Consider the following 56,806-nt stretch of genomic DNA (forward strand, 5'->3'; position numbering starts at 1 on the left):
GAGTCACTGGTTACATGGTGCGCCTATCGGATATCAAGAGGTTTCAGCAATGTGGCGGCTCGCGTATCAATACCACCGTTCTAGGGGCCGAAGCGGCCGAGACCGGCGATATTCTTCATCGTGCTCCTCGGGTGGTGGCTCATGAATTTACCTCTCGCTAAAGTCAGCAGGGTGCTGACATTTTCCTGCGTGGATGGACCGGGTAATCGTCTGGTGCTGTTTCTGCAGGGCTGCAATTTCGCCTGTCTTAGTTGCCACAACCCTCACACCATGACCGTTTGCAATCATTGCGGGGTGTGTGTGCCTGCTTGTCCTCAAGGGGCATTGCGGCTTGTGGACGGTAAGGTTTCGCATGACGGGCAGCTGTGTGATGACTGCGACAAGTGCCTAGATGCCTGTCCGATCAATTCAAATCCCAAGGTCGTCGAAATGAGCGTCGGCGACGTTCTGGCATTGTTAAAGAAAAACAAGCCGTTTTTGACCGGAATCACGGTTTCCGGCGGTGAAGCCACAACGCAGTTGAAGTTCATCAAGGCGCTGTTTTTTGTCATCAAGCAAAGTGAAAGCTTGAAAGATCTGACATGTCTGATCGATAGCAATGGTTACCTTCCGGAGCACGCTTGGCTCGACCTGTTGCCGGTAACGGATGGCGTCATGTTGGACATCAAAGCGTTTGATACGAGCCTTCACGAGGCGCTTACTGGACGGCCCAACGCGCGCACTCTTGCCTCTGCGCGGTTGCTCCATGCTCATGGCAAGCTGGAGGAGCTTCGGTTTTTGTTGGTTCCCGGTAAGACTGATCGCCCAGAGGAGATCCGTTCGCTATTGCAGTTCACGAAAGAGCTGTCAGCCGATTTGCCGCTTAGATTGAATGCTTTTCAGCACCATGGCGTTCGGGGAGAAGCGCTTGAATGGCCTGTCATGACGGAGGTCAGCGTTGAAGCGATTGCGGCCCTTCTGCGTATGGGCGGTCTCAACCATGTGACTACACCTGCCGTTTATTTGTAACGCCGGTCTACAAACCACAAGCGTATGCGCTTTTCTGCCTCTACACAGGCAAACAGCGTCATGCCAATCAACAGGATCAGTACCAGATCACTGATGGGCAAGGCGCGTGTCTCAAAGATGGTCTGCAGCGGGGCGGCATAGGTAATCAGCGCCTGCGCGGTCAGCGTTACCAAGATGGTCGCCCAGACAATGGGGGTTGCTTTCAGCGCAGCCCAACTGAGCGCACTCGTGTATTGGTTGCGGATGAACAGAAGGTGGAACACCTCCATGATGACAAGCGTGTTCATGGCCAGAGTACGTGCCTGTTCAATGGGATAGCCGCTTGATAGGGCGTAGCTGTAAACCCCGAACACCCCGGTAATAAAAAGAGAACTCACAAATACAATATGCCAGCCCAAACTTCGCGTCAGCAGCGGCTCATCGCGTGGGCGCGGTGACTTCTTCATGGTTCCGGGCTCTGTGGGCTCAAAGGCCAAGGCAAGGCCGAGCGTTGCTGCGGTAATCAGATTGATCCAAAGGATTTGCACTGGGGTGACCGGCAGCGCCAGTCCCAGAAGAAGGGCGACGATGATTGTAAGGGCTTCACCACCATTTGTTGGCAGCGTCCAGCTGATGACCTTCTTGATGTTGTCGTAAACCGTTCGTCCCTGTATTACAGCAGCGACAATGGTTGCGAAATTGTCATCCGCCAGAACCACTTCTGCCGCTTCTTTCGCCGCCTCGCTGCCTTTCTGTCCCATGGCTATTCCCGCATCCGCCCGCTTGAGGGCCGGGGCATCGTTGACACCATCACCGGTCATGGCAACACTCATGCCCTGATCCTGCAAAGCCATGACCAAACGCAGTTTGTGTTCCGGGCTGGTTCGCGCGAAGACGTGGCAGTCCTGAATTCGTTGTCTCAGGTCCTCGTCACCCAGACGGTCCAGATCGGCGCCGGTCAGAACCTTATCATTGTTCGTCAGACCAATATTGCGGGCGATGGCAACTGCGGTTTTTGCATGATCGCCCGTGATCATCTTGATTTGGATGCCGGCTGAATGGCAATCGCTGATGGCCTTGATGACTTCAGAACGTGGTGGATCCATCAGGCCAACCAGCCCGATAAAAATCAGCTGTCCATCCAGATGAGCTTCACTCAAGCCCTCATCGGCCTGATGATTTCGTTTAAGAGCGAGCGCCAGAACGCGTTCTCCGTGGCTGGCGATCTGTTCAATTTCGGTGAGCCAGTAAGCTGTATTGAGAGGTTCTTCTTCGCCGGTATCGGAGAGTTGGGCTGCGCACAAATCCAACACACGCTCCGGCGCGCCCTTGACGAATACCTGACTTGTGGCGGGGATATAGGCGTTTTGTACAGCCATGTAGCGGTGTGCGGAATCGAACGGAATGATGGCTTCTCGGGGCCATTGGGACTGTAGGGCATCAGTGTCCAAACCAAGCTTTTGGGCAAACGCCAGCAGCGCGCCTTCCATCGGGTCCCCCAAAACAGTCCAGTCGTTTCCATCAAGATGGAGGGAGGCGTCATTACATAAAGCAGCGGCGTGGGCCAACTCCTTCAGGCACGGGGAGGGCTGGGTCAGCGGAGCCCCTGCTTCATCGGTGATCTCCCCTTCAGGGGCATAGCCGCGGCCTGCAATTCGGATTACCTTGTGGGCCGTGACAACTCTGGCGACCATCATTTCGTTGCGCGTAAGCGTACCGGTCTTGTCGGTGCAAATGGTCGAGACCGATCCGATTGTTTCGATGGCGGGAAGACGGCGAATGATGGCGTTTCGATTTGCCATCGCCTTGACGCCAACTGCAAGGGTAATGGTCAGAACAGCCGGCAAGCCTTCCGGAATGGCGGCAACGGACAGCCCCACGACTGCCATGAAGAGCTCCGACAGGTCTTGATTGGTGAATATGGCACCATAAAGAAGGATCAGGCCACTTATGGACAGGATCACCGCTGTGAGCCACCTGGCAAATTGAGCTGTATGGCGAATGAGCGGAGTTGTGAGCTGCTCCACATCGGCCAGCATGCCGCTGATGCGACCGATTTCCGTTTTGGCCCCCGTTGCTACCACCAGCCCGATGGCATGACCTTTCGTTGCCAGTGTGCCGGAGTAGGCCATGCCCGCCCGGTCTCCAAGGGTGGCGCCCGGCGCGGAGGCGTGTCCTGTCTTGTCAACGGGTAGGGATTCTCCAGTCAGAATGGCTTCTTGAACCTGAAAATTGCTGGCTTGCAAGAGACGAATGTCGGCGGGTATGCGATCGCCAGCCTCAATAATGATGATATCACCGGGCACCAGGTCTTCCGCGGAGACTTTCGCGCGCTTTCCGTCCCTTATCACCAAGGCGCTGGGTGCCAACATCAGCCGGATGGCATCCATGGCGCGCTCTGCCTTGCCCTCCTGCAGAAACCCGATCACACCGTTGATGAGCACCACCGCAAGAATGACGCTGGTGTCTACCCAATGCTGCATGAATGCCGTGATTGTTGCCGCGCCAAGCAGTACGTAGATCAGGACGTTGTTGAACTGCTGTAGAAACCGCATCGCCAGACTGCGGCGCTGTGTCTGGGGCAGCTTGTTGGGGCCGATTTCGTCTCGTCTCCGGGTGGCCTGAAGCTGTGCCAAACCATGTTCGGAGGTGCTGAGTTTAACAAGCGCATCCTGAGGTGAGAGGCTGTGCCACGGGATTGTATCTGTCATTGCTGATACCGCCGAAAGTTGTGGAGACAGAGTGCAGCAACTTCAGAATATCGCTCCGAATGGGAAGCGCAAGGTGACAAAGGTACATCTTGCATTGTGGATGATAAAAAAAGAAAAGGCCCCGCGGGAGCGAGGCCTTTTGCAAATTTTGGAAATGGTATGCGTTTTACAGCATGGCCGGAATGCCGGGAAGCATGCCAACGGCAGCCATAGCCAGCGTGCAGATGATTACTGCGCCGCCGGGGATGACGATACGGTCGATCATGTTCAGGCGCTGTGCACGTTCCTTGTCGCCGATCAGGCCGTTGTTATCGAGGAACATGGTCACTGCCCATGCCAGAACAGGGTTGGTGACGATTGCCGCGAAGATACAGATACCCGCTGCGTTCGTGTGGTTGTTGTCACGCACCATCTGCAGGCCAGCTTCCAGGAGCGGCAGAAATACACCCACCAGCAGGGCACAGGACATTACTGGCTGCCAAACGGCCACATCCATCGGATAACCGATCACGACGATGAGCATGCAGAGCGTACCAAGCAGGATGGCGCCTGCCGGGATCGGACGCTTCGCGATCGCAGCCGGGATCATGTAGGTACCCCAGGACGAAGTAATGTTACCACCGCCGAACAGGGTGCCCGTGAACTGACGCAAGGAGCAGCAGGTCATGGTGTCATCCACGTCCATAAGAACCTTTTCCGTGTTCTTCGGATAGTTCAGTTCCTGGAAGATCCGGTGACCGAGGAAGTCCGGAGACCACATGGCTACTGCAAGAATTGCGAAGGGCAGTGATGCAACGAAGTGACTGAAGTTCGGAAGACCCAACTGCCAGCCGGTCTCGGTGGACCCCCACCAGTACCATGGGTTCATGTTCGGCAGGCCTGGCGTGGTGGTGAAAGTGAGGTCAACGCCTGCACCCAATGCCAGTGCGATGGCAACCGCAACGATGGAACAAGCCGGAATTGCCAGCCAACGCTTGCCGATCTTCGCCAAGAACGCATACAGAGCGATATTCACGACGAAAATTGCGAGGGCAACATAAGCGAGTGAGTGGTCAAGGCTGTGCTTTGCCTGAAGACCGTCTGCCCAACTGAACAGTGAGGAAATCTGGCTGTTGGCACCCATGAAGCCAAGGAACACAAGCAAGCCGCCTGCAACACCCTGACTGGTCAGGTTTACAAGACGAGAGCCGCCCTTGAAATAACTGAGCAGCAAGCCAAAGCCACACAGCAGGATAGCGAGAGCCAGCGGGTGAGCGCCTGCCAACGCGATCGCGCCAATCAGCGGGATCATTGGGCCGTGGTTGCCTGCGAGGTTGGCGCGTGGGTTCAGGAAACCCGAGCCAATGACGCAGAACAGCAGCGCCGGGATGAGCATCTCGATGCGGACCACTTCAATGATCCACTCGGCGCCGAGGTTAACGTGGTCCCACTTTTCGGTCAGGCCGCTTGCCCAGGCAGCCATAACGGCAGAGTACATGACCGAGATGCCGATCGTACCCGCAATTGCCGGAACAAGGTCTTCCGGCTCAAAGCGGAAGTCGCGAAAAGGAAGGTTCAAAGCCCAGCGACGGGGCTTCATGATCTGGAGTTCGTGATCCAGGTATTCAGTCCGAGTGGCAAATTCGCTGGAAGGGCGATGTAGCTCACTATAAGACTTCTCTTGGTCTTCTTTGATCTGCTGAAGCATATCAGCTCAGTCTCCATTGTAGCCGAAATGTTTCAGGGCGCTAAAGCGTGTCCTGAAAGTCAATCCGAGAAGAGCTGGAAGTAGATGGAAGGTACTCCACTCGGATTAGCGATTTCGCGAGTTTTTTAGCTACAGCAGTAACGAGGAGCAATAAGTAGAAAATTTACGAATACAAACGTAGAAAAACGTATTTTTCGAAATGTAAGATTTGAGAGTCATGTTTTGACGCATGGTCATCCGCGTCTTAGGGCGGGTTTTAACTTAGATCCTAAACCTGTTAAGTGGCTCAAATCGGCCAATTAAATTGAAGTTTATCCATTTCCAAGGCATCGACGCAGGTCAAGTTGTCGGTAAAATCTATTGAAAATCTTTGGATTCATGGAGCCTGAATCCCTGCGGCTAATCACGTATTTTGGTGATAGGTAACGTTACGCATGTGACGTTTTGGCGTCATACTTTTGAATGAAATTATCCGGTATAGGGCAGATGAAAACTGTGTATGACCTGACAAGGTTGTCACTTGCAGCGAGTCGATTTCGGTTGCGGCCATCCGATATGAACCATCAGGGCTTGTGGTTTGGTTGGCTTGTGCCAGATCGCCCTTGGGTTTGTAAGGGGTTTGTATCTTAACCAACAGAGCTGCATAACTGCCTCTCAATAAAACCACTGGCATTCTTGCGGTGGATCTGGCAGTGCTGAAAGGTCTGCTTGGAGCCCATGGTGATCGGGCTGGGCTCAAGGCTATTCCAAGCTGCCAATATCCGCTTTTTAAGGACGACTGTGCTGTGGCTGATTACAGATACTGTTCACCATTTGGGGCCAACCCGTGATTCAACTTAGACCTGTTCTGAATATCCTCGGCTATCTGTATGTTGGACTTGCCTTGGTCATGCTGGTGCCTGCTATTGTGGATGTAGCGGCTCGGAATCCTGATTGGCAGGCGTTTGTCATGTCGAGCCTGATCGTGGGCATGTTTGGTATCTTGTTGGTTGCGGCTCTGGGCGGCTCCTTGAGCGACCCGCTGGATATTCGACAGGTGTTTTTGCTGACAACACTGGCCTGGATCACCATTCCTGCTTTTGGGGCACTGCCATTTTTAGGGCTCGGGATTGGTTATGTTGACGCTGCGTTTGAAACCATTTCTGGTTTTACGACAACCGGATCCACAGTTCTGACGGGACTCGACAGCCTACCTCCCGGATTGTTGTTGTGGCGTTCGCTGTCGCATTGGTTTGGCGGGGTTGGCATCATCGTGATGGCCATCGTGTTGATGCCGCTGCTGCGTATTGGCGGCATGCAGCTTTTCCGCGCTGAAAGCTCGGATCGTAGCGAAAAGGTCGTCAGCCGGGCCAGCGATCTGGTGCGATGGATTGGGGCAGTGTATGTGGCACTTACCATCATCTGCGCCGTTCTTTACACTATTTCAGGCATGTCGGCATTCGATGCGGTCAATCACGCGATGTCAACGCTTTCGTCCGGCGGCTTTTCTACCCACGATGACTCGTTTGCACACTTCGATAGCAATTTTACACTGGCGGTTTGCATCGTTTTCATGCTCGCTTCAGGTCTACCCTTTGTGCTTATGATCAAGAGTATTCGACAGCGGTCCATGGCGTTGTTCCATGACCCTCAGGTGCGCGTTTTTCTCGGTGTTATTGCTTTCTTCAGCGTGTGTATATGCTTGTACCTTGGCATCAAAAATGATGTGCCCTTCATTGACGCTCTGGTTAGTGCGTTCTTTGTTGTGACCTCCATCATCACTACCACCGGGTTCGGCTTGGGTGACTACACCGCTTGGGGGCCCCCTATGGTTGGGTTGATATTGACCTTTACCTTTTTTGGGGCTTGCACCGGATCGACCTCAGGCGGCATCAAGATGCTGCGTTTCATCGTGTTTTTCGGTACAGTACGAGCCTACATGAAAAAGCTGATCCGGCCAGACCGGGTCGTTGTGGTTCGGTACGGGGATACGAAAATCACGCCAGATCTTTCTTTTTCGGTTCTGGCCTTTCTGGTTGTTTATCTTGCCACCGTTGGGGTGATCACGGTGATCCTTTCAGCCATGGGGTTGGACTTGGTGACGTCGTTCAGTGCCGCTGCGACTGCGGTCAGCAACGTTGGTCCCGGTCTTGGTGATGTTGTCGGACCCGTGGGGAATTTCGCGCCGCTGCCGGACAATGCGAAAATTGTCCTATCTGTCGCCATGCTGTTGGGGCGGTTGGAGCTTTTCACGGTATTGGTACTGTTCGATCCGGAGTTCTGGCGATAATACTTCGAAATCTAGGCAGTCACAGACCCCACGGTTAGGGGGCAGAAGCTGTGGAGATCACCTAGATTGGTGGCTGCGTGCGCGAAGCTGAGGCTTGCGATAGCGTAATGTCTCGGCCTACCTTGGGCGCTTCGAAGGTTTTATCATCAGCCAGCGCCGTTCGCTGATCAGAGTTTGGGCCGTGATTTCAATTCGACCTGTCTTAAGTGTGTTGGGCCACCTTTATGTTGGCCTTGCCTCTGCCATGCTGATCCCGGCGATCGTGGATGTGGCTGCCCGCAATGCCGACTGGCAGGCGTTTGTTCTGTCTGCCTTGATCGTTGGGTTGATGGGGCTGTTGCTGGTTGTTGCCATGGGCAATGCACTTGCTGATGGGCTCGATACGCGGCAGACCTTCATCCTGACCACGTTGGCATGGGTAACCATTCCAGCTCTTGGCGCCATTCCGTTCCTTTGGCTTGGCATTGCTTATGTAGATGCGGCCTTTGAAGCGGTGTCTGGCTTTACTACAACCGGCTCTACTGTCTTGTCCGGATTGGACGGCCTGCCACCGGGCCTGCTGGTCTGGCGCTCCCTTATGCAATGGATGGGAGGTGTCGGGATCGTCGTTATGGCGATCGTCTTGCTTCCTTTTCTCCGCATTGGTGGGATGCAACTTTTTCAAACGGAGAGCTCGGATCAGAGCGAGAAGATCGTTGGCCGATCCATCGAGTTAATTCGGTACATCGGGTTGACCTATCTGTTCCTGACATGTTTGTGCATCATCCTTTACTGGGCATCCGGTATGTCCATGTTTGATGCGTTCAACCATGCGCTGACCACGGTTTCCACGGGCGGCTTTTCCACTCATGACAAGTCGTTCGGTTTTTTCGAAAATCCGGTGACTGGTTGGATTGCCGTTGCATTCATGATCATAGGCTCGCTGCCGTTTGTGCTGGTCATTCAGGCGTTCCGCGGTAAACCATTTCTGTTGTGGCGGGACCCGCAGGTGCGCGCTTTCCTGTATTTCCTGCTGTTTGTGGCGTTGGCATTGACTATCTATCTAGGCGTGAGTGGGGCAGCATCTTTCAGTGATGCTGTTTTGCAGGCGACGTTCAACGTGGTGTCAGTGGTTACTGGTACTGGCTACGCCATGGGAGACTACACAGCGTGGGGCGCTCCGGTGATTGGCCTTGCACTGCTGTTGAAATTTGTCGGTGGGTGTACCGGGTCCACTACAGGCGGCATCAAGGTTTTCCGATTTCTGGTGTTTTTCGGCACGGTAAAGGCCCATATGCGGCGAATGGTACGGCCCAACCGCGTTATCTCGGAAAGCTATGGCAATACGCGCTTGACGCCGGAACTGACGTTTTCCGTTCTTGCGTTCCTCGTTGTTTATCTGGGTACTGTCGGGCTATTGACGTTGATCCTGTCCACGTTCCATCTCGATCTGGTTACAGCCGTTTCTGCTGCAGCGACGAGTGTTGGCAACGTGGGGCCGGGACTGGGACCCGTGATTGGCCCTTCGGGTACCTTCGGGCCGCTTCCTGACACGGTGAAGTGGATCCTTAGTGCTGCCATGTTGTTGGGCCGCCTCGAACTGTTTACGGTACTTATTCTGCTGGACCCGGATTTCTGGTCCAAATAATCGGAAAACCGGAGTTTTGGAATGAAGTTCGATGTACCGCTCGTTTCCGGGCGCCTCATCAAGCGATACAAACGCTTTATGGCCGATGTCACACTGGACGCCTTTGAGGAAGTGGTGACAGCGCATTGCGCGAATTCGGGTTCCATGATGGGGCTGACCCGTGAAGGTATCCGAGTATGGCTCACACCGTCAGACAATCCGAAACGCAAGTTGAAGTACTCTTGGGAGCTGCTGGAAATTGACGGTGCCATGGTTGGCATCAACACGTCACGCCCTAATGGTCTTGTGGAAGAGGCACTGCGGGATGGTCGTATTCCCGAACTGGCCGGTTTTGATAACCTGCGCCGTGAGGTGAAGTACGGCAAAAACTCCCGCATCGACATTCTGCTGGAAGACCGTGATCTGCAGAAGACCTATGTTGAAGTCAAGAATGTAACGTTGGCGCGAGGTGATATGGGGCTTGCTGAGTTTCCGGATGCCGTGACTACCCGCGGGGCCAAACACTTGAGTGAACTTGCGGATATGGTGCGAGAGGGGCATCAGGCTGCCATGGTGTTTCTGGTTCAGCGCAATGATTGTGATGCGGTCGCAATTGCTAGGGATATCGACAAAGCCTACGGGGCCGCCTTCGATGCAGCGCTTGAAGCAGGCGTTCAGGTTTATGCTCTTGGCTGTGAGATAAGTTCAGAAGAGATCATTCCGAACAGGCCCATCAAGCTGGCATTTTGACGGCAACAAAAAGGGCGCCTTATACGGCGCCTTTTCCGGTGAAATTCTAATCTTAACCTACTGAATCCTTGGATATTGGCGGCTGAAACTGCCATCCCATATCCCATGGAAAATAAACCCAAGTGTCTTGTGAGAGCTCGGTAACAATCGTGTCTGCCATGTCACGACCTGCCGGCTTTGCGTAAACGGTAGCCAGATGGGCTTTTGGCAACATCTCGCGTACAACGGAGGCCGTTTTTCCGGTGTCGACGAGGTCGTCGATGATCAGGACGCCTTCACCGTCATTTCCAATTACTTTCGGATCAATTGCCTTGATGACCTGCAGGTCTCCCTGATCCTTGTATTCGTGGTAAGACGCGATACAGACGGTCTCAATGGTCCGTACGCCCAACTCGCGGGCAATGATGCCAGCCGGTACCAAACCGCCACGGGTGATGCAGACAATCGCCTGAAAATCCCCTTTATCGGCCAAACGCCATGCCAGTGCACGGCAGTCCCTGTGAAACTGATCCCACGATACGGGAAAGGCTTTCGGTTGAGTGCTGTCCATTTCTCATCTCTCAGATCGATTTGCCTGTTGCTGAAGCGACCAACGTCTCAACAGCAGATGTGGCATCACGCAGTACATCAAGATGACGGGATCTGACAACAACTTGTGTGCTGAATACGCCATCTTTTGATCTGGGATAGGACCCGATGGAGGTCTCTGGGAAGTTTTTCTGCACTTCTGCCAGTTTTTCTGCAATTCTGCTTTCCGGCAGCGGAACGTCAATGGCGTGAGAATGCATGTGCTGGCCGCCCTTCAAGGTGGGGGCCAGGGCATCCAGCATTGCCTGCATGATGTAGGGAACGCCTGCCATGACATGCACGTTCTCGATTCTGAAACCCGGAGCCGCAGAGGCAACGTTTTCAATCAGGTCAGCGCCTTCGGGAATACGCGCCATGCGTTGTCTTGCAGGGGTGAACTCGCCGGGGGGGTAGTGAGCCTCCAAAATCGCCATCGCGCGTGGATCTTTGTCAATCGAGACACCGAACGCTGCAGCAATGGCATCTGCGGTTATATCATCATGGGTTGGACCGATACCGCCTGATGTGAAGACGTAAGTATAACGACTTCTCAACGTGTTCACGGCTTCCACGATCATTCCCTGACTGTCGGGAACAATGCGAACCTCGGATAGGTCGATGCCGCGCTCTGTCAGGAAAGAAGCCAAGTAACCGATATTCTTGTCTTTGGTGCGGCCGGAAAGGATCTCGTCACCAATAACGACAAAGCCGGCTGTCACCGGCTTGTGTTCTGTGTCGCTCATTCAAATCTGCCCATTGGTTGTCGGGCCGATGTGACCCGAATGATCTTCTAGTTTAGATCAACATCCTCTGGTTTCCAGTTATAGATCCAGTCGAATTTGGAAAGCAGGCTGTCTGGAGAACTGGTTCTCAGGACCAGATCGCGTGCATAACAGCCCGGAATTGGCAGGTGATAGATTCGTTCATTGTTGACGGCTTGCTTGGACACCTTGGAAACGCGTGGCTTGCGTGATGCTTCATAGCGAGCGAACGCGGTTGGAATGTCCGAATGCTTCTCCAGTGCGGCGGCCAGAATGCACGCATCCTCGATGCCCATGGCCGCACCCTGTGCCATGAAAGGCAGCATGGCGTGGGCAGCGTCACCGATGAGAGCGATTCTGCCTTGGTGCCATGCGGTATCAGGCTGGATGCCACACAAGGCCCATCGGGTCCAGTTCTCACCCAGCTCCAATATCTGACGGGGTTCATCCGCCCAGTCGTCAAATGCCCGGCGGAGTTCGATCGTCGAGGTGGTGTAAGCCCAGTGTTCTGCCTTCCACTCTTCTCGGCGAATGGCAACTATGTTGAGTAACTCACCGCTATGGACTGGATAGTGGACAAGATGGCTCTTGTTACCCATCCAGAGGCCAGTGGTCGTGCGCAGGCGATCACTAAGGCCCTTGATGGGAACGGTTGTGCGATAGGCCACGCGACCGCTGAATTCTGCAGGCGGTAGACGCAATGTGTTGGTTCTGATTTTTGACCACACACCATCTGCGGCAACAAGGCAGGCGAAGGGGTGGTTCTCCAAATGAGCGGGCAGGGCGCCTATCAGCCGAACCCCGTCAACCTGCTCCATCGCATCGTCAACAGGACACCCTAAATGCAGATGGATGGCCTGATGGCGCTCGACAGCCTGTTTAAGAACGCGCTGCAGGTCGGCACGGTGGATCACAAGATAGGGGGTGCCATATTTGGTTTCTGCGTGGTCGCCAAGTGGAATGCTGGCCAGGTGAGCCCCTGTGCGTCCATTGCCGATTTCGACCGAATTCGGTCGTGTCGCCAGTATCTTTAGCTCTTCCAGCAGACCTAGCGGCTCGAGGCAGCGCAAGGCATTGGCCGATAATTGCAGTCCTGCTCCAACTTCCGACAGGTCTTTTGCGGCCTCAAACAGGTGAACGGTGTGTCCATTTCTTGCCAGATGCAGGGCGCATACCATCCCTGCAATGCCAGCGCCGCTGATGGCGATGGGCATGCGTTTCATGTTGTCCAGTCCTGACTCTCTTGTCCGTGAATAGGCTTTAACTGTTCACGCGGCATCCGGTGTCCACATACAGTCGGCGGGGATTGCGCCATGAGTGTCAAGTTCAGGATTGTGCTTATAAAGCGTTGAACAGTAAGGACAGACGATTTCGTGATCGCTTCCCATATCAAGGAAAACATGCGGGTGGTCGAATGGGGGCTTGGCCCCAATGCACATGAACTCGCGTGCGCCGATCTCGATGGAGTCATGACCTTCGGTGTTCTGAAAGTGCGGAACGAAATTATCAGCCATCTGTGGAGTTTCTCCCCTGATCTCGAAGAATTGGCGGGAGGATAGTCGGCCAACCTTCAAATGAACAGGCCAAAACGCTCCCATCCTACGTGTTTTTTGGTGGTTTGTTCCCAGGCAGATTGAAGAAACAGACGCTGGTGGATCGTCAAGTCAGGGGTGTGAGAAGTCGCTGTTTTGAAGCATTTAAAAGTCTCATTGGCCTTTTCAATGGAGGGGCCTCTCTATATTGTCCCTCTGAATTTCTATGTTATCGCTCAAGGACGTCAGGTTAAAATGCCGCAGTTTTCGAGAAACGGTGCCTCCTTCTCCTATCTGGATGAGGGGGAGGGCGACCCGATTTTGCTGATTCACGGATTCGCTTCAAACAAGAACGTGAATTGGGAGTATCCCGGCTGGGTCGATGTGCTCGTCAAAGACGGACGCCGTGTCATTGCAATAGACAATCGAGGGCATGGGGACAGCCACAAGTACCACGACCCGGCTGACTATGGTGCTCCGGTCATGGCAGATGATGCATTGGCTTTGCTCGATCACCTTCAAATCGATCAGGCCGATTTCATGGGCTACTCCATGGGCACTCGTATCTCCGCATTCTGTGCCCTAAAACAGCCTGAGCGTGTTCGCTCGCTGGTTTTTGGTGGAATGGGATATGGCGTTGTGACCGGTGTCGGCAATCCGGAGCCTATCATTGAGGCGCTGCTTGCTGACAGACTTTCGGATGTGTCTGATCGCACGGGACGGGCTTTCCGGGCTTTTGCGGAGCAGACAGGCTCGGACCGCCGGGCATTGGCCGCCTGCATGAAGTCCACCCGCAAACCGATCCTCGAGGAGGATGTGGCTCGCATTGCAGCTCCAACCCTGATCGCCGTTGGGACTAAAGATGAAGTTGCAGGAGACCCACACGCCTTGGCAGCATTGATGCCTCACGCAACCGTTTTGGAGATTCCCAATCGGGATCACATGGTGGCAGTGGGTGACAAGGTTTTCAAACAGGGTGTTCTGGAGTTTCTGGAGCAATTTTCATAATGACGCAGCAGCGCGTGTTCCTCGGTGCCGACAAAAATCGGCTCATGGCAGATGCATATGGCGAAGAGGGCGTGCCGGTCCTGCTCCTTCATGGTGGGGGGCAAACCCGTCATTCCTGGGGTGGTACGGCTCAACATATTGCTGACGCGGGAATGCGCGCCTACTGCTTGGATCAGCGCGGTCATAGCGACAGCGAATGGGTTGAGACAGGCTATAGTTTTCACGACTTCGGTCGTGATGTTGTCGCCGTTGCGCGGCAGATCCAAGAGGAAACCGGTCAGGCCCCCATAGCCATAGGCGCCTCACTGGGAGGTCTTGCATCCATCATGGCTGAGGGGGCGCTTTCTCCCGGCTCTCTCTCCGGGATTATTCTTGTCGATATCACGCCTCGGCTGGATAAGGGCGGGGTGAACAAGGTCATTTCCTTCATGGCGCGCAACGCAAGTGAGGGCTTTGAGAGTGTCGAGGATGCGGCGGCAGTGATCGCCGAATACTTGCCGCATCGACCGCCGCCAAAATCACTGAAGGGGCTCGCCAAGAATTTGCGCATGAAGTCTGATGGCAGGTTTTATTGGCATTGGGATCCTAAGTTCATCGATCAACGCCATTTGGATGACCGGCATGCGGCCGCCATGCAGAATGCGCTGGAGGATGCAGCCCGCAAACTAGCTCTTCCTGTCTTGTTGGTGCGCGGCGGGTCCTCGGAATTGGTGAACGAAGCTCACGTTGATGAGTTCATGCAGATGGTGCCTCACGCGGAGTTTACTGAGGTCAAGGCTGCCGGCCACATGGTGGCTGGTGACAAGAATGATATGTTCACCTCGTCGATCATGCCATTTTTGTCCAGTATTCGGATGAGTTTAGATGCTTGAAGCGCGTGGTTGTTGACCACTGACATTTTCCCGCGACTTGAAATGGACAGGGTGCGACCCAACCCTTAGGAGATGAGTTGGTTTAGCGAACGGGTATTTTCTGCTAGACCTACTTCAATTGACTTGGCGTGAAAGGACACCCTGATGTCGCAGGTATCCGAAAATCCTGAGCGAGCATTGGCAATCCACGATCCGGTGTGGGCAGCCATTCGGCAGGAAGCCGAGGACATGGCCGCTTCCGAGCCGGCATTGGCCTCTTTTGTATATGAGACGATCCTGCATCACGGCTGTTTGGAAGAAGCTGTGGTTCATCGGTTGGCAGACCGCCTGGGTCATGTGGTGGTCTCGTCGTCGCTCATTCGGCAGACCTATCATGAGGCATTGGCCGATGATCTGACACTTGCAGAGATCTTTCGTGTCGATATCTCGGCGGTGTATGATCGCGATCCGGCGTGCTGCCGGTTTTTGGAGCCCCTTCTTTACTTCAAGGGATTTCATGCCTTGCAGACGCACCGTCTTGCACACTGGCTATGGCAACAAGGGCGCAAGGATTTTGCATTGTATCTGCAGAGCCGCAGTTCCGAAGTGTTCCAAGTAGATATTCACCCGGCGGTACCCATGGGGCGCGGCATTTTCCTTGACCATGGGACTGGCATCGTCATTGGCGGTACGGCCGTAGTGGAGGATGATGTATCCATTCTCCAGGGCGTGACCTTGGGTGGTACGGGCAAGGAAACCGATGATCGGCATCCAAAGATACGCCATGGTGTGCTGCTGGGCGCGGGTGCGAAAGTGCTTGGGAATATTGAAATCGGCCACTGTTCGCGGGTGGCATCCGGTTCAGTTGTGTTGAAACCGGTTGCTCCAAATACAACGGTTGCCGGCGTTCCTGCAAAAGCTGTGGGTGAAGCGGGATGTCCACAGCCGGCGCGTTTGATGGATCAAATGCTTGGTGAAGGTCAAGGCGATTCAGAGAAAAACAAACAAGGATAATCGCCGTCTCGGGGGTTGGCAGCGCAGCTTATTTGTATAGGTTCGGGCCGAGACGCGAACAAATAAAATTGAAGGAGATGGCCCTTGAAGCCTGATGAAATCCGCAAAGTGGAAGCTTATTTGCGCAAGGCTTTCAAATCGCCAGACCTGGTGGTCAAAGCACGTCCTCGCAAAGACGATTCCGCCGAGGTCTACATGGACGATGAGTTTCTTGGCATCATTTTCCGTGATGAGGAAGATGGTGAACTGAGCTGGAACTTCCAAATGGCGATTCTGGAAATCGACGTGGAAGACATGTAATCCGGTTTCGGACCAGCTTGTTTAGGGGCCCTTTGGCCCCTTTTTTATATCTGACAGCCAATTGCATGGGGCTGAAAGTTTGTTTCGGCGTTATTTGCCCAGCGGGCCTTTATGTGTCCCAAAATGGGACATTTGTGCTTTTCTGTTCGTGTAACATCTCACTCCGCCGCCTTTAAAAATCACCTATACCTGCGGTTTTGTGTAGTAGCGGCACAATTTTCTCTGGCATAGGCTTTGCTTAACTTTTCGTTAGGAGTTGGTCCTGGCTGGGAGTTGAGTTGGTGGTTCATGAATTATTTGTTGCGGCATTTCTTTGTGTTTCGGGTTTTGTAAGCGCTGGTATTCTCTCAAGTTTTTATCAGCTTGTTACCGGTGAGCCGCCGAAGTTCAGAGTGCCGTTTGATAATGCGCTGAAAGCGACACTCTCCATGATTTTTGTTTTGATGATTGGGCCGTTTTTGCTGATGCGAAGCGGTCTTCAACTGTATCGTGTTGAAGGACGACCTTTCGGCTGGTTGATGGCGTCTGCGGTGCTCTCTTGTTTATGGAGTGTGCAAACTGGCCTTTTCATCGTGTATGTGGCCCTTGTACTTTGAGCGCCATTAGGAAACCATGGTGCCGCTGTTATCCATGGAGGGGCTATGACCGTTTATGCACTTGATGGCGTGAAGCCAACACTACCGTCTTCGAATGAGTTTTGGATTGCCCCGAGCGCAGAGGTAATCGGCCATGTTCGGTTGGACGAGGAAGCCAGCGTTTGGTTTGGCGCTGTTCTGCGGGGGGACAACGAACTTATTTATGTTGGTGCGCGCTCGAATATTCAGGATGGGGCTGTACTGCATACCGATCCCGGTTGCCCACTCACGATCGGCACAGGGTGTACGATTGGCCATAAGGCAATTCTGCATGGCTGCACGATTGGTGACAATGCTCTGATCGGGATGGGGGCTACTGTGCTCAATGGCGCGCAGATTGGTAAAAACTGCATTATTGGCGCCAATGCCTTGGTACCTGAAGGCAAAGTTATTCCTGATGGTTCTCTCGTGGTTGGCATGCCTGGAAAGGTCGTGCGTGAGTTGAGCGCCGCCCAACAGGAAAGACTTCAGTTGTCAGCGGATGTTTATGTCGCGAACTGGCGTCGCTTCAAGGCAGGCTTGTCCATTATTGAGGAATGAAGACTTGAAGAAATGACAAGGGGCCCCAGGGCAAGGGGCCCCTTGTCGTTTTGGTAGAGGCTTGGGACTTAGTTCTTGATAGAGGCGACCGTGGTTACCCGGCGGTCAGAGATCGCGGCCCATTTGGCTGGATCGCGACTGGATTGGCGCTTAATGAAGCGATACGGTGTAGAATACCAAGGCAGAATGGCATTCATCTGATTGTCCAAAATCAAATCGCCCTGATTGGTTCTAACGCTGAGAACCGCATGTCCTTGGTTGTTGGTGTCTTTCACGACCGTGATCAAAAGCGCGCTTTTGGGCCAGCCAGCTTCGATCAGCAGGCGGCGTTTTTCCAAAACGTATTCTTCACAATCACCATATCCGGCTGTCGGGTAGGTCCAAAACTCCGATACACCAAACTGATCTTCGTCCGGCAAGGGCTTGATCGTGGTATTGATGGTCTTGTTGATGTCGAGCAGTTCTTGCCAGCGCGGTCCGTCCAATTTGACAACGACAGGTAGCGTATGGGTACCAACGCACTCCTGAGGCCATAATGTGCAAAACTCAAGGTGCCCCGCGGGCGCCGTTGCTTCACCCAGAACAGGCATGAAACGGCCAAGCGGAGTCTCAGCAAGGGTGGTTGATGCTCCTGAAAAGAGCAGAGCCAAACCAATTCCAAATGCTGAGAGTGTTTTTGAAAGCACCATCTTGCTGCACGAGCTCCGTTGAACATGAAGCTACAGTGCCGCCCCCGGTTTTATAGGGGTTAAACCGGTCGAAGCGAGATTGAGTCAAATACGACTAAAAACAGATTTTAATTTAAGTCAAATTAGATTTGAATTTTATTCAAATAAAGTTCAAATTGTAATTATTATAAGATGTTGTTTTGATTTATTATTTTTGATCCGGTTGTCTCTCTAAAGTAATCATTAGCGTTAATATCCAATCAATGGGCCATAGGGAAAGAGTTAACCTTGCTGACAACTTTCGTAGCTCTTGAAATTCCTGAGGCGGAAAGAGGGGAACGGAAAGCTTGTTCTATAGCTTTAAAGGGTGGTGAGCGGGCTGAGGGTCAGAAGGAATCCGGGGCGATGTGTCGTTCGAGAAGCTGCTGGTTCTGGATTGAGGCAAATTCGACCGCAATGCCGTCTTCCATATGGCGCACCACGCGGGCGCGCATCTTACCCAGTGAAATCTCCATGCCGATGGCAGGGCGCACTTCGGTTTTCAAGGCTGCCCCGGACAAGGAAACATCGATGATCCGACAGTCGTAACTGCGGTTGTCTGGCAGAACGATTCTGGTGATAGGGTTTTTCGGAATGAAGCGCTCGTGTCGGCGGTCTTCCGGCAGGTTGAGGGCGTCTCGATTTGCCAACCACGTCAGCACATTTGCAAGCTTGTCTCGCTTGCGCGGGGTTGCATTGAGTTCAACAGCAAAACCGCCGTCGATATGGCGGGAGATCCGCCCTTCGATGCGGCCGATATGATCGAGGTAGGCGATAACTCGTTCGCCAACCTTGCCAGCCACCGGGGCGATGATCGCCGCACCGCCGGGTGACATGTTGGTCACCTGACACGGATACTCGCGCCGATCTTCCAGCATGAAGCGCCCGAGGATATCGACATCGACGCGTGAGAACCGTCGTTGCTCCGAATTCTGCGCGATGATCTTACTCAGTATCTGAGATGTCGACTTACCCGACCTCATTTGAGCCCCTGATTTCCAACGTTAGCCATCGGCCACCCGACCTTAACTTAATGGAAACCTAATCCGCTACGGTTAACAGTTTATAATTACCCACTGTATTTCCGAGGGCTTTATGCACTTATCCGTGGTGTTTGCCTCCATCAATCACACGAAGGTGCTTCACGCGACGGGCGCTGGCAATTGCGCCAGCCATGGCGGCGTCGGCAGCCGGACGGTCGCGTTGTGGTGTGGTGTCGATTGTGACGCCCGGTTTCTTCTGGGAGCGGCGGATCGATTTGAAGTGGTGGACTTCCACCGGTGTTTCCTGAATGTCCAAATCGTCATCGGGCCACATCAATCGCAGCGACGTCACGCGCTGGCTGCAAATCGGAGTGGAGCCAAGCCACATGGGGCGTTGCATGGGAACCGCGCAGCCGAGGAGGCGGGTACACCCTTCGCCGCGAACATGAACCGGCAGTAACAGCATTTCCATGTCCAGCGTATGGCCCTTTGAACTTTCGCACCGAATGCCTATGACTGCGGCCGCGTTTTCCGTTGTAATGGTGGAAAGCAGTGCTGAGATTGCTTCGCGGTCCTTGTCAGACCATCCAATCAGGAAGTCTCGCCCCTTCAGTTCTTTACAATAGGCTGAACAAAGTCGTGTTCCTGCCAGGCGGAACTTGTAGGAGAGTGGATGTTTGACTTCCAGAATAAACGTATCGCCAAGAACGGATTTGATTGATGCTGGATGAATGTCACCTCGATCCGGTGCCGCTCGAGGGCCGCGGATATCGTCCCAGTATTGGTAGAGCGTTCGTGTGGCACCATGTTTCATTGAACTCGTTCCCCTCAAATTGATTCTTTAAAAATCTCGCTGCCGGTTCGAAGTGTCCTGTTTATGGACAAAATTAACTATCCATCTGACTTCACCACTTACTAAGCAGGGGGTGTGCCAACTCGCAGGATTTTACTGCTTTTTCAGCGAGTTGCTGGGAGGTGAAATGCGCATGTTGTCTGTTCTCGATGGTTCAGCCCACGGTGTTTTGGGGTGCCGGTTGTTAACTTTTGGCAAGGTGTCATAAGCTGAGGTTCGTATTCAGGCGCACAAATCCACGATTTGACTGCGTCTGTTTCATGGATGCCTCAAAGAAGGGGTGGAACAGATCCGAAGTCCTCAGCAAACGCGGACACTGGCGCTGCTGGAAAAATTTGTGCTTGTACTCGTAGGCCGTATCGCCTACCTCCCAAAGACACACAGGAGAAATGGATCATGGACAACCCCGATTTGTCTCAGGATGGCACAGAGCCGCCCAAGGCTGAGCCGGTTTTCAACCTGCCCAATCTGATTGTGATCCTCGGGGCGGTGCTGATCGGCATTCATAGTGTGCGTTCATGGGTGCTCCCGCCTGAGACTGATCTAATGACGCTGTTCATGTTTGCGTTCTGGCCGGTGCGCTATCTGCCGGAGGTTGCGGCCAGCGGCCAGTGGCCCGGCGGTTTCTTCAGTGGCATCTGGAGCTTCGCCAGCTATGCCTTCCTTCACGGCAGTTTTACTCATGTCTTGTTTAATGTGCTCTGGATGTCGATTTTCGGCACCGCGCTTGCGCGCCGGTTTGGCACCTCACGATTTTTGCTGTTTTCCTTGCTGACTGCCATTGCGGGCGCTGGTGCCCATCTTGTGTCGCATTGGGGGGATCAAGTGCCTGTGGTCGGTGCTTCTGCTGCGATTTCGGCACATATGGCGGGTGCGATCCGTTTTGTTTTTGATTTCGGCGGCCCTCTGGGAGTGGTAAGAGCGCCCGACAGCATTGCGTATCGACTGCCTGCCCGTCCCTTCAAGGAAGCACTGTCAAACCCGCAGGTGTTTGGCTTTATCGTCGCCTGGTTTGGCATCAATCTGTTGTTTGGGCTGTGGTCGACGCCGCTTGCGGGTGAGGGGGCGTCCATTGCATGGGAAGCGCATGTCGGCGGCTTTATTGCCGGTTTGTTGCTGTTCCCCGTGTTCGACCCTGTCCCTCGGCGGCCGAATATCCTCACCTGATTTCCCTTGGTTTTCGCAGGTTCGCTTGTTGGGGGCTATGCAAGGGGAGCGCTTTTTGCCTAAGATGCCGCTAGGTAAATATCGCGGCATGCCGGTGTTACCGCGCAGATTATGGCAAAGAGGAGGGATACCATGACAGTCGCTGCTATCCTCAACAGCAAGGGGCGCGAAGTCTTCACGGAGACGACCGACAAAACCCTCGGCGAAATTGCCGCCGTTCTTGGCGGTCGGCGGATCGGGGCGATTGTGCTTTGCGATGAACCCGGTGTGATCTGCGGTATCATTTCAGAGCGCGATATTGTGGGAGCCATAGCGCTGAATGGCCCGGATGTGCTGAGCCAGCCAGTGAAAGACTACATGACTGCTGATGTTATTACATGCAGTGAGCATGATACCATCAACGCCGTCATGGAGCAGATGACAACGCGTCGCTTCCGGCATATGCCCGTTCAAAGCGATGGGAAAATGGTTGGTCTGGTTTCCATTGGTGACGTGGTCAAGTACCGCATTGCCGAGGTTGAGCGCGAAGCGGAGCAACTGCGTAGCTACATCCACACCGCGTGACCCTGTTTGGATGCGAAATCCTCAACTGCAAGTCTCTTGTATCGGGGGCGGGCGGCACGCCTGGTTGCGTGCCGTCAGATAAGGCGTTTTGGATTGTGGGCCAAACACGCTTGAGTGTCTTCAATTGCCTTCAATCCGGCGTCGTAGCCGATTTTGATCGCGTCATCAGCCCGGTGGAAATCAAAGAGGCCCAAGTGTCCAAGACGCAGGCTCATGATGACATCCGGTGGGTCGCCAGCAAGACGTGACCGTCCGATGCGATCCTGGATAATGTTGTAGCTATCCATCATTACCCCTGAAATGCCGGGTAACCCATTGGAGCGCCCCCCCATGAACTGCCGACGCAAAATGCGGCTTGCCGTAGAGCCCATTGCCTGTTTCATGTCGTGTTCTACCTCCGGCAACATGTCTGGTGGGGCAGGTGGCAGATCATGAACGACCGTTGAGCCGCGGCCAAAGGTGTCGGAATTGAGATTGACCGCAACGACGACTCGTGCACCCAAGGCACGGCATACAGAGACAGGGATAGGGTTCACCAAAGCCCCGTCGACCAACCACCGGCCTCCCAGAGGAACTGGTTCGAAAACGCCAGGAAGAGCATAAGAGCAGCGCAGTGCATGGGACAGGCTGCCTGATTTGATCCAGATTTCGTGTCCTGTGCCAAGTTCCGTCGCCACTGCTGCGAACGGACCTGACAAGTCCTCGATCCTGAGATCACCAACATGGGATTCGAGGCGGTTACGGAGGCGCTGGCCGCCGATCAGGCCGGATCCTCTTATGGAAATATCCATGAGCCCGAATACCCGTCGACGGGTCAATGACCTGGCGAAGTCCTCAAGCTCATCCAGTTTGCCCGCCAGATAGCATCCGCCGACGACTGCGCCAATGGAGGTGCCGCAGATGAGATCGGGGCGGATGCCGTTTTCGAGAAACGCCCTGAGAACTCCGATATGAGCCCAACCACGAGCTGCGCCGCCGCCAAGGGCCAAGCCCAAAGTGGGGCGCTCAGGACGCTCAAGGCCGCTGGCCTCTCGTTCGTCCTCGTCTTCCACCGGTTGCTCTGCTACCGGATCTGGTTGTCCGTGGTGGTCTGAGTGTTCAGGTTTTTTGGATGACCATCGTGGGAAGCTAGCCAACACCTAAGTTCTCCAAGTTTGATGATGAGAGTGGTGAGATGCTTCTTGTTTTGGTTTGTCTCGTGAATGGATGGCGCTCTCAAGCGCCTTCCATACTATTTGGAAGAGTAGACTTCAGCAGGATCATAGACCCTTTCGGTCTCAGCGAAAACCAGATGCGGTTGCCCATTTTGATCGGTTTCGACACGCCTGTAAAAGCAGGAGCGGTATCCAACGTGGCAGGTCGCGCCGTTGCCAGCGACGCGAACGCGGAGCCAAATGGCATCCTGATCGCAGTCAGTGCGGATTTCAACCACTTCCTGAACCTGGCCTGAGGTGGCCCCTTTTTTCCAGTATTCCTGACGTGATCGGCTCCAATACCATGCGTGACCGGTTTCAATAGTGCGTTGCAGGGCTGTTTCATTCATGAACCCCACCATCAACAACTCGCCACTGTCAAAATGGGTGACGACCGCCGGAATGAGGCCATGCTCATCAAACTTGGGGGCAAGCACGGTGCCGTGCTCCATGGTTTTCTTGTCGAGGGCGGACGCAAAAGGCGTCATACCTTGGCCGGTCGTCATCTATTCAGGCTTTCACGTGTAATGCTGGGAGTTTTCAAGATGTGGTGCGGATGAGTGTCATGAACCGGGCCTGTTCAGCCGGATCTTCCTTGAAGATGCCGGTAAACTGGTTCGTTATCGTGCTCACGCCCGCTTTTTGAATGCCGCGCATCGCCATGCACTGGTGTTCCGCTTCGAGCATGACAGCGATGCCGCGCGGCGCCAGATAAGTGTCTATGGCACCAATGATTTCCGCAGTGAGATTTTCTTGAGTCTGCAGTCGGCGCGCATAAATCTCGACCACGCGGGCCAGTTTGGACAGGCCAATCACCTTGTTCGAAGGGTAGTACGCAATGTGCGCTTTCCCTTTGAAAGGCAAAACGTGGTGTTCGCAGAACGAATAGAAGTCGATATCACGCAGCAGCACGATGTCGTTGTAGCCGCCGACTTCTTCAAATGTGCGTTCAAGATGCTCGCGCGGGTCTTCGCGATAACCGGCAAACAAGTCCTCAAATGCCTTGACCATGCGTTTTGGTGTTTCCACCAGGCCTTCGCGCTCCGGATTGTCGCCTGCCCATTCCAGCAGCACGCGTGCGGCGGCTTCTGCTTCTTCACGGGAAGGGCGGGACGCAGCGCGCCGCTCATCCGAGGTTTCTTGTGCAACCGTTCTTAGCACAGCATCCATATGTGTTCTCCAACTCTAAAGGCGAACCTACCCTGTTTCCGAGGGTCACTGTCCTCAAATCATCGGGTTACACTGCGTCATCATGCAACCCTCAATTCTTACGTTCCACGCTGCTGCTAGGATTAGTGCGTTGTGATTTTAATGTGCCAGTTCATGATCTGCTCAGGCAGACACGGACGCGGAGTTGACACTAAAATTACTCGGCATTGGCCCTTATATAGGTTAGTTATCTGATAGATGAAAGTGGCAGCGCCAACAAGGGGCCGTTATGCTAAACGACATTTACAACCAGAAGATCCTCGAATTTGCGGGCAATGTTCCTCTCCTTGGGCATCTCGAAGCGCCGCATGGCATGGCCAAGGCACATTCGCGCCTGTGCGGGTCTACGGTTTCTGTCGAGGTGTGTCTTGAGGGGGATCATGTGTGCAATTTCGCGCAGGATGTGAAGGCCTGTGCGTTGGGTCAGGCCTCTGCTGCGATTCTGGGGCGCCACGTTATTGGCGCATCGCGGGATGAACTGGTCAAGGCCAGAGATGCTCTCAAGGCCATGTTGAAGGAGGGCGGCTCGCCGCCTGAGGGGCGCTTTCATGAGCTCGCCTTTCTTGAGCCTGTCAAAGACTACAAGGCACGGCATGCATCCACCATGCTGGCATTTGAAGCGGTCGTTGAGGCTGTCGAAAAAGCGCAAACCAGTGCTCAAGCCGGAGTGTAAACCGTGTGCCATCACTCGCACAGGCATCAGCATGAGATCGTGCCGCATCAGTGTTCTGGACAGCAGGTGGACTCTCGGTCTCCTGAGGGGGCTGGCAGGCGCAGTCCGGGTTTGATGATCGCCGTCGGTTTGATCCGAGCTTATCAATACAGCTTTTCCCTGTTCATGGGGCGAGGGTGCCGATACGCGCCAACTTGTTCCAGTTATACGGAAACCGCCATGCGGCGCTTTGGTGTGTGGCGTGGCGGATGGATGGGCGCCGCACGTATCCTGCGATGTCATCCTTGGGGTGGTAGTGGCTATGATCCTGTGCCGGACGAGGTGCCTGTCAATGCCAGATGGTATATGCCCTGGCGCTATGGCTTGTGGCGTAGTGATCATATTGATCCCTCAACACGGTTGGATGGTTAGGCGTCTGCACTCAAGAGCATCCCTTTCGACCATCTGATGGCGTGACGCCGCTCAAGACTTCAAAGGTGCCTTCAACCTGCAAGTTGCTGTCCTGCTCGGCATTGATAATGACGCCGAATATCTTGCCTGTGGTGAAATCCAGCGTCCAGACGTAGCCGAGATTGGATGTCTCGGGAGAATCCTTCCAGCTCACTTGTGTAATGTCGGGCGTTATCTCCGTCATGGTGTAGGCGGCCTGATGGTGTTCGGGGTCCGCCAGCTGCGATATGTCGTTCCAAACCAAGAAATCAGTTTCGCAGAAAAATGTTTCGAACCGCTTTTCGATAGTGTCGCCGTTTGCGCTTGCCTCCTGCCAAACGTGCGTCAGCGTCTTTCCCAACAAATCACGCGCGTGAACAGGTGTTGCAAAGGCCCAAAAAGCTGCAAGGAGCAGGGATGCGGAGATGATGGCTTTCATATTGTTCTCGTTATTGCGGCCGGATGGGGTGGATTACATACTTACGTAACGGTAGAATAGCTATTTGGCGGAACCATGGCTTGTGCGTCCAGCAACTTTTGATTGTTGTTTGCGCTAAAGTTAGAGAACACCTACCAGTTCGAGCGTCATTGATTGCCTCGCCGAGTTTTGGTGGCTTGTGAATAACTCTATGTTTTCTAGGCAGAAAAACGGTGGGAGAGGAGTTTTCCAAGGCAATGTCGGCTAAATGGTGGACAGTTTTCAGCTGCGGCGTTGACAATCAGGCCATGAATTCGCATAAGGCCTCCCACACGACGCGGTCGACACCGACAACGCGACGGAGGAGTGCCCGAGTGGCTAAAGGGGGCGGACTGTAAATCCGCTGGCTATGCCTACGTTGGTTCGAATCCAACCTCCTCCACCACCTTTTCCGATGCTTTCAATATACGCTAACTCGCTTTAAAAAAAGCTGTGCCTGCACTGTCTTCAGGATAGACGTTTGCTGAGGATTACTGGCTGCTCTATACCCGGAGTATCCAAATCTTCGATCTGGTGAGGGCAATTACCACACCAGTGCTGTGTTCGAGCCAGAAAGAGGCCCAATGTCCTTCGACGTTTCCGAACTTCCCAGTTTTACGTTTGGCGATACGCCAGAACTGGCAGATGAGCTGCTGAACCTTGTTCTTATTGGTCAGAAAACCGCCACCTGCGGAGATCTATACTACTACGAGACGGAGGGGGTTCCGGTGCCGCAGGCAGGCGATCGCTACGTCATTCTTGATGGTGCTGGTAAACCGGGCTGTGTCGTTGAGATGGTTGACGTGTCTATCCGCAAGTTCAACGAAATTGATGAAGTGTGGGCCGTTCTGGAGGGTGAAGGGGACTTGAGCCTAGAGCACTGGCAACGAGAGCATAAGGCCTATTTCGAGCGCCTTGGCGTTTTCTCATCGGAGATGGAGCTGGTTTGCGAGTACTTCAAACTCATCAAGGTTTTCAAGCAGTCCGGGCAGGATACGACACATTAAGCTATCCGACGTGGAGGTGTGGCGCCTTGCTCGTGCGCTTCTCCGAATGTGGTGGTTGTCCTGACGCCTCACCTGAATGAGCACAGGCATGGCTGTGCAGATCTTGCGCGACCTCCCGCCAACTGCGCAGCGAGCTGCGGTTCGGAACCTTGCGGCGAAAACGTGTTGGAGCCTCCAGAAAATTGCGTAGACACGTGACGATGGTCTCAACTCTGTTGGGATCAAAGTAGGAGACATGCGGGCCGCCTACTTCCGGGATGGACGTAGTATGGGACGCCAAGACAGGTGTGCCCATCCAGAGCGCTTCCCCAACAGGCATGCCAAACCCCTCATAAAGACTGGGATAGATCAGCGCTTGGGCGCGGACATACAGCCTGAGCAGATCCGATTGTTGCGGCCCCGGGACAAGGTGAATGTAGGGGGCGACGCGATCCAGCTCGTGATCGAGGATCAACTGCTCCAAAGCGGAGGGCTCGATATTGCCTGCGCAAACCAGCTTGGGAAGCGTGAAAGGAAGTCCGCTTTTGAGAAGGGATTGGTAGGCCTTGAAAACAGCAAGGGCATTCTTGCGGTGCTGAATATCTCCCACCATCAGAAAATAGCGCTCGGGCGGAGGGCTCGCCATGCGAGTTCCCTCAGTTTCACCACGGGTTTCAGGGGCTCCTCGGATTTCATGGGCTAGCGGAACGCATTGTAACCGTCGTGGAGAGGGCAAATGCTGTTCGCGAATGTAGGCTATAACGTCATCGCGCGTGAATTGGGAGTTGGTCAGAAGATTTGGGGCGAGGGAGAGCAGGGCTTTCAAATCATGTTCCCAGCGGCCGCTCCCGCGTGATTTGGGGCCCATCTCAGTCCGGACAGGGATCAGATCGTGGATGAAGCCAACATAGTTCTCGAGGTCGCCTGCTTGTGTCATGTGAGTCGCGAGTTGTCGCTGTGTGTGTATACCGCCAAGGCAAAGTGTTGGCTGTATGAACTTCCGAACCGGAGTGCCAAGGGCTGTGCCCTCCAAGGCACCTGTCAGCTTTGCATAAAAGCGGCGGCATTTGTACTTTCCGGCATGGAACAGATGTCGGATCGGCCGCCCCGTGTATTTGGGCGCCCAAGGAGCCATAAGGGCATTGCCTAAACTCTCTGCGGTCCATTTGGGGAAAGGATCTGCGTGATCGAAGAGCTTGCGCGGATCGACTTCGTGATATCGGGAGGTTCCGTTGTGAAAGCAAATGAAGGTCACGGGCAGGGGCTCGGTAAACAACGCATAAGCCACTTCCAGTATGGTGCGATGGATTCCCGTTGCCTGCTTCGTGTTTTTGCCGTCGCCCTTCAGTTCCGTCAGATCAAACTGAATGGCGGTGGTCTCGTTTTTCATGAAAGTGGCTCCCTCAACCCACTTGCGCCCATCAGTTGCAGTGTGGAGAGGAAAATGGTGTCCGGCAATCTCCTGAAATTGTTGAGCTTGACCCGTTGATTACTGGACCCGACCCGCAAAATTCGCTAAGCAAGCGCTCTGAAACCAACAGGAGACCGCTTACCTGCCTTTGTCTGCAGGAGTGAGCTGGAGAGAATGATATGATTCAACTGACTTTCCCCGACAATTCTGTTCGCGAATTCGAGGCTGGTGTATCCGGTCTGGACGTGGCTGGCAGCATTTCCAAATCCTTGCAGAAGAAATCCCTTGCCATGGCATTGGATGGTGAGCTGCGGGACTTGAGTGATGTTATTGAGCACAATGCAAAAATCGAGCTTATCACACGAGATGATCCTCGGGCGCTTGAGCTGATCCGACACGATTGTGCGCACGTCATGGCCGAGGCCGTGCAGGAACTGTGGCCGGGTACTCAGGTGACCATTGGTCCGGTTATCGAGAATGGGTTCTACTACGACTTCAAGCGCGAGGAACCGTTCACGCCGGAAGACCTGCCGGTGATTGAAAAGAAGATGCGGCAGATCATCGAGCGCAACGCCAAGTTCACCAAAGAAATCTGGAGCCGCGACGAAGCCAAGGACTACTTCCGCCAACAGGGCGAGGATTACAAGGTCGAACTGGTGGATGCGATTCCCGAAGGTGAAAGCGTCAAGATCTACCGTCAGGGCGATTGGCTGGACTTGTGCCGCGGACCGCATATGGTGTCGACCAATCAGATTGGCTCTGCTTTCAAGTTGATGAAGGTGGCTGGCGCTTATTGGCGTGGGGACAGCGACAACGAGATGCTGACTCGCATCTACGGTACGGCGTGGGCCAATGACAACGATCTGAAGGCCTATCTTCACATGCTGGAAGAGGCCGAGAAGCGTGATCACCGCAAGCTGGGCCGTGAAATGGACCTCTATCACTTCCAAGAGGAAGGCCCGGGTGTCGTGTTTTGGCACCACAAAGGTTGGCAGTTGTTCCAGAATCTGACCAATTACATGCGGCGCCGTCTGGCTGATGACTATCAGGAAGTGAATGCGCCGCAGATTCTGGACAAAAGCCTGTGGGAGACCTCGGGGCACTGGGAATGGTACCACGAGAACATGTTCGTCACCGAGACAGAGGACGAGCGTGTATTTGCCATCAAGCCGATGAATTGTCCCGGTCACGTTCAGATCTTCAAACACGGATTGAAGTCGTATCGCGATCTACCCCTCCGCATGGCTGAGTTCGGTGCCGTATCCCGCTACGAGCCGTCGGGAGCGCTTCATGGATTGATGCGTGTGCGCGCCTTTACTCAGGATGATGCCCATGTGTTCTGTACGGAAGATCAACTGGCCGACGAATGCCACAAGATCAACGATCTGATTTTGGCGGTCTACAAGGACTTTGGCTTTGAAGAAATCGTCGTCAAGCTATCAACGCGTCCGGAAAAGCGGGTTGGCTCCGACGAGGTGTGGGATCATGCCGAAGAAGTCATGAGCGAAGTGCTGAAGCAGATCGAAGAACGCTCAGGCGGGAAGATCAAGACCGATATTCTCGAGGGTGAAGGTGCGTTTTACGGGCCCAAGTTCGAGTATACCTTGCGAGACGCCATCGGTCGCGAATGGCAGTGTGGCACCACGCAGGTGGACTTCAACCTTCCAGAGCGCTTTGGTGCCTTTTACGTGGACAGGGACGGTGAGAAGAAGCAGCCGGTCATGGTTCACCGGGCGATTTGTGGATCTCTGGAGCGTTTCCTCGGCATCCTTATCGAGAACTTCGCCGGTCACTTCCCGTTGTGGCTAGCTCCGCAACAGTATGTTGTGGCTGCGATCACCTCTGATGCTGATGACTACGCGGCCGAAGTCCACAAGGCGATGAAAGCTGCCGGTTTGCGCGGCGAACTGGATCTTCGCAATGAGAAGATCAACTACAAGGTTCGCGAGCACTCTCATGCCAAAGTTCCGGTCATCATTGCCGTGGGCAAGCGTGAAGCTGAGGAGAAGACTGTCAGTATCCGTCGTTTGGGCTCACGTGCTCAAACCAATATGACTTTGGATGAAGCTATTCAAAGCCTGAGTGACGAAGCGGTTGCACCGGATCTCAAGCAGTCCTGATCCATCAGTACATGTTCAGTAAACGGGGTTGGCATCAATAATTGTTGCCAACCCCATATTTTTATGTCTCTGTCGCCAGACTTTCACGAAGAGTTGCTTAGGTGGCGGTCTATTTATGGTTTGTCATCTTAGGCTACGCCCGTTTGGGGAGGTCACATTTGGAATACGCAGAGTTCAGCTACGCGAATGCAGACCATCCGCGTCTCAAGCGCTGGATTATTCGGGGGGTCGAAGGTCTCTCCGGGCGAAAGAAGCTGTTACGTCTTTATGAGATGTGGCGCGAACAAATCGTTGGAAGTACACCCTATCAGTGGGGCGGGTTGCTGGAACTGATCAATGTGTCGCTATCGGTCAGCGGTGCCTCATGGCCACCGAAGAAATTGCCCGATGGTCCGCTTGTGGTCATTGCAAATCATCCATTCGGAATTGGAGATGGGCTGGCCATTCTGGCGCTGACGGAGCAACTTGATCGGCCTTATCGGATCCTCATCAACAATGAACTTCTCAAGGTGCCGGAGATCCGTCCTTATTCTCTGCCCGTTGATTTTGAGGAGACACAGGAAGCGCTGCGCAACAACATGCGCACCCGTCAGGAAGCGTTGCGCCTTCTGAACGAAGGGGTGACAATTGTTGTCTTTCCAGGTGGCGGTGTTGCGACCGCGCGCAAACCCTTTGGCCGCGCCGAGGAATTGCCATGGAAAACCTTCACGGCCAAGTTGATCCGCTCAGCGAAGGCAACAGTGGTTCCCATGTATTTTGAAGGTCAGAACTCGCCGCTCTTTCACATGGCAAGCCGCTTTTCGCTGACATTGCGGTTATCCCTGTTGATCCGCGAGTTTCGGCGCATTGTGGGATCGCATATCTCAATTCGTGTTGGGGATGAAATCCCCTATGAAGAGTTGAAGGCGTTTTCCAACCAGAAGGAAGTCATTGACCATTTGCAGGAGCGCGTTCTTGCATTGGGCCCGCCGGAGTTGAAGCGCTCCGCCTGAGGGGCGCTGGGGAAGCGCCAATATTTCTGATGGAGATTGAAAAGCTCAGCCTATCGCTGAGCTTTTTCTGTATCGATCTCGATTTCCACGTCGCGGAAGCCGGTTTTAACTTCAAAGGTGTCGCGATAGGTTGTTGCACCGTTCTGTGCCATCACTTCATAGGTGCCTGCGGCCAGCGTAAGATCCAGAAACGCACCATTTCCGGAGGCCACGGTATCCCCGCCAGGGGTCAGAACAGTCCATGATGTGTTGGCAAGAGAAATCTTGTTTTTGCCGCTAACCAGCTTCAACGTCACTTCGCCTGCACGATGGTGAAGCGTTGCTTCTGTCAGTTTGCCGGCCTGTACGTGCAAATCAGCGCGGACAATGGCGTTCAAGTTGCCGTATCGGCTCACCACATGGTACGTGCCTGCTCCGATTGGAATCAACTGGCCGGGCTTTACGTTACCCGCGATGAGATTGCGGTTGCCCGTGGCGTCGTAGGTCATGTCGTAGATGTCGAAGGTGACATCTTCGCGTTCCAGTGGCTGATCCCCGGATAGTGCGGCATCCAGGCGAATGCCCCCTGCGTTCAGCACAATTGTTCCGGTTGTGACACCTTGGGTCAGTTCATGCCGTGTTGTGGCCGTTACCTTGCCGAACGAGGTGTGAACCAGGTAGGCGCCTGGGTCCAGCCGGACTTCAGCATCGCTATCCTTGATAACGGCCAGTTGCTCGTAGCTGCCGTCTTCTTTGGGCGTTGCATCGAACACACGCCAAACAAGACCCTTGGTCAGGTTGGGAGTGTCTTCCGAGAGCTTTGCCACAAGATAGAGTGTCGCCTTGTCCATCGCCGTTTCTGCCGTTGAATCAAACGGAAAGCTTGGCGAGTAGGTCTGATTGGTCGAGCCGAATGTGGGGGCCAACGATTGCCCTTGGTAACCGCTCAGCGGATCATAGCTGATGGGCGGGGTAACAGATTGATTGCCGTCTGGATTCATATCCAGAACGTCAGGGGCAAACGGCAAATCCGGTTTGACCGGGGGTATCGCAGATTGTGCCAGCGCGGAGGACACGGGTGCCCATTGCAATGCCACTGCTGTTGCACAGACCACCGCGACACGTGAAACGGCTCTGGAAACAGGATTTAATGTTCTAAGCACCACGTTTGCGCTCTCTGATACACTGTGTTTTTAAGTGTTGTTCCGATGCGACAGCGCACGAAAAACTGGTTGTTCGCATCCAATTGAAACTAGCCTGTCACATTTTGATTTGGAAGCGATTTATAAAGGTTTACTTGAAGTTTTGACAGAAATGCCCAAATGAGGCGAAATTGTGCCCGCTCTATACCCAGTCCCCTCGGGATTGATGGTGGTATCTTTTCAGATTATGCGCGCTGTCAAATTATAGAAATGTTTCAAGAAGCCGAGAATCATGTCCAATAAAAGCACCGATTATTCTGCCGTAACCGAGTTTATGCTCAAGCGCCGTTCACAATTGGCAGCAACACTGGTTGAGCCGGGGCCCAGTCAAGAAGATCTTGCCGTTTTACTGAGAATCGCGACTCGCGTGCCAGATCATCGCAAGCAATGCCCATGGCGATTTGTTGTTTACCAAGGCGATGCGCGCCGTGACGTTGGGGTGAATCTGGCCCGCATTGCCGAGGAAAAGGAAGGTCCGCTTGGCGTAAACCGTCAGCAGATGGAGGAGGGGCGGTTCTTGCGGGCTCCATTGGTGATTGGTGTGCTGGCGTCATATCGACCGGAGAGCAAAGTGCCCAAGCTGGAGCAAACGCTGTCCACAGGCGCGGCTTGCATGAACCTGTTGATCGGAGCTAACAGCCTCGGTTTTGGCGCGCAGTGGATTACAGAGTGGTACACTTATGACGCTGATGCTGCCCGGATGCTGGGTGCTGATGGGCATGAGCAGTTCGCTGGCTTTATTTATATTGGCAGTTCCAGTGTTACGCCCAAAGAGCGGGACCGACCGGACATTGAGGCCATTACCACTCACTGGTCTGCCTAATCACGAGTATTGTTCCATGTTTTACAAGACAAATGAGCCCCATGGGCTGCCTCATAATCCTTTCAAGGCGCTGGTTGCTCCGCGGCCCATAGGTTGGATTTCCAGTAAATCGGCCTCTGGGGCGTTGAATTTGGCACCTTACAGTTTCTTCAATGCTGTTTGCGATACACCGCCGATCGTCATGTTCTCCTCCAGTGGCTACAAAGACTCGGTTGCTAACATCGAGGCGACTGGCGAGTTCGTCTGCAATCTGGCCACTCAGCACCTTCAGGACGCAATGAATACCTCCTCGAAGATGGTGGATTCGGATGTCTCTGAATTTGATCTGGCTGGGTTGGATACCGCGACTTGTGAGATTGTCCGCGTGCCCCGTGTGGAGGCAGCCAAGGCGGCTTTGGAATGCAAGGCGTTGTCTATCCAGCGTCTTGTTGATTTGGCTGGAGAAGAGACCAACTCATGGGTGGTGTTCGGGCAGGTTGTTGGCGTCCACATCGATGATGATGTGCTGGTTGATGGCCTGATTGACATGAGCCGTCTTAAGCTATTGTCGCGGCTTGGGTACATGGACTACGCGGTGATTGACGAAGTGTTTGCTATGCCCAGGCCGCAATGATTGGCGCTGGCTACGAAAAAGGCGGAGATGGAAGGTTCATCTCCGCCGTAATTCGCCCGACAGCAATGGTTGCCCATCACTGGGGAATGTCGGGTGTTGAGCCGTAGACTACGTAGCTCATGTCACCACGAACTAGCACTTTTCAGCGCTTGTTTAAACGGGTTTGGGGATGAACGGGGTGGCACTCAGATGTGGCGAAGCGGCCACACTGCTTTCTTGGGAGTGATTTTTCACCTCAGTGATCGCGACTAAAATATGGCAAACCCTTGGATTTTGGTGTGTTCCAGATCACAGTTTTGATGGTAAATCTGCAACAGCTGTTTTCTTGCCTGTGTGCACCAAAGTCCCGATTGCTTGTGAATAAGCTGTTGAAGTGTCTCCGTGCGCTTTCGCGAACCAGCAGTTGTTGTGCCTGATGATTCTTTGACCATCGTGCAGGAGGTGGGGTCCAGTTTTCTTGGCACGGCTAAGAGGGTCTGTTGAAGTATTGCCGAACAGTTCGCAGTTCGCTCTCATTTGTGACGGCTTTTCCTGCAAAACCCATTGCGCGCGCCTCTTGGGTCCACTTTTGGAACTCATGGGGATTGGCGGCATTGTGGGAGGTGTCAAACGCGGGCACCTCCAGTGCGGCGGCCGCCATGACTATTTGCGCTTGAGCAGTCAGGAAGGGCGAGAAGTAGGAGCCGGTGGAGGAGCGCGTTGAAGTCGCACCAATGGCTTGTTTAAGAGTGTTTTCGCACCACGTCAGTGCTGTGATGCGCGTGGCAACGGTTACTGGCCAGTTTCCAACTGCGCTGAAGGCGGCGGGGCGACTGCCAAGTTCAAACAGTATGGATAGACTTTGGTCGGGACGACCCGTTTCGGCTTCAACCGCAGACAGGATTGTGTTCAAGCGTTGAACGTCCGTAGCAGTGACCAGACCTCCAGTGTAGATCCCGCAGAGAGAGTCTAGAGTGCATTCTTGAACTAAATTCAGTAGTTCTTGATCATCTGCGGTATCTGCAGCGAGAAACAGGTTTTGACACGCCCCTTGGTATGACGCGGTGTTCCCATTCTGCAACGCGTCTCGATCAACTACAATAATGTCGTTGGAAGCTATTTTTCCTTGATGGATCAGAGGACTATCCGGGGTATACACCCTGAGCAGGCAGGTCATTCGGTTCTCCGCAGGTTTTGGATGCAGACAATAAAAATTTAAGCTATCAGGGGATGCATTGCCCAGAATAATTTAACGTTAACGATTTATTAACCATTATTAAGCAATTTTTACTATAAGTAAGGAAGGGGTGAAGACCATGAAGGTCGTCGGGGATGCTTCCATATCCAATCGCATAGAGCGGGCCTTCGAGAGCGCTTCGCAGACCACAGGTACGCCGTTTGGTTACCTTGTGCAAGCTGCTGCCCGCGAATCCGCGATGGATCCTCAGGCCAAGGCGCCAACTTCCTCCGCGACGGGTCTTTTCCAATTCATTGAGAGCACGTGGCTTGAGACGCTGAAGAAGAACGGCAGCGACTTGGGTCTTGAAGACTATTCCCGGCATATTGATGTTACTCCCGGTGGTGACTACGTGGTCAAGAACCCGCAGTTGCGCGAGCAGTTGCTTGATTTGCGGCACGATCCGGAGGTTTCTGCGTTGGTCGCGGGGGCGTTTACGCAGGCCAATCATCAGGAACTTACCAACAAGCTGAACCGTCCTCCGTCGACTGGTGAGCTGTATGTCGCTCATTTTCTTGGTGCTTCAGGTGGGGCGCGGCTTATTACAGCTTCGGAGCAGACGCCTGAAGTTGAAGCTGCCACGCTGTTTCCAAAACAAGCACGAGCGAACAAGAACATTTTTTACGAGCGTGACGGGTCTGCCCGAACCGTGGCCTCTGTGTACGACCGTCTTGTCAACGAGTTCGCCGAAACGGAAATGACTATCGCGGCCAAGCAGGTTCTACAGCCGGATGAGCGCGATGTCGGAGGCAAGGATGCCGACCAGCAACGGTCTTCCATGGCAGAAGCCGATGTGATTCACAGCCGGATCTTGACTGCATGGGCAACCAGTGGCCGCCATCCCGGCGCGCCTTTTGAGGCGTTGTTCACAAATCAGGCTGAGGCAGATCGTGCCAGCGCTTTATCTGCCTCTGTTTCTTCCGCATTCCAGGCACAGGAACAAACAGCTGCTGACGCCTTTGCTGCCGTGCCAAAACCGCGCCCGGCCGGGGCTCCGCTTGATTTGACGGGCTTCCTGAACCATGGAGCCATCAAGTCGACACGAGGTTGACCTTACGCCGGCTATCTCCCTGATCTACAAGTTCTTTATGGTGAACCAAACATTAATAAATATGCTTAATGATAAGTCATTAAGTAATCATATTAGTGGTTTGGCGTAGCATGATTGTATCTAGTTTTCTGACGTGGGTTCAGACGGCTCCTGCTGGAAGCCGTGCTCAGGCCGTTGCAGCGCTTGCGAAAGCCTATTTGTTTTCGGAGATGGATGCGGAGGAGCGAGAAACCGCAGAGGCGGCCTTGACCTTCATGCTGGATGATCCTGAGCCGGACGTGCGGTGCGCTATTGCCGAAGTGCTTGGCCCTGCCGAGGGGGTGCCGCCCCACATCATCTCCGCCTTGTTGTGTGATGAGGATTCGGTTGCGCTGCCCGTATTGGCGCATTCACCGTCCATCAGTGTTGGCGAACTGGTGGATATCGTGGCGACGTCCGGCGTTGCCCGGGTCTGTGCGATTGCTCGGCGGACCTGTGTACCTGTGGGGCTGGCTGCTGCGATTTGTGAGGTTGCACCGCTCGAAGCTATTGAAACTTTGTTGGAAAATCCCGGCGCAGTTTTGCGCGAACGTATGTTTCAACGCATCATCGATCGGTTCGGCGGTGAGAGGTCCATTCAGGATGCGTTGTTGAAGCGGGAGGATCTGTCGTTGCCCATGCGCCACATGCTGATCCGGCGCTATACGGAGGATTTGCGGGAACACCCATTGCTGACGGGTGGAATTCATACACAGTCTCCGCAACGCCTTGTGGCTGATGCGCAAGATAGGGCCACCATTTCATTGGCTTATGATGCGGGCGCTGAGGAACAGTTGGGCCTGATCGAGCATCTTGTCGCCAGTGGTCAAATGACCAGCCTTCTGTTGTTGCGAGCGGTGTGTACAGGGGCCTTGCAGTTTTTCGAAAGGGCGGTGGTCCGGCTGTCGGGCGTAAACCCGGTCTATGTCCATAGTGTCCTGAAAACGCCAGACAGTTCAACGCTTTATGCGCTCTTGTCAAAGTGTGGTTTGCCGAAGCGAACCCACCGCGTGTTCAGTGCGGCGTTGGAGGCATGGGCACTTGCGGACACGTTGACCATGGAACGTTGGGGCAAAGCGCGTCTGGTGGTGACTGAATTGCTGGATGAGCAGGATCGCCTGGGTCTTGAAGAGCTTGGCGACCTGCAGGACCTTTTGGTGCGCCTTAGTTACGAGGCGTCTCGAGAGAGCGCGAAGGCTCGGGTAAGCTCCATCCTCTCCGCCGCATAAGTATATGAATTTATTTGGTAATTCAAGAAAAAGGCCGGTCGTTCTCCGGCCTTTATTCGTTTGAGTTGTCCTCGGACTTCTCCGACCTGATCTCCAGCAATTTTTCATTTGCAGCGGCAAGGCTTTCGACCAGAATGCGTCCGGTAATGTGGGAATGATCACGCGCATCCTCGCGCAACATGGCGCAGATTGCATCTACATGTTGGGTAACAAGTGCCTGCGGTACCTTGGTGGTGCCGGTCCGCATTGCTGAAATCAATTCGGTCAACGATCCAGCTACCTCGCCGATCAGCGGAAACCCGAGAGTATCTGCCTGGCCTTTGATGTCATGGGCTGCACGGAAAAAGGTCTGCAAAGCATCATCAGAGTTTGGCGAGGCCTGCACGCTCGCCCAAGCGACTTTGAGAGCGTCAACTTCCTTGGTGAGCCACTCCGTGAATTCTTCGGAGAGTTCTGCCACGGCGCTTTCTGCGGCCTTTACCGGATCGAACCGGGCGGCTTCAGCGGGGCTGAGCTTGCGGACCTTTTTGGACAAGTCGAGGGGAGCGCGAAATACTTCCGGCGTAGAACCAGCTGCCGTGTCTTTATCGTTCATGTATTACTGCCCTCTGACACCGGATTGATCGGTTTTGGGGGTATTATGTCGCCGGTCTGTGACGCTCGCAATGGCTACCGGCGCCAAACATGTGCATGAGGCACCGGAATGCCTGGGTTCACCGCCTAGTATTTGAACATCTCCGCCAGAATTCGCTCATCCCAGCCATGGTCGTGGTCAAATAGAATGAGGCTCTCCGAGGACGTGTCTTCGTACACCAGCACCTTGACCACGTTTCGAAATTCCACGTGGTCCGCAGAGGTACTCACGGGCCTCTTGTCGGCTTCCAGAACCTCGATTTGGACCTTCACGTGATTGGGCAACAAGGCCCCGCGCCAGCGGCGCGGCCGAAACGGGCTGATCGGGGTCAAGGCCAGCAGCGAGGAGCCAATCGGCAAAATGGGACCGTGAGCCGAGAGGTTGTAGGCCGTGCTGCCAGCCGGGGTCGCCACCATGACACCGTCGCAGATCAACTCGTCCATGCGCACCTTGCCGTCAACGGTGATGCGCAGCTTGGCTGCCTGATGACGTTGGCGCAGGAAGGAGGCTTCGTTCAAGGCCCGGGCTGTAAAGGTTTCGCCATCCTTGTCAGTTGCTTCCACGTTGAGAGGATGAATGCGGGTCTCTTGTGCCTGATTGAGGCGATCCAAAAGGCCTTGTGGGCGGTAGTCGTTCATCAGGAAGCCGACGGAGCCGCAGTTCATGCCATAAAGCGGCTTGTCGGTATTCATGTATTGATGGAGGCATTGAAGCATCATGCCATCACCGCCCAAGGCGACGATGACGTCGGCTTCATCTGCAGTCGTTGCGCCATACATTGCCTCCAGTTCCGCCTTTGCCGAATCTGCTTCGGGGGTACCGCTGGAGACGAAATGCAAGCGCTGTATGGATCGTTGATTCACTTTCCCGTACCTCCGCCGAACTTGCCTAGCATGATGGAAGTAAAAATAAAATCCGGCGAAGAGTGTTATTTGGGACCCGGTCAGAGTCACCAACGCATGGCATCAAGTGCTGGCCCACACCATCAGGATCAGGGCGGACCAAAGAACGGCACTCATGGCAAGGCCGCCAATGTATTGGCGGAGGGGGAGCTTGGCTGCTTGGGTATGTGCGGGCATGCGAGCCTCCTTTATCTTCCTTGATTGCAGTCTAAGCGAGACATTTGCCATCGGTCTGTGATGTTGGGCACAATCTGAATGACAGGATTGGCTATTTTGGGGCGGCACAAAGTCGGGACTACTTGAGGTAGCAGGGCGAAATTTTTCGGAGTGACGCAAAGGCAACAGGGTTGTTCTTTTTACTTCGGGGGGCTTTTCTGGTCCAAGAAGTTGGTTAATATGAAATTCGCAAGAGCGATAGTATTCGCTTGGACGGCGTAAATACTTATCAATGATTTGAAGTAAGTCTAAAAATCAAACAATATTTCTATTGCAGCTTGGGGGCAGGCTGTGAAGGGTGATCTGTGCGGCGGCAGGTCACCCTTTAATTTTTGATATATATGATCGGGCTGAACCTCGTGGAACTTTCGTTTGTACTTGATCACTTATGGTGAAGCTTAATGCTTTTCGTCAGATCCACAGACACTGTATCCGTGTTTGATTTGCTGAGGTGCTTTCGGCTCTGGTGAGCCCATTTGACAAAAAGGCAGTGGATGGTTTCCGTCGCTTCGGTTGTGTCGCCTATCAAAACGTCAATTCGTCAATTGGCTGGCGTCGTAAGAGAGTGCGTAAAACATTGTTTGATTTGGTGTGAGGCGGGGATAACTTTCCTCGCAAAAGAGGTGCTGAGCCTGCCATTGGTGGCAGCGGCCTTTCAAGGGGCCGTGAGCGTTGGAAAGGGCAACAGTTTGTTCTTCGCAGAGGGTAGGATGTTCGACCCTCAGTGAGGGACTTGAAATGGTCCCGTTCGTAGAGGGAATAACGATGCGGCGGGGCGCGGGACCCCGCGTGCGGAAACCTGTTAAAGCACTGTCGGTTTATAGAGTTTGCCGCCAGCGCAGGGAGCGGGTACGCCGGTGGTGAGGGGATAGCTCAAAGGTAATTCCCGTGCAGCCCGAACAGCCAGAAACGCGAAACATTCAGCTTCAATGGCATCGCCGCGCCAGCCGTAGGTTTCAACAGGCGTTGCGTTCGTTTGCGTTCGTTTGCACAATTCGCGCATAAACGTCGCGTTTTTGCGTCCGCCGCCGCACACCGCCAAATGCGTCGGTCGATGGGGCAGGTGATCCAGCGCACGAGCAACCGCAGCGGCGGAGAAGGCTGTCAGTGTCGCCGCACCATCCTCCAACGACAAGCCGTCTGCCAGCGACCGTGTAAAGCTGAATCTATCTAATGATTTCGGGGGTGCCTGATCAAACCACGGGTCGGCCAGCGCTGCGGCAAGGCGTGCCTCGTCAACCGTGCCTGCTGCTGCAAGTTTGCCGTCCTCGTCAAAACTGGACGTGCCGTGCGTGGTGACCCAATCGTTGATGGGAGCGTTTGCGGGCCCGCTGTCAAATGCCATGAGTGTGTCTGCACCATCCCACCAGGTGAGATTTCCCACGCCGCCCAAGTTGAGCACTGCCATATCGGCAGGTGCAACGTCATGGCGAGCGCGCGCAAGCAGGGCACGATGATACACAGGCGCGAGCGGAGCGCCTTGTCCACCGGCTGCAACATCTGCACTACGGAAGTCATAGATTACGGGCATGCCCAAAAGATTGGCCATGAGCTCGCCATCACCCAGCTGGCGGGTGGCTCCTTTGACGTCCGGCGTTGCCGGCCGATGCAGAACTGTCTGGCCGTGAAAGCCGATGACGCCAACCTGTTGCGGCGGGATCTTGTTGTGCCGCAGAAACCGAGCAACTGCGAGAGCCTGAGCCCGGGTCAATTCGCGTTCGGCATGACGAAAGATTGCAGGTTCCGAACCCTGGAAGTCCCACTGACGCGCGGCGTCAACAGCTGTTTTGAGCAGGTCAACCACATCGGATGGGTAGGGCGATAGGGTGTAGCTGCCAAAGGCCGAGACGGATTCGCCATCGGTCTTGATCATGGCGATGTCGATGTTGCCATCCAGTACGGTGCCGGTCATCAGGCCAATTGCCCACACGGGTTCCATGAAAACGCTGCGCCCTCTTGGTTCTTTATGGTTTGCTACTTGTGTCTAATAGGGGTGAACCGGGGGCGCTCGCAAGGGTAAACCCCCTAAGGAAACCGAAAGACCAAAGGAAATTGATTTCGTGGCAATGATTGATTCCGGTCGAGCGGCTCCGTTAAGGTCATGTGACGCATCTTGCGCCATATCCGTACTGTGGTTCACACGGGAAAACACCAGTGGTCAGTCTTGCACGTTTTACCTTGTTTTTGATCGTTTTTGTTGAGGCCATGGGGCATGGGCTGGTTTTGCCCGTGCTTTCAGACTTCTTTGCGGGCGAGCCGGTCGCGAGCGCTTTGGCCGATGTCGGCGTTTCGTCAGCAGGTGTTTGGGCTCTCGTTATAGGCGGCTATTACCTGCTGTGGTTCTTCAGTAGCGCCTACCTTGCCCAGCTTTCCGATTCCCTTGGTCGGCGCAAAGTGCTGTCTGCCTGCCTCTCAGGGGCCCTGCTGGGCTACGTGGTGACCGCTCTTGGTGTTTATTTTGCCTCTTTGACACTGGTGATTTTGGGGCGCCTGATTGCTGGGGCAACTGGTGGTGCCTTGCCGGTGGTGCAAGCCAGTTTTGCAGATCAAAGCACCAGTACAGCAGATCTGACGGGAAAGTTGGGTGCGTTTACTGCTGCGCTCGCCTTGGGCCTGATGGCCGGGCCAATCCTGTCCAGTGTTCTGGTGTCTCCCGTGGTGATGGGTGCATGGGCACAGCCGGTGGCGCCGCTATTGATTGCTGGCCTGGTCACAACAGCCGCGTTGGTGTTGGTGAGCCTTGCTATGGAGGAAACCAACAGGGCGCGCCACACTACGCCTTTTCAAGTGTCCGCCGTGTTTTTGAGCTTGTGGCGGGTACAACGCCGACCAACCGTGATCAAACTCGGCATGGCCTTCTTCCTGTTCGCACTGGGTATGAATGCGTTTTACATTTATCTGGAAAGTTTTCAGCGCTTGCGTTTCGGTTTTTCCGTGGCGCAGATCAGCTTGACGTTTGTCATCCTTGGGCTGGCCACTGCCGTGGCCGCGACCGGTCTGGTTCGACTGATGACACCGTTCTATCAACGGATTCCCATGGTGCAGATTGCCTGCGGCGTGATGGCGTTGTTCGTGTTGGCCTATGCCGCCAACACCCTGCCACCACTTTCCTTCATGTTCATGGTGCCTGTATCGGTCGCGTTTGGCGTAATCTATCCGGTTATCCTGACACTGTTGTCCAAGAGTGTACGGGAACAGGAACAGGGCTGGGTCATGGGCGTTGCCATGAGCCTGTTCGTGCTTGGCGGCGGCGTTGTTGCGCTTTGTGGTCCGGTTTTGATGTCTTTGGACATCAAGAGCCTGTTGTTCGTTGGTGTGGTCAGTCTGATCGGATCTCTTGTTGTGCAATTGACGTGGTGGCGGGAGCCTGATGTGCGTGCGCTTGATCCCGATGTCCGACCGGACCTGTGAAGGAATCCGAGATCCGGCTTTGCAATTTGAATTTGCGCATCCCGCCGTGTGGGCAGTGCTTGAAGGGATCGGTGTAACCTAACCAAAGGTTGTGGTTGCCTTGGTAGGTCCCGTGGCTTTTACTTCGTTAAGCGAAGTGAAAGGGGGTTGCATGGTGGGCACGCGCACCAGTTTTGCCGGAATGGATTGCGCCATCGCGCAGGCGATCGAGCAGGTGGGTGATGCCTGGACGCTGTTGCTGTTGCGTGCGCTTTTTCAGGGTCTCAAGCGATTTGACGACTTTCAGGGGCATCTGGGCATGTCGTCCAGTGTGTTGAGCGACCGGCTTGCCCGGCTTATGACCGCAGGTCTGATCCGGAAGGAAAAAGACCGTAGGGACGCAAGGGCTTGCGTGTATCTCCTGACAGACAAGGGTCTGGATTTCTATCCCGTTTTGATTGCGCTAAACCAGTGGGGAGAACGTTGGGAAGGCAAGCCGGATGGTATGCGGCTTGACCTGATTGAGCGTGCAAGTGGCAGGCCGGTACGGGAGGTACAGGTCCTGTCTCAAGACTACAAGGTGTTGACGGCGCGCGATGTCGAGGCGCGCCCCGGTCCAGGTGCGGGCGCGGTGTACGAGGACGTGCAGGAGCGGGTGCGCCGCCGGCAGGTCCAATGAGCCTTGTGGACCAGAAACGGGAGGGTCCCATGGGATTTCAATTTGAAACAGTTCCTTTGATTATAAATGAGAGTGGCGCAGCAACGCGATTGGCGGAGGTCATTTCTTCTCGCTTCAAATGCAAGCGTGTTGCTCTGATTACCGATGCGGGCGTGGTTGCTGCAGGACTTGTGAAGCCGGTGGAAGCAGCCTTGCGCAATGCCGGGCTCAATCCGGTGGTGTTTGATGGGGTGGAGCCTGACCCCTCGGAACAGATCGTGCTTGAGGCGGCGAGCTTTGCCAAGGCAAATGGCGCTGATTGTATTATCGGGCTTGGCGGCGGAAGCTCCATGGACACGGCGAAAATGGTTTCCGTGTTGTGTTGCAGCTTGCAGCCTCTGCATGCGCTGTATGGCATTGGCAAGGTGGAAGGCAAGCGACTTCAGCTTATTCAGGTGCCAACGACGGCGGGAACCGGGTCTGAAGTGACACCGATTGCCATTCTTACACGCGAAGATCACAGCAAGATGGGCATTGTCTCGTCCCAACTGTATGCCGATGTGGCGGTGCTGGATCCGGAACTGACCCTTCGGCTGCCACCGGAAGTCACGGCCGAAACGGGTGTGGATGCCATGGTGCATGCCATTGAGGCGTTTACCTCCAAGCACAAGAAGAACCCGATATCCGATGCCTTGGCGCGTGAGGCATTGCGTCAGCTGTGGTTCAACATTCGCTCGGCCTATGCCGATGGTCAGGACATAGCGGCGCGCTCGGGCATGTTGCTGGGGGCCATGCTGGCCGGGCAGGCCTTTGCCAACAGTCCGGTGGCTGCGGTCCATGCGCTGGCCTATCCCATTGGCGGCATGTTCCATGTCCCGCACGGCTTGTCCAACGCATTGGTGTTACCGCATGTTTTGCGCTTCAACTTGCCGGAGGCTGAGGCGCTTTATGCGCAGCTGGCCACCGTGCTTTTGCCCTCACTGAGCGGTACGGACGGGCAGAAGGCCAAGGCATTCATCCAGACCATGGAGAACCTGTGCTTTGAGCTTGGCATACCGGACCGGCTGGAGCAGGTCGGTATTGAGGCCGGGGATCTGCCGGGTCTGGCCAAAGCGGCAATGCAGCAGACCCGCCTATTGGGCAATAACCCGCGCCCGGTTACCTATGATGATGCCCTCGCCATCTACCGGGAGGCGTTATGAGCCGTCCGCAGCCATTGCACCGCGATGCTTTCGAGCATTTCGAACCGGTGCAGACCCGTTGGATGGACAACGATATCTACGGCCACGTGAACAACGTGGTCTACTACGCTTATTTCGATAGCTGCGTGAACCGGTTTCTTATCGAGCAGGGCGTATTGGATTTCACCAACGGGACAACGGTCGGTCTGGTTGTCAATTCCTCCTGCTCTTATTTTCAGCCGCTGGCGTTTCCGCAAACCGCCAGTGCCGGGCTGCGCGTGCTGCATTTGGGGACCAGCAGCGTTCAATACGAGCTTGCCATCTTTCGCCAAGGGGATCAGGTGGCCTGCGCCCAAGGTACCTTCACCCATGTTTATGTAGACCGGCAAACGCGGCGTCCTGTGCCGGTGCCAGCAAACATGCGTGCCGTGTTGGCTCCCTTGCGCGTCGGGGAGGCGGTTCCGTAGGGGAGGCCTGGCGCTCCATGCCAAATCATAATCACTGTGCAGGGCACTATTTTGTTTTAGAGGAGGCCGAAGTGCCTAGTGGTGAGGCCGCGCTGCCCAGCGGCTGGCTTCGGTTCGGTTGTGACCTTTGAGAGGATTTTCCATGGCTTTGCCAGAGATATTGAAGGATCGTTTGCGGTTGCCGGTTGTAGCCGCCCCCATGTTCATCGTGTCTAATCCGGACTTGGTGATCGCTCAGTGCAAGGCGGGGATCGTCGGCTCGTTTCCGGCGCTGAATGCGCGGCCCAAGGAAGCGCTGGAAGAATGGCTGCAGCGCATCACCGAAGAGTTGGCAGCACACGATGCGGCCAATCCCGATGCACCATCCGCGCCATTTGCCGTCAACCAGATCGTTCATCGCTCCAACGACCGGCTAGAGCATGATCTGGAGCTTTGCGTGAAATACAAGGTGCCGATTGTCATCACCTCCCTCGGCGCGCGCGAAGACGTGATTGAAGCGGTGCACAGCTATGGCGGTATCGTGTTGCACGACATCATTCACAACACGTATGCGCGAAAAGCGGTTTCCAAGGGCGCAGATGGCCTGATCGCAGTTGCGGCCGGTGCTGGCGGACATGCGGGGACGCTGTCGCCGTTTGCACTGATTGAAGAGATCCGCGAGTGGTTCGACGGGCCGTTGTTGTTGTCGGGTTGTATCAGCACGGGGCGCGGCATTCTGGCGGCGCGGGCGCTGGGCGCGGATTTGGCGTACATGGGATCGGCCTTCATCGCCACGCAGGAAGCGAATGCGGCTGAGGCCTACAAGCACATGATTGTTGAGAGCGCGGCGGAAGACATTGTGTATTCCAGCTACTTCACGGGTATTCCGGGCAATTATCTCAAGCCGTCCATTGAAGCTGCCGGCATGGACCCGGCTGCGCTGGGGCATGGAACGCCGGAACAGATGAACTTTGCTGCCGCCTCCAAAAAGGAAGGCGTCTCGGCCAAGGCCTGGAAAGATATCTGGGGGGCGGGCCAGGGCATTGGTGCCATCAAGGATATCCAATCCACATCAGCGTTCGTGGCTCAGTTGCGAGAAGACTATGAGGCGGCGCGGCGGGGCCTTGCAGCGCTGTAATCCGTCTCGCGTCCGTTGGGATGGTTTGGGTCTGTTAGCAGCCCCGAACCGTTCCGTCCTGTTTCAGTGCGTTATGAGTGATTAGGTGTTATTGCGTAAACAGTTGAGTAAATCTGACTCGACTCTTTGGGAAAGCACGAGTCTCCGGCATTTTCATATGTGGCGGAAAAAGGCTATAAGCCGTCAGATTAATTTCGTAGTATGGCATCTTTTTGGCGCTTGATTGCAATTGTAAGTGGTAATGCGCAGTTTTGTTGCTGATTGAAAAGGTGTCGTGTTCAAAGCTCGATAAACGGTTTTAAAAAATGCAACGAGAGCACTGGGGAAGCCGCTTCGGCTTCATCATGGCGGCAGCGGGATCTGCTGTCGGTCTGGGTAACATCTGGAAATTTCCATATCTGGCAGGGTCAGAGGGCGGCGGTGCCTTTCTGATCATCTATCTTGCCATGGTCGCAACGATTGGTTTTTCGGCAATGATCGCGGAAATCTCCATCGGCCGCCATGCGCAGCTTGACCCGATCGGCGCCTTCCGCAAAACCGCAGGCGGTGGCTGGACGCTGTTCGGTGTGCTGGCCATCCTGACACCGTTTGTCATTCTCTCGTTCTACTCGGTCGTTGGCGGCTGGACCATTGCGTATATCGTTAAGAGTGTTCAGTTGATGGCTGGAACCGTGTCCGAGGCAGGGCACGCAGACCAGTTCGGGCAACTCGTTTCCTCGCCCGCCGAGCCGATTGTCTACCATGCCATCTTCATGGGGCTGACCATGCTGATCGTGCTGAAAGGCATCACCGGCGGGATTGAACAGGCTTCCAAAGTGCTGATGCCGGTTCTTTTTGTGCTGTTGCTGGTGCTGGTTGGCCGCGCACTGACGTTGCCGGGCGCCATGAAAGGCGTTGAGTTTTTGCTGGCACCGGACTTTTCCAAGGTGAATGGCTCCATGATCAGTGCGGCGCTTGGTCAGGCCTTCTTCTCGCTTTCGTTGGGAATGGGCGCTCTGATTACCTATGGCTCCTATGTGAACCCGGATGCCAACATTCGCAGCTCGGCAGGCTGGATTCTGTCGCTGGATACGTTGGTTGCCGTTCTGGCCGGCCTGATCATCATGCCAGCCGTGTTTGCATTCGGCATGGATCCAGGTGCCGGTCCCGGCCTGACGTTCATCACCCTGCCAGCCGTATTCGAGGCCATGCCGGCGGGTGCTTTCTTCCAGACCATTTTCTTCGTAATGCTGACCATTGCGGCGATCACCTCGTCGATCTCGCTGTTGAACATTCCGGTCGCGTGGTTGTGTGATGAGAAGGGCATGTCCCGATCAACCGCGACGATCGCGGTTGGTGTGGTCACGTTTGCGCTGGGCGTTCCGTCCTCACTGGCCATGGGTGTTTGGGGCGATGTGCATTTCTTTGGAATGAACTTCTTTGATCTGCTGTCCTATCTGACTGACACATACGCCCTGCCTTTGGGTGGTATCGGCTCCTGTCTCGTTGCTGGTTGGGTGGCTTATGACAAGATGAGCCTGGAAGTCACCAACAATGGGTCTGCTCCGTTTGCCCTGCTGACTGTATGGAAGTGGATCTGCCGCGTTGTTGCCCCGCTGGCGATCCTCTGGATCATGGCGAACATGACCATCTGGGCTTAAGAGGCATTCAGATTTTTCCGAAGAAAACTTGGCAAACCCCGCGACGTGTGTTGCGGGGTTTTTTTTGCTCTATGGCGCGGTTTGGTGGGAGCGGGTTCGCCATGTCGGCTACTTGAAGAAGTGTATTTTGCCGCCTGCTCGTATAGGGGGAAAACTATCCCCAGTTGCCCACAGAAAACAGGCAGGACAGATTTGTGCAGGAATAGGGCAGGAGGGTAGACGGGCTGGGGCATATTATTGTTGCCTCATCCGCCGGTTTTGGTGATCTGTGCTTATATTATATTGTTCTAAGACATAAGATTTTTAACAAAAGTTGCGACCCGGCTTTCAAGTTGGAAAATTGATTGCGTTTTGGGACTGTCTCCATTAACTGCGACGAACTGTCCGGTAAACACTGCCGTTGACGTCGTTGAAGAAGGCGCTACGCGTGTTTGGGCGCACGCGGCTATGCGGCCGCAGGGGCTAGGGGTTTTGGATTGTTGTCCAGATACGCCCTGCGGAGAAACGAAAATCTACATAAGGTGGATAAGAAGAAACAATGCAACGAGAGCAATGGGGAAGTCGCTTCGGCTTCATTATGGCCGCAGCGGGCTCTGCGGTTGGACTGGGGAACATCTGGAAATTTCCATATCTTGCAGGTAGCGAGGGCGGCGGCGCGTTTTTGTTGCTCTACCTTGTGATCATGGTGACCATCGGGGTCAGCGTGATGATGGCGGAAATCGCCATCGGGCGTGCGGCCAAGCTGAACCCGGTCGGGGCCTTCAAGGTTGTGGGTGGTCGGCGCTGGATCCCGGTTGGTGTGCTGGGGCTTGTGACGTCCATCGTTCTGCTGTCGTTCTATTCCGTGGTTGGCGGCTGGACCATCGCCTACCTTCTCAAAACATTTACAGGGGCCATTGGCAGCGGCAGCGCAGAGGTGCTGGCCGGGCAATTTGGCGACCTGGTGGGCTCCCCGCTGGAGCCGATCATCTACCATGGTTTGTTCATGGTGCTAACCATCCTGATTGTTCTGTTAGGAGTCACCTCGGGCATTGAACGGTCAGTAAAGGCGTTGATGCCGCTCTTGTTCTTGCTGCTGCTGGTTCTGGTGATCCGTTCGGTGACGCTGCCGGGCGCTTGGGAAGGTGTTGAGTATTTCCTTATGCCGGATCTGTCACAGGTCAACATGGGCATGGTTCAGGCTGCGCTGGGACAGGCGTTCTTCTCGCTGTCACTGGGTATGGGCGCGATGATTACCTATGGCTCCTACCTGCCGGGCGATACCAATATTCGCAGCTCCTCAATCTGGGTGATTTCGCTTGATTTTCTGGTGGCCTTTCTGGCTGGCCTGCTTGTGTTGCCTGCGGTGTTCGCATTCAGCATGGATCCGGGTGCCGGTCCGGGCCTGACCTTCATCACGCTACCGGCTGTCTTTGGTGCCATGCCGCTTGGAATGGTGTTCCAGGCTGTGTTCTTTGCAATGCTGTTGATTGCGGCCCTGACATCTTCAATCTCGCTGCTGGCGATCCCGGTTGCCTACTTCTCGGAGACATTCGGCATCGGCCGCAAGCCGGCGTCATTGGGTGTTGGTCTTGTTATCTTCGCCATTGGTGTGCCGTGTTCGCTGTCGCTGGGGATCTGGGGCAACGTGGTGTTCTTCGGCATGTCGTTCTTCGACTTCCTCAGCTACCTGGTTGACAAGTTCTTCCTGCCCATTGGCGGTATCTTGACCGCGCTGTGTGCCGGTTGGGCGGCTTACGGCAAAGTCTCCCGCGAGTTGGAGAACCAAGGCGAATTGCCGTTCGCCTACCTGGGTCTGTGGCGTGTCGTTGTTCGGTTCATCGCACCGCTGGCCATCATCTGGGTGATGATTGCAGGGTTCGCGAGCTAACGGTTCCTGCCATCCCAAGAGAACAACAAAAGGCCCTGTCAGCGGAGTGCTGACAGGGCCTTTTTTGGTGTGAAAGCGCAAGCGGAACGGCTCATCGATCCATTACGGTGCATCAGGCGACGGCGGCATGCAGAGCGGGTTCAAGTGTTTGTCGATCCGTTGCTACTTGCGCCAGCGTAACCTTGTCGAGCTAGGCCATGAACGCTTTCAAGGCTTTGTGCATGCTGGATCGAACCCGGCAGACGGGCAGTAGCGGGCAGGCGGCCTTGTCCGTGCAGGCCATGCAGTCAACCAGCGCGAAATTCGGTTCCACAGCCCGTACAACCTCGCCCAGTGTCACGCACTGGGGATCGCAAGAGAGGTAAAATCCGCCCGTGCGTCCCCGTCGTGACTGGACGAACCCATGTCGCGCGAGAATCTGTATGGTTTTGGTCACCTGAGGCTTGGGGGATTGGCATACGGTTGCGAACCGCTCGATTGTCCAATGGTCGTCGGGACTTGCCACAATGATCACCATGATGCGTGTGGCGATGTCTGTCATACCGGTAAGCTTCATGGCGAGTCCTCCAGATAGGGATACCGGCTTGTACAGAAATGCGCGGGCGCGCCAAGCCGCAGTTCTTGTCTTTATCAAGGTGATCTGACGTGAACGGCAGGGCATTGATACATATCAATACTGGATGACTTGAGTTAGTCCGCGACTAATACTGTCATGATACGTTCATATTTCGAGAATTTCAGGTTTTCCCGAGCCTTTTTATGGGGATGAATAATAGAATTCTTCAAATGAGTACTAATACAACTTGTGGGAATGGGCATGTCTGTGTTGCATATCGCGCCGTGTTACCGACGTAGCGGTAGCGTCAAGAGACTGGTTTGACCGATGACAGCCGAAATTACGAAAAGATTACAGTTTCATAACATTACCCCGCAGGATTTGGCGTTGCTTGGGGAGGGAGCGCCGCTGATCCGGAAAGTTCTGCCGCGGGTGCTCGATCGTTTCTACGAGCACGTGCAGTACTTTCCCGAGACAGCCCGCTTCTTCAACTCGAAGGAGCATATCGAACATGCCAAATCCAAGCAGGCTGAACACTGGAGCTTTTTGGCACGGGGCGATCTAGGGGACGAATACTTTGAATCCGTTCGCAGGATTGGTGAGGTTCACAATCGTCTTGGCATGGCCCCACGTTATTACATCGGGGCCTACAACTATCTGTCCAGTGCGATCTGCGAGGAGCTGGATCGGGAACGGCGGGGCCTGTTCGCAGGCAAGTCAGGGTCATATCTGGATACGCTGAAAACGATCGTGATCAAGGTAACGTTCCTCGACATGGATGTGGCGCTTGAGGTGTATGAGGAAGCCAAGGCGCGGGATCGCACCAAACTGCTGCAGGATCTAGCCGATCAGTTTCAAGAAAAGGTCGGCAGTGTTGCGCGATGCGTCGCTGAGGAATCGGATGTTCTGAAAGTGAGTTCCGGCGAGCTGGAAGGTGCGGCCGCCCAAACTGCGGACATCAGCGGGCGCGTGGATGCGGCCTCCAACACGGCATCGTCCAATGTGGCCAGCGTGGATGAGGCTACAGAGGAACTGGCGCAGGCGATTGCCGAGATTTCCATGCAAGTGACACGAGCGGCGCAAACAGCGGATGCGGCGGTGGCAGCTTCTGAAACCGCCATTCAGCGCGTAGGGGCCTTGACCAATGCGGCAAACGAAATTGGCGACATCATTGAACTGATCAACAAGATCTCCTCGCAAACCCATTTGTTGGCTCTTAATGCCACGATTGAGGCCGCGCGCGCTGGCGAGGCGGGCAAGGGGTTCTCTGTGGTTGCCCATGAGGTGAAATCTCTGGCAGAGCAGACATCCAGCGCCACGGTGCAGATCAGCTCGCAGGTTTCAGAGATACAAGAAGCCACCCGTAACGCCCGTGAAAGCATGGAGGAGATTGCCTCCACAATTTCGAACATGAATGCGATCTCGGCGGCCATTTCCGGTGCGGTGGAAGAGCAAGGGGCGGCGACCCAGGGGATTGCCCAGAACATTTCCGCTGCCGCCGCCGGAACAGCGGATGTTTCCTCAGGTATTGCCGAGGTGCACCGCGCGGCTGCGTCAACGGATATGACGGCCCAGAGCGTGCTCAAGTCGGCAGACCTTTTGTCGAACCATGCGGCACAACTCGAGGCCAGCCTGACGGACTTTCTGGATCATCTGGCCGAGTGCTGAGCGCACTGGCACGACACTCGTTTGCAACGGGGCAGCCTCTGGAGAGGGTGCCCCGTTTTCATGTGCGGTTGGGAAGGTCTCAATCTGCCGTATCCAACAGGAAGCGGGCTGTATCATGGTCGGTGATCAGATCCGATACGAAGCCACCGCGGATGGCAGCTAGAACCGCTTCGTGATTGGTGGGGCCGCCGCCGATCATGATCCGGTTTGGCATCTGACGCAGCTGGGCCAAGTTGACGCCGAGAACACGCAGATCCAGCTCCGTGATGACCGGTCGTCCTTCCGCATCGAGAAAGCGGCCGCAAATGACGCCCACTGCGCCGAGTTGCCGGTATTTCTCCATTTCCTCTTCATTGATGATGCCCGAACGGACAACGGAGTTGCGTGGTGAGCAGTTGCCGATCACGAAAAGGCTGCGGTTGCATTTTTCCAATACGCTGAAGTGAGACCGAACGATGGGTTCGGCTTGTAGTTCAGTGGCAAGTCGTGCACTCGACACGATTGCGGGCACATGCAGGTTCATGCCGTTGCCGTTGAACTTGTTGGCGATCTGGGAGGAGCACTCTTCCGCAGCAAAACCGGATTGGCCGTACATGGATCCGATCATCTGCACCACGCTGACATCATGCAGCGGTTTGCGGGGCAGATGAAGGCTGAGTTCGTGAATGGTCCGGCCCCACGCAACGCCGATCACATCGCCGTCTGCTACCACATGATCAAGGTACATGGCACCAGCCCTCGCAAGGCGAGTGCGCACCGGGGTCTGGCCTTCATCCGCCGGAGCGATGAGAACGTTGTCCAGATTGTATTTGACCTGCAGCTCAGCCGCGACTGCCGCCTTGGCATAGCGTTCCTGATCCAGCGTGATCTTGACGTGTCCCAGTTCGCGGGCTTGCTGAAGGTACTTGACCACACTGGCGCGCGACACCCCAAGGACCTCGGCAATGTCTGTCTGGTTCAATCCGTCCTGATAATACAGCCAGGCGGAGTGGAGGATGGGGTCCTTGTCGAACCAAATAGCGCTGTTGTCTTTTTTCGTCACGCCTATGCCTCACAGTTCTGCAACCGCGGTGCCCGATAGAGCTTGAATTGGTATTTGTACGGAGGCTTATTCATCGGGAATAGCTCCAAATCAGTTTTGATATATGATACAAATGAAAATTGCGAATGACAATTGTAAAAGGTGTGCTCATGCTCAAAACAATCGATCCACTGTTGTCTGCGGACCTGCTCCATGCCCTGGCTTCCATGGGTCACGGAGATACGTTGGTGATCGCAGATGCCAATTTCGCGGCGGCGTCCCGCGCACAGGGTGCTCTCGTCACCATGCCTGGCACCACGTCCAGTGATGTCTTGAAGGCCGTTTTGACTGTATTCCCCGTTGATGCGTTTGATGATTACCCGATCACAGTCATGTCGCAAGGCGATGGTGAAGAACTTCCCGACGCCGCACAAGATTTTCTCAAGATCATTGAGGAGACGGATGAAAAGGGGCGGGGACACCAGATCGTGGACCGGTTCAAGTTTTATGATCTGTCGGAAAAGGCCAGCCTTATCGTCTCGACAACGGACCTGCGCCCCTATGGCTGCCTGATCCTGCAGAAGGGTGTGGTGTTCGATGCCTAAGGGAAATGAGTGGTTACAGTCGGAGTTTGTTGCTGAATTGAAAGAGCTGGCCTTCGCCCTTTGGGACAAGGGGTGGGGAGAGCGGAATGCCGGCAATATCAGCGCGCGTTTGAACCCGCAGCAGATGGATGAATGGGGCGTGGCGGATATGCCGGCGACACAGTGGTATGACCTGCCCAAGCCGGTGCCCGAGCTGGCAGGCCAGTCCATGTTGATGACGGCGAGTGGCGCTTTCATGCGTCACGTGCGAGAAAATCCCGAGCGCGATCTGGGGCTTGTGCGCTTCAGTGCTGATGGTGCGCAGTTTTCGCCGATAGCGGGATACGCCGGGGCCGGACGGCCCTCAAGCGAGATGATCACGCATTTGCTCGTCCACGCCGAACGGCAGGACAAGGGGCAGTCGGTCATCGTGCACACGCATGCCGATTGGCTTTTGTTGATGAGCCACCTTCATGATCAGACCAGCGAGGCGTTTACAAAGACACTGTGGCGAATGTGTTCGGAAAGTCTGATGTTCTTTCCCGATGGTATCGGAGTGGTGCCCTGGATGTTGCCGGGATCGCTGGAGATTGGTGAGGCCTCTGGCGAGCTTGCCAAAACCCACCGGCTGATCCTCTGGGCCTATCACGGGGTGCTGGCGGCTGGTGACTCGCTGGACGATGCGTTTGGATTGATCGAAACCGCAGACAAGGCGGCCATGGTTTACTGTCAGGGGCGCATGGCCGGTACGACGCTGCCGGGAATCACCGATGATCAAATCAAGATGCTTGGTAAACATCTGGGGGTAACGCCAATTTATTCTCTGTAGTACTCCGATATACTGGGTGATGTATTAGGGCGCGCTTAAGTGCCGGCTAAGGGGCGGGGAAACCTGCCCTTTTTCGTTTTCAGATCAGTGATCTTGATATTTCAAGGGCGCCTTTAAATCGATCTGACTACTGCATATTACGTATCTTTCCTCATATATCTACATGCGTTTTGACACTTGTCACTAACATAAAACATATGTAACGTGCCTTTGCTGCTTTGGGGAGAAAGCAATGACGACACAATCCGATACCATCGAGATTTCCGGTATCAAAAAGAGCTTTGGTACCAACACTGTCTTGCATGACATCAGCCTGACAGTGAGCGGCGGGGAGGTTTTGGCTCTGATGGGAGCCAACGGCGCCGGCAAGTCGACCCTCGTGAAAATTTTAAGTGGTGTGTATGACGCGGACGGGGGCAGCATCGCCGTGAATGGTGAACCCTGTACCCTGGATACGCCGCAACAAGCCCGCGACAGCGGCATCGTAACCGTTCACCAGATCATCAATGATGGCGTCGTGCAGGATCTGACGATTGCCGAGAATCTGATCCTGGATCAGCTGTGCGATGGTCGGTTTCCTGCGTTCATGAGCAAATCGGTTTTGCATGAACGGGCACGGGAAGTGGCGGCAACCATTGGCATTGACCTGCCGTTGGACACGCAAGTGGCGGATCTGAGCCAGGCGGACAAACAACTGGTGGCGATTGCCCGTGCTTTGAGCGTCAAGCCGCGCTTGCTCATTCTGGACGAGCCGACATCCAGCTTGTCGGAGCGTGAAGCCCTGCGGTTGTTCGAAGCTGTAGAGCACATGCGCGATCAGGGGGTGGCAATCATGTACATCTCCCACCGCATGTCCGACATCCGCCGCCTTGCAGATCGCATTGCGGCGCTGCGCGAAGGCCGCATCGTTGGACTGTTCGAGAAGCCTCTGGATTATGATGGCGCGGTTCATTCCATGCTGGGCCATGCGGTGGGCGAAGTCATGCATGCCTACAAGGCCGGTGATCAGGCGCGGATGGTGTTCGATCAGGTCAAGCTGGCAGAAGATTCCAGAGCCTTTGATCTTGAGCTGAAGACCGGCCAAATCGTGGCCTTGACCGGGTTGTTGTCGTCAGGCTGCGCTACGGTGGTGGAATGCCTGTTTGGCATGCAGGCTTTCGCGGGCGGTCGTGTGACGCTGGACGGCACGGACTGGCGGGTCAAGTCTCCGCGTGAAGCAATTGATGCGGGTGTCTACATGGTTCAGGAGGACCGCGGGAACAACGCGATCATTCCGGACTTTTCGATCGAGAACAATACAAGCCTGCCGTTTTTGAAAAGCTTTTCCTGGTTCAGTTTCATCAACCGGGAACGAGAGAAGGCTCGCGTCAAGGAAGCCATTGATCTGACGCGGGTAAAGTACACCGATCCTACACATGAGATGATGACCTTGTCTGGCGGCAACCAGCAAAAGGTCATGGTTGCCCGGTGGATGCTGGAGAACTGCCGGGTGTTGCTGCTCAACGAACCCTTTCAAGGTGTCGACATTTCATCACGGCGCCAAATCGGCAAGCTGCTGCGCGAGACCGCGCAAGACCGGGTGACCATTGCCGTTTGTACGGACGTGGAGGAAGCCCTCGAGATCGCGGATCGGGTGATTGTCTTCAACCACAACAATCTGGTGGGCGACCATCGGATTGATCAGATCGATATGGCGACCTTGATCAAGCAGATCGCAGCGGCCCCCGATGCCGATCTGCCCAGCTCTTCTTCAGCACCAGCTCAAGCAACAGAACTTCACGCCTGATCGGGAGGATCAGATGACAAATTTTCGCGACCAAGCCATTAAATACGGCTTGCTTGTCCTATTGGCGGCGATGATCGTGTTCTTCTCCATCGCGCAGCCTGCATTCCTGAGCATGATTAACGTGTTCATCATTTTGCAGTCGGTTTCCATCGTGGCCATTCTGGCCCTGGGAGTAACGGCTACGCTGGCGGTCAACGGTTTTGACCTGTCCATCGGCTCCACTGCTGCCTTTTCGATGATGATGGCGTCTTACGTCATGATCGTTTTTGATGGCGGCACCACTGCAGCGATTTTGACGGCGCTCGGCGTGGGTGTTCTGGTGGGGCTCGTGAACGGGTTCATGACAGTCCAGATGCGCGTGCCGGACCTCTTGGCCACACTGGGCATGATGTTTCTGCTTTTGGGCCTTCAGTTGATACCGACGCAAGGCCGCTCAATTGCTGCCGGCATGAGCCTTTCGGGCGGGGAAACCGCACCGGGCAAATTCACCGAGGCATTCCTGTTCCTTGGCCGGGCTCGTTTGTTCGACATCATTCCGGTGCCGGTGGTCATCATGCTGGTGTTGGCCGTCATCACTTACCTGTTTCTGGAACGCACACGCCATGGCCGTGTCATGTACGCCATTGGCTCGAACGAGCGTGCCGCGCACCTCGCCGGGGCCCGTGTGAAGTTTTACCGCTACCTGGCCTATGTCATGTCAGGTGTCTATTCCTCCATTGGCGGCATCCTGCTTGCAGCTCGCATCGGGCGAGGAGATGTGAGTTCGGGTAACTCGCTGCTGATGGACGGCGTTGCTGCAGCCCTGATCGGCTTTGCAGTGCTCGGGGCCGCTCGGCCCAATGCGCAAGGGTCTGCCATTGGTGCGCTTCTGGTTGGTGTTCTGCTGAACGGCCTGACCATGATGAACACCCCTTACTACACGCAGGACTTCATCAAGGGCCTCGTTCTCGTTGCTGCCCTGATGTTCACCTTCGGCCTATCCAAAAAGCGCGCGTGATTCACCCGCATTCATCAATAACCGGGAGACTTGATGATGAAATCCATGTTGAACAAGTTCGGTCTGGCTGTTGCCTCCATTGCCTTGATGGCAACAGGAGCGCAGGCGGAGGATGTGAAATCGCCTTTCGAAGGTGAGGGGATGCGCATTGCGCATGTTCGCTACCTGTCTCAGGGGGATTTCCCCGAGCTGTATCT

56 protein-coding genes and 1 tRNA gene (2 of these 57 only partly in view) are annotated in these 56,806 nt (G+C 54.8%); 36 read left to right on the forward strand and 21 right to left on the reverse strand.

Annotated features, from left to right (window positions below):
• Both G512_RS0102115 and G512_RS0102120 read left to right on the forward strand, forming a co-directional pair.
• Positions 1 to 161, forward strand: partial view of a YjjI family glycine radical enzyme gene (locus G512_RS0102115; RefSeq protein ID WP_028480268.1) — the 3' end only. Its footprint begins 1,366 nt before the window's first position; 161 of the gene's 1,527 nt are visible here — the last part of the coding sequence; its start codon lies beyond the left edge, outside the window; the stop codon is at positions 159 to 161.
• Positions 142 to 1,008, forward strand: a complete 867-nt coding sequence (locus G512_RS0102120; RefSeq protein WP_073832978.1) for a YjjW family glycine radical enzyme activase — start codon at positions 142 to 144, stop codon at positions 1,006 to 1,008. The genes G512_RS0102115 and G512_RS0102120 overlap by 20 nt, the downstream gene beginning before the upstream one ends.
• Here G512_RS0102120 and G512_RS0102125 read toward each other — a convergent pair.
• Both G512_RS0102125 and G512_RS0102130 read right to left on the reverse strand, forming a co-directional pair.
• A complete protein-coding gene (locus G512_RS0102125) occupies positions 999 to 3,698 on the reverse strand; it encodes a cation-translocating P-type ATPase (RefSeq protein ID WP_028480270.1) in 2,700 nt (899 codons plus the stop codon). The genes G512_RS0102120 and G512_RS0102125 overlap by 10 nt on opposite strands.
• Positions 3,699 to 3,864: 166 nt before the next feature.
• A complete protein-coding gene (locus tag G512_RS0102130; protein ID WP_028480271.1) occupies positions 3,865 to 5,385 on the reverse strand; it encodes a DUF3360 family protein in 1,521 nt (506 codons plus the stop codon).
• Positions 5,386 to 6,211: 826 nt separating this feature from the next.
• Between G512_RS0102130 and G512_RS0102135 the strand changes: the two genes are divergently transcribed.
• From G512_RS0102135 to sfsA, 3 genes are all read left to right on the forward strand, one after another.
• Positions 6,212 to 7,654, forward strand: a complete 1,443-nt coding sequence (locus G512_RS0102135; RefSeq protein ID WP_208974908.1) for a TrkH family potassium uptake protein — start codon at positions 6,212 to 6,214, stop codon at positions 7,652 to 7,654.
• Positions 7,655 to 7,835: 181 nt separating this feature from the next.
• Entirely contained in the window at positions 7,836 to 9,281 is a 1,446-nt protein-coding gene (locus tag G512_RS0102140; RefSeq protein WP_208974909.1) for a TrkH family potassium uptake protein, read from the forward strand.
• Between the two features lie 21 nt (positions 9,282 to 9,302).
• Complete coding sequence (sfsA, locus tag G512_RS0102145; RefSeq protein WP_028480274.1) at positions 9,303 to 10,010, forward strand: DNA/RNA nuclease SfsA; 708 nt, start codon at positions 9,303 to 9,305, stop codon at positions 10,008 to 10,010.
• A 52-nt stretch (positions 10,011 to 10,062) separates the two neighbouring features.
• Here the strand turns inward: sfsA and gpt are convergent, their stop codons facing one another.
• From gpt to G512_RS0102165, 4 genes are read right to left on the reverse strand one after another with little or no spacing between them, the layout of a single operon-like run.
• Complete coding sequence (gpt, locus tag G512_RS0102150) at positions 10,063 to 10,560, reverse strand: xanthine phosphoribosyltransferase (RefSeq protein ID WP_028480275.1); 498 nt, start codon at positions 10,558 to 10,560, stop codon at positions 10,063 to 10,065.
• A 10-nt stretch (positions 10,561 to 10,570) separates the two neighbouring features.
• Positions 10,571 to 11,320 (reverse strand): competence/damage-inducible protein A, encoded by a 750-nt coding sequence (locus tag G512_RS0102155; RefSeq protein ID WP_028480276.1) that lies wholly within the window; start codon positions 11,318 to 11,320, stop codon positions 10,571 to 10,573.
• Positions 11,321 to 11,367: 47 nt separating this feature from the next.
• Positions 11,368 to 12,561, reverse strand: a complete 1,194-nt coding sequence (locus G512_RS0102160; RefSeq protein ID WP_028480277.1) for an FAD-dependent monooxygenase — start codon at positions 12,559 to 12,561, stop codon at positions 11,368 to 11,370.
• 45 nt (positions 12,562 to 12,606) lie between these two features.
• A complete protein-coding gene (locus G512_RS0102165; protein ID WP_028480278.1) occupies positions 12,607 to 12,852 on the reverse strand; it encodes a zinc-finger domain-containing protein in 246 nt (81 codons plus the stop codon).
• Between the two features lie 273 nt (positions 12,853 to 13,125).
• Here G512_RS0102165 and G512_RS0102170 point away from each other — a divergent pair, with 273 nt between their 5' ends.
• The 6 genes from G512_RS0102170 (at position 13,126) to G512_RS0102195 (ending at position 17,218) form a co-directional block, all read left to right on the forward strand.
• A complete protein-coding gene (locus G512_RS0102170; protein ID WP_028480279.1) occupies positions 13,126 to 13,878 on the forward strand; it encodes an alpha/beta fold hydrolase in 753 nt (250 codons plus the stop codon).
• Positions 13,878 to 14,750 carry an alpha/beta fold hydrolase gene (locus tag G512_RS0102175; RefSeq protein WP_028480280.1) on the forward strand — a complete coding sequence of 291 codons (873 nt, stop codon included), beginning with the start codon at positions 13,878 to 13,880 and terminating at the stop codon, positions 14,748 to 14,750. The genes G512_RS0102170 and G512_RS0102175 overlap by 1 nt, the downstream gene beginning before the upstream one ends.
• Before the next feature lie 144 nt (positions 14,751 to 14,894).
• Complete coding sequence (cysE, locus tag G512_RS0102180; protein ID WP_028480281.1) at positions 14,895 to 15,743, forward strand: serine O-acetyltransferase; 849 nt, start codon at positions 14,895 to 14,897, stop codon at positions 15,741 to 15,743.
• 84 nt (positions 15,744 to 15,827) lie between these two features.
• Positions 15,828 to 16,043, forward strand: coding sequence for a DUF3126 family protein (locus tag G512_RS0102185; protein WP_028480282.1), 216 nt, complete (start codon positions 15,828 to 15,830; stop codon positions 16,041 to 16,043).
• Positions 16,044 to 16,324: 281 nt separating this feature from the next.
• Entirely contained in the window at positions 16,325 to 16,639 is a 315-nt protein-coding gene (locus G512_RS0102190) for a DUF6949 family protein (RefSeq protein WP_028480283.1), read from the forward strand.
• Between the two features lie 45 nt (positions 16,640 to 16,684).
• Complete coding sequence (locus tag G512_RS0102195) at positions 16,685 to 17,218, forward strand: gamma carbonic anhydrase family protein (RefSeq protein WP_028480284.1); 534 nt, start codon at positions 16,685 to 16,687, stop codon at positions 17,216 to 17,218.
• Positions 17,219 to 17,286: 68 nt separating this feature from the next.
• Here G512_RS0102195 and G512_RS0102200 read toward each other — a convergent pair whose 3' ends face one another.
• From G512_RS0102200 to G512_RS0102210, 3 genes are all read right to left on the reverse strand, one after another.
• Positions 17,287 to 17,907 carry a transglutaminase-like cysteine peptidase gene (locus G512_RS0102200; protein WP_028480285.1) on the reverse strand — a complete coding sequence of 207 codons (621 nt, stop codon included), beginning with the start codon at positions 17,905 to 17,907 and terminating at the stop codon, positions 17,287 to 17,289.
• 365 nt (positions 17,908 to 18,272) lie between these two features.
• Positions 18,273 to 18,908 (reverse strand): PilZ domain-containing protein, encoded by a 636-nt coding sequence (locus G512_RS0102205; RefSeq protein ID WP_051268763.1) that lies wholly within the window; start codon positions 18,906 to 18,908, stop codon positions 18,273 to 18,275.
• Positions 18,909 to 19,026: 118 nt separating this feature from the next.
• On the reverse strand, positions 19,027 to 19,722 hold the full coding sequence (locus G512_RS0102210; RefSeq protein ID WP_028480287.1) for a PAS domain-containing protein: 696 nt from the start codon (positions 19,720 to 19,722) through the stop codon (positions 19,027 to 19,029).
• A gap of 435 nt (positions 19,723 to 20,157) precedes the next feature.
• Here G512_RS0102210 and G512_RS0102215 point away from each other — a divergent pair, with 435 nt between their 5' ends.
• Complete coding sequence (locus G512_RS0102215; protein ID WP_051268765.1) at positions 20,158 to 20,928, forward strand: rhomboid family intramembrane serine protease; 771 nt, start codon at positions 20,158 to 20,160, stop codon at positions 20,926 to 20,928.
• 132 nt (positions 20,929 to 21,060) lie between these two features.
• Entirely contained in the window at positions 21,061 to 21,492 is a 432-nt protein-coding gene (locus G512_RS0102220; RefSeq protein ID WP_028480289.1) for a CBS domain-containing protein, read from the forward strand.
• Between the two features lie 74 nt (positions 21,493 to 21,566).
• Here G512_RS0102220 and G512_RS0102225 read toward each other — a convergent pair whose 3' ends face one another.
• The 3 genes from G512_RS0102225 to folE all read right to left on the reverse strand — a co-directional run bounded on the left by G512_RS0102225 (position 21,567) and on the right by folE (position 23,855).
• Positions 21,567 to 22,544: a patatin-like phospholipase family protein gene (locus G512_RS0102225; protein WP_028480290.1), complete on the reverse strand. Its 978-nt coding sequence runs from the start codon at positions 22,542 to 22,544 to the stop codon at positions 21,567 to 21,569.
• A 179-nt stretch (positions 22,545 to 22,723) separates the two neighbouring features.
• Positions 22,724 to 23,191 carry a phosphoribosyl-AMP cyclohydrolase gene (gene hisI / locus G512_RS0102230; protein WP_028480291.1) on the reverse strand — a complete coding sequence of 156 codons (468 nt, stop codon included), beginning with the start codon at positions 23,189 to 23,191 and terminating at the stop codon, positions 22,724 to 22,726.
• A gap of 34 nt (positions 23,192 to 23,225) precedes the next feature.
• Positions 23,226 to 23,855, reverse strand: coding sequence for a GTP cyclohydrolase I FolE (folE, locus tag G512_RS0102235; protein WP_028480292.1), 630 nt, complete (start codon positions 23,853 to 23,855; stop codon positions 23,226 to 23,228).
• 268 nt (positions 23,856 to 24,123) lie between these two features.
• Between folE and G512_RS0102240 the strand changes: the two genes are divergently transcribed.
• Entirely contained in the window at positions 24,124 to 24,567 is a 444-nt protein-coding gene (locus G512_RS0102240) for an iron-sulfur cluster assembly scaffold protein (RefSeq protein WP_028480293.1), read from the forward strand.
• Positions 24,568 to 24,633: 66 nt separating this feature from the next.
• Entirely contained in the window at positions 24,634 to 24,978 is a 345-nt protein-coding gene (gene yidD / locus G512_RS0102245) for a membrane protein insertion efficiency factor YidD (RefSeq protein WP_028480294.1), read from the forward strand.
• 10 nt (positions 24,979 to 24,988) lie between these two features.
• Here yidD and G512_RS21990 read toward each other — a convergent pair whose 3' ends face one another.
• Complete coding sequence (locus tag G512_RS21990; protein WP_051268768.1) at positions 24,989 to 25,435, reverse strand: hypothetical protein; 447 nt, start codon at positions 25,433 to 25,435, stop codon at positions 24,989 to 24,991.
• A gap of 339 nt (positions 25,436 to 25,774) precedes the next feature.
• On the opposite strand from G512_RS21990, the gene G512_RS0102255 reads away from it, so the two are divergent.
• Together G512_RS0102255 and G512_RS0102260 are read left to right on the forward strand one after the other, a co-directional pair.
• A tRNA-Tyr gene (locus tag G512_RS0102255) sits at positions 25,775 to 25,859 on the forward strand.
• A 178-nt stretch (positions 25,860 to 26,037) separates the two neighbouring features.
• Positions 26,038 to 26,460: an ASCH domain-containing protein gene (locus tag G512_RS0102260; RefSeq protein ID WP_028480295.1), complete on the forward strand. Its 423-nt coding sequence runs from the start codon at positions 26,038 to 26,040 to the stop codon at positions 26,458 to 26,460.
• Between the two features lies 1 nt (position 26,461).
• Here the strand turns inward: G512_RS0102260 and G512_RS0102265 are convergent, their stop codons facing one another.
• A complete protein-coding gene (locus G512_RS0102265) occupies positions 26,462 to 27,829 on the reverse strand; it encodes a glycosyltransferase family 4 protein (protein ID WP_028480296.1) in 1,368 nt (455 codons plus the stop codon).
• Positions 27,830 to 28,029: 200 nt separating this feature from the next.
• Between G512_RS0102265 and thrS the strand changes: the two genes are divergently transcribed.
• On the forward strand, positions 28,030 to 29,970 hold the full coding sequence (gene thrS, locus G512_RS0102270; protein ID WP_028480297.1) for a threonine--tRNA ligase: 1,941 nt from the start codon (positions 28,030 to 28,032) through the stop codon (positions 29,968 to 29,970).
• A gap of 158 nt (positions 29,971 to 30,128) precedes the next feature.
• Complete coding sequence (locus G512_RS0102275; RefSeq protein ID WP_028480298.1) at positions 30,129 to 30,962, forward strand: lysophospholipid acyltransferase family protein; 834 nt, start codon at positions 30,129 to 30,131, stop codon at positions 30,960 to 30,962.
• A 50-nt stretch (positions 30,963 to 31,012) separates the two neighbouring features.
• On the opposite strand, the gene G512_RS19755 is transcribed toward G512_RS0102275, so the two are convergent.
• Positions 31,013 to 32,104 (reverse strand): hypothetical protein, encoded by a 1,092-nt coding sequence (locus G512_RS19755; RefSeq protein WP_073833001.1) that lies wholly within the window; start codon positions 32,102 to 32,104, stop codon positions 31,013 to 31,015.
• A gap of 271 nt (positions 32,105 to 32,375) precedes the next feature.
• Between G512_RS19755 and G512_RS0102285 the strand changes: the two genes are divergently transcribed.
• Both G512_RS0102285 and G512_RS0102290 read left to right on the forward strand, forming a co-directional pair.
• A complete protein-coding gene (locus tag G512_RS0102285; RefSeq protein ID WP_028480299.1) occupies positions 32,376 to 32,966 on the forward strand; it encodes a nitroreductase family protein in 591 nt (196 codons plus the stop codon).
• Between the two features lie 16 nt (positions 32,967 to 32,982).
• Positions 32,983 to 33,579: a flavin reductase family protein gene (locus G512_RS0102290; protein ID WP_028480300.1), complete on the forward strand. Its 597-nt coding sequence runs from the start codon at positions 32,983 to 32,985 to the stop codon at positions 33,577 to 33,579.
• 466 nt (positions 33,580 to 34,045) lie between these two features.
• On the opposite strand, the gene G512_RS23120 is transcribed toward G512_RS0102290, so the two are convergent.
• Positions 34,046 to 34,735: an aldolase/citrate lyase family protein gene (locus tag G512_RS23120; protein ID WP_028480302.1), complete on the reverse strand. Its 690-nt coding sequence runs from the start codon at positions 34,733 to 34,735 to the stop codon at positions 34,046 to 34,048.
• A 139-nt stretch (positions 34,736 to 34,874) separates the two neighbouring features.
• Between G512_RS23120 and G512_RS0102305 the strand changes: the two genes are divergently transcribed.
• Both G512_RS0102305 and G512_RS0102310 read left to right on the forward strand, forming a co-directional pair.
• Positions 34,875 to 35,846 (forward strand): hypothetical protein, encoded by a 972-nt coding sequence (locus G512_RS0102305; protein ID WP_028480303.1) that lies wholly within the window; start codon positions 34,875 to 34,877, stop codon positions 35,844 to 35,846.
• 110 nt (positions 35,847 to 35,956) lie between these two features.
• Positions 35,957 to 37,093, forward strand: coding sequence for a DUF2336 domain-containing protein (locus G512_RS0102310; protein ID WP_028480304.1), 1,137 nt, complete (start codon positions 35,957 to 35,959; stop codon positions 37,091 to 37,093).
• A gap of 52 nt (positions 37,094 to 37,145) precedes the next feature.
• Here G512_RS0102310 and G512_RS19760 read toward each other — a convergent pair whose 3' ends face one another.
• From G512_RS19760 to G512_RS0102335, 3 genes are all read right to left on the reverse strand, one after another.
• The gene (locus G512_RS19760) at positions 37,146 to 37,688 is read right to left on the reverse strand and encodes an Hpt domain-containing protein (RefSeq protein WP_036488035.1); all 543 of its coding nucleotides are present in this window, start codon (positions 37,686 to 37,688) and stop codon (positions 37,146 to 37,148) included.
• Between the two features lie 125 nt (positions 37,689 to 37,813).
• On the reverse strand, positions 37,814 to 38,590 hold the full coding sequence (locus tag G512_RS0102320) for an NAD kinase (RefSeq protein ID WP_028480305.1): 777 nt from the start codon (positions 38,588 to 38,590) through the stop codon (positions 37,814 to 37,816).
• A gap of 1,057 nt (positions 38,591 to 39,647) precedes the next feature.
• Complete coding sequence (locus G512_RS0102335; RefSeq protein ID WP_028480307.1) at positions 39,648 to 40,784, reverse strand: anhydro-N-acetylmuramic acid kinase; 1,137 nt, start codon at positions 40,782 to 40,784, stop codon at positions 39,648 to 39,650.
• A gap of 215 nt (positions 40,785 to 40,999) precedes the next feature.
• Between G512_RS0102335 and G512_RS0102340 the strand changes: the two genes are divergently transcribed.
• The 7 genes from G512_RS0102340 (at position 41,000) to G512_RS0102370 (ending at position 49,168) form a co-directional block, all read left to right on the forward strand.
• Positions 41,000 to 42,256: an MFS transporter gene (locus tag G512_RS0102340; RefSeq protein WP_028480308.1), complete on the forward strand. Its 1,257-nt coding sequence runs from the start codon at positions 41,000 to 41,002 to the stop codon at positions 42,254 to 42,256.
• A 151-nt stretch (positions 42,257 to 42,407) separates the two neighbouring features.
• Positions 42,408 to 42,914, forward strand: a complete 507-nt coding sequence (locus G512_RS0102345) for a winged helix-turn-helix transcriptional regulator (RefSeq protein WP_028480309.1) — start codon at positions 42,408 to 42,410, stop codon at positions 42,912 to 42,914.
• Positions 42,915 to 42,943: 29 nt separating this feature from the next.
• Positions 42,944 to 44,095 (forward strand): iron-containing alcohol dehydrogenase, encoded by a 1,152-nt coding sequence (locus G512_RS0102350; RefSeq protein ID WP_036488295.1) that lies wholly within the window; start codon positions 42,944 to 42,946, stop codon positions 44,093 to 44,095.
• Positions 44,092 to 44,541, forward strand: coding sequence for an acyl-CoA thioesterase (locus tag G512_RS0102355; protein WP_028480311.1), 450 nt, complete (start codon positions 44,092 to 44,094; stop codon positions 44,539 to 44,541). The genes G512_RS0102350 and G512_RS0102355 overlap by 4 nt, the downstream gene beginning before the upstream one ends.
• 142 nt (positions 44,542 to 44,683) lie before the next feature.
• Positions 44,684 to 45,658, forward strand: a complete 975-nt coding sequence (locus tag G512_RS0102360; protein WP_028480312.1) for an NAD(P)H-dependent flavin oxidoreductase — start codon at positions 44,684 to 44,686, stop codon at positions 45,656 to 45,658.
• Positions 45,659 to 45,963: 305 nt separating this feature from the next.
• Positions 45,964 to 47,298 (forward strand): sodium-dependent transporter, encoded by a 1,335-nt coding sequence (locus G512_RS0102365; RefSeq protein ID WP_028480313.1) that lies wholly within the window; start codon positions 45,964 to 45,966, stop codon positions 47,296 to 47,298.
• Between the two features lie 538 nt (positions 47,299 to 47,836).
• Complete coding sequence (locus G512_RS0102370; protein ID WP_028480314.1) at positions 47,837 to 49,168, forward strand: sodium-dependent transporter; 1,332 nt, start codon at positions 47,837 to 47,839, stop codon at positions 49,166 to 49,168.
• Between the two features lie 190 nt (positions 49,169 to 49,358).
• On the opposite strand, the gene G512_RS0102375 is transcribed toward G512_RS0102370, so the two are convergent.
• Complete coding sequence (locus tag G512_RS0102375) at positions 49,359 to 49,724, reverse strand: RrF2 family transcriptional regulator (protein WP_028480315.1); 366 nt, start codon at positions 49,722 to 49,724, stop codon at positions 49,359 to 49,361.
• Positions 49,725 to 50,051: 327 nt separating this feature from the next.
• Between G512_RS0102375 and G512_RS0102380 the strand changes: the two genes are divergently transcribed.
• On the forward strand, positions 50,052 to 51,392 hold the full coding sequence (locus tag G512_RS0102380) for a globin-coupled sensor protein (RefSeq protein WP_028480316.1): 1,341 nt from the start codon (positions 50,052 to 50,054) through the stop codon (positions 51,390 to 51,392).
• 79 nt (positions 51,393 to 51,471) lie between these two features.
• Here the strand turns inward: G512_RS0102380 and G512_RS0102385 are convergent, their stop codons facing one another.
• Complete coding sequence (locus tag G512_RS0102385; RefSeq protein ID WP_081657335.1) at positions 51,472 to 52,434, reverse strand: sugar-binding transcriptional regulator; 963 nt, start codon at positions 52,432 to 52,434, stop codon at positions 51,472 to 51,474.
• A 125-nt stretch (positions 52,435 to 52,559) separates the two neighbouring features.
• Between G512_RS0102385 and G512_RS0102390 the strand changes: the two genes are divergently transcribed.
• The 5 genes from G512_RS0102390 to G512_RS0102410 all read left to right on the forward strand — a co-directional run.
• Positions 52,560 to 53,018 (forward strand): RbsD/FucU family protein, encoded by a 459-nt coding sequence (locus G512_RS0102390; RefSeq protein ID WP_051268770.1) that lies wholly within the window; start codon positions 52,560 to 52,562, stop codon positions 53,016 to 53,018.
• The gene (gene rhaD, locus G512_RS0102395; protein WP_036488039.1) at positions 53,011 to 53,826 is read left to right on the forward strand and encodes a rhamnulose-1-phosphate aldolase; all 816 of its coding nucleotides are present in this window, start codon (positions 53,011 to 53,013) and stop codon (positions 53,824 to 53,826) included. The genes G512_RS0102390 and rhaD overlap by 8 nt, the downstream gene beginning before the upstream one ends.
• Before the next feature lie 232 nt (positions 53,827 to 54,058).
• Entirely contained in the window at positions 54,059 to 55,612 is a 1,554-nt protein-coding gene (locus G512_RS19765) for a sugar ABC transporter ATP-binding protein (RefSeq protein ID WP_051268772.1), read from the forward strand.
• Between the two features lie 13 nt (positions 55,613 to 55,625).
• On the forward strand, positions 55,626 to 56,609 hold the full coding sequence (locus G512_RS0102405) for an ABC transporter permease (RefSeq protein WP_028480320.1): 984 nt from the start codon (positions 55,626 to 55,628) through the stop codon (positions 56,607 to 56,609).
• Positions 56,610 to 56,645: 36 nt separating this feature from the next.
• Positions 56,646 to 56,806 carry the start of a substrate-binding domain-containing protein gene (locus G512_RS0102410; protein ID WP_407636260.1) on the forward strand. The gene runs 871 nt beyond the window's last position, so 161 of the gene's 1,032 nt are visible here — the first part of the coding sequence; the start codon lies at positions 56,646 to 56,648; its stop codon lies beyond the right edge, outside the window.

Origin of the sequence: Pseudovibrio exalbescens DSM 16456, assembly GCF_000422785.1 — a bacterium.
GTDB classification, from domain to species: domain Bacteria; phylum Pseudomonadota; class Alphaproteobacteria; order Rhizobiales; family Stappiaceae; genus Pseudovibrio; species Pseudovibrio exalbescens.

Coding starts and splice junctions, on each gene's coding strand:
- G512_RS0102120 (WP_073832978.1), top strand. CDS start 142: ATGAATTTACCTCTCGCTAAAGTCAGCAGGGTGCTGACATTTTCCTGC.
- G512_RS0102125 (WP_028480270.1), bottom strand. CDS start 3,698: ATGACAGATACAATCCCGTGGCACAGCCTCTCACCTCAGGATGCGCTT.
- G512_RS0102130 (WP_028480271.1), bottom strand. CDS start 5,385: ATGCTTCAGCAGATCAAAGAAGACCAAGAGAAGTCTTATAGTGAGCTA.
- sfsA (WP_028480274.1), top strand. CDS start 9,303: ATGAAGTTCGATGTACCGCTCGTTTCCGGGCGCCTCATCAAGCGATAC.
- gpt (WP_028480275.1), bottom strand. CDS start 10,560: ATGGACAGCACTCAACCGAAAGCCTTTCCCGTATCGTGGGATCAGTTT.
- G512_RS0102155 (WP_028480276.1), bottom strand. CDS start 11,320: ATGAGCGACACAGAACACAAGCCGGTGACAGCCGGCTTTGTCGTTATT.
- G512_RS0102160 (WP_028480277.1), bottom strand. CDS start 12,561: ATGAAACGCATGCCCATCGCCATCAGCGGCGCTGGCATTGCAGGGATG.
- G512_RS0102165 (WP_028480278.1), bottom strand. CDS start 12,852: ATGGCTGATAATTTCGTTCCGCACTTTCAGAACACCGAAGGTCATGAC.
- G512_RS0102170 (WP_028480279.1), top strand. CDS start 13,126: ATGCCGCAGTTTTCGAGAAACGGTGCCTCCTTCTCCTATCTGGATGAG.
- G512_RS0102175 (WP_028480280.1), top strand. CDS start 13,878: ATGACGCAGCAGCGCGTGTTCCTCGGTGCCGACAAAAATCGGCTCATG.
- cysE (WP_028480281.1), top strand. CDS start 14,895: ATGTCGCAGGTATCCGAAAATCCTGAGCGAGCATTGGCAATCCACGAT.
- G512_RS0102195 (WP_028480284.1), top strand. CDS start 16,685: ATGACCGTTTATGCACTTGATGGCGTGAAGCCAACACTACCGTCTTCG.
- G512_RS0102200 (WP_028480285.1), bottom strand. CDS start 17,907: ATGGTGCTTTCAAAAACACTCTCAGCATTTGGAATTGGTTTGGCTCTG.
- G512_RS0102205 (WP_051268763.1), bottom strand. CDS start 18,908: ATGAGGTCGGGTAAGTCGACATCTCAGATACTGAGTAAGATCATCGCG.
- G512_RS0102210 (WP_028480287.1), bottom strand. CDS start 19,722: ATGAAACATGGTGCCACACGAACGCTCTACCAATACTGGGACGATATC.
- G512_RS0102215 (WP_051268765.1), top strand. CDS start 20,158: ATGGACAACCCCGATTTGTCTCAGGATGGCACAGAGCCGCCCAAGGCT.
- G512_RS0102220 (WP_028480289.1), top strand. CDS start 21,061: ATGACAGTCGCTGCTATCCTCAACAGCAAGGGGCGCGAAGTCTTCACG.
- hisI (WP_028480291.1), bottom strand. CDS start 23,191: ATGACGACCGGCCAAGGTATGACGCCTTTTGCGTCCGCCCTCGACAAG.
- folE (WP_028480292.1), bottom strand. CDS start 23,855: ATGGATGCTGTGCTAAGAACGGTTGCACAAGAAACCTCGGATGAGCGG.
- G512_RS0102240 (WP_028480293.1), top strand. CDS start 24,124: ATGCTAAACGACATTTACAACCAGAAGATCCTCGAATTTGCGGGCAAT.
- G512_RS21990 (WP_051268768.1), bottom strand. CDS start 25,435: ATGAAAGCCATCATCTCCGCATCCCTGCTCCTTGCAGCTTTTTGGGCC.
- G512_RS0102260 (WP_028480295.1), top strand. CDS start 26,038: ATGTCCTTCGACGTTTCCGAACTTCCCAGTTTTACGTTTGGCGATACG.
- G512_RS0102265 (WP_028480296.1), bottom strand. CDS start 27,829: ATGAAAAACGAGACCACCGCCATTCAGTTTGATCTGACGGAACTGAAG.
- thrS (WP_028480297.1), top strand. CDS start 28,030: ATGATTCAACTGACTTTCCCCGACAATTCTGTTCGCGAATTCGAGGCT.
- G512_RS0102285 (WP_028480299.1), top strand. CDS start 32,376: ATGTCCAATAAAAGCACCGATTATTCTGCCGTAACCGAGTTTATGCTC.
- G512_RS0102290 (WP_028480300.1), top strand. CDS start 32,983: ATGTTTTACAAGACAAATGAGCCCCATGGGCTGCCTCATAATCCTTTC.
- G512_RS23120 (WP_028480302.1), bottom strand. CDS start 34,735: ATGACCTGCCTGCTCAGGGTGTATACCCCGGATAGTCCTCTGATCCAT.
- G512_RS0102305 (WP_028480303.1), top strand. CDS start 34,875: ATGAAGGTCGTCGGGGATGCTTCCATATCCAATCGCATAGAGCGGGCC.
- G512_RS0102310 (WP_028480304.1), top strand. CDS start 35,957: ATGATTGTATCTAGTTTTCTGACGTGGGTTCAGACGGCTCCTGCTGGA.
- G512_RS19760 (WP_036488035.1), bottom strand. CDS start 37,688: ATGAACGATAAAGACACGGCAGCTGGTTCTACGCCGGAAGTATTTCGC.
- G512_RS0102335 (WP_028480307.1), bottom strand. CDS start 40,784: ATGGAACCCGTGTGGGCAATTGGCCTGATGACCGGCACCGTACTGGAT.
- G512_RS0102345 (WP_028480309.1), top strand. CDS start 42,408: ATGGTGGGCACGCGCACCAGTTTTGCCGGAATGGATTGCGCCATCGCG.
- G512_RS0102350 (WP_036488295.1), top strand. CDS start 42,944: ATGGGATTTCAATTTGAAACAGTTCCTTTGATTATAAATGAGAGTGGC.
- G512_RS0102355 (WP_028480311.1), top strand. CDS start 44,092: ATGAGCCGTCCGCAGCCATTGCACCGCGATGCTTTCGAGCATTTCGAA.
- G512_RS0102360 (WP_028480312.1), top strand. CDS start 44,684: ATGGCTTTGCCAGAGATATTGAAGGATCGTTTGCGGTTGCCGGTTGTA.
- G512_RS0102365 (WP_028480313.1), top strand. CDS start 45,964: ATGCAACGAGAGCACTGGGGAAGCCGCTTCGGCTTCATCATGGCGGCA.
- G512_RS0102370 (WP_028480314.1), top strand. CDS start 47,837: ATGCAACGAGAGCAATGGGGAAGTCGCTTCGGCTTCATTATGGCCGCA.
- G512_RS0102375 (WP_028480315.1), bottom strand. CDS start 49,724: ATGAAGCTTACCGGTATGACAGACATCGCCACACGCATCATGGTGATC.
- G512_RS0102380 (WP_028480316.1), top strand. CDS start 50,052: ATGACAGCCGAAATTACGAAAAGATTACAGTTTCATAACATTACCCCG.
- G512_RS0102390 (WP_051268770.1), top strand. CDS start 52,560: ATGACAATTGTAAAAGGTGTGCTCATGCTCAAAACAATCGATCCACTG.
- rhaD (WP_036488039.1), top strand. CDS start 53,011: ATGCCTAAGGGAAATGAGTGGTTACAGTCGGAGTTTGTTGCTGAATTG.
- G512_RS19765 (WP_051268772.1), top strand. CDS start 54,059: ATGACGACACAATCCGATACCATCGAGATTTCCGGTATCAAAAAGAGC.
- G512_RS0102405 (WP_028480320.1), top strand. CDS start 55,626: ATGACAAATTTTCGCGACCAAGCCATTAAATACGGCTTGCTTGTCCTA.